The organism is Marinicauda pacifica, assembly GCF_004793635.1.
GTDB lineage: Bacteria > Pseudomonadota > Alphaproteobacteria > Caulobacterales > Maricaulaceae > Marinicauda > Marinicauda pacifica.
The window spans coordinates 428,234-485,904 of the sequence record NZ_SRXV01000001.1 but is presented as its reverse complement, the minus strand read 5'-3'; the positions used below and the strand labels follow the sequence as shown (position 1 = coordinate 485,904).

Below are 57,671 nucleotides of genomic sequence, written 5' to 3'. Positions count from 1 at the left end.
GCAACTGGATCGACGAGGCGGCCGGGCCGGGCGCCCGCGCCGCGCGCTACGACCGGGCGCGCGCCACCTTCGCCCTGGATGACGCGCCCTGGACCGAGGAACGCGCGCTCGACCGCTATGAATTGCTGTACGAGGCCGGGCTGGTCCCCGAAGCGGCCCGCGACCAGAGCGGAGAGCATTTCGCCCACCCGATCGAGGGCCTCGGCGAACCCATGGCCTCCGACCATCGCCGCATCCTGGCCACTGCCATTTCCCGCCTGCGCGGCAAGCTGAAATACCGCCCCGTCGTCTTCGAGCTGATGCCCGAACTCTTTACCCTCTCCCAGCTCCAGCGCGTGGTCGAAGCCATCGCAGGCTATCCGATCCACAAGCAGAATTTCCGCCGCGCCCTCGACCGCGCCGGCTTCGTCGAAGGCACGGGCCGCATGCAGTCCCAGACCGGCGGCCGCCCCGCCGAACTCTACCGCTTCCGCCGCGAAGCCGTCCGCAAAGGCGAAGTCCTCGGCCTCGCCACCCCGAGGCTGAAAGACGGCGCGTAAACCCTGTAGAAAAAGACTGAAACCCCGGACGCCAAATACGATTCGGGGCCTCATGCAGACTGAGTTATCTCTCTTTCCTGACGAAAGTCAGGACCCAGGAGACGCCAGAACGCCCTCATCACATGACGGCACTTGATGCTCCCTGGATCCCAGCCTTCGCTGGGAAAGAGCATTTGTATTGTTTTGAATATCTTGCTCCCTTCACCCCAGCCCACTTCCCTCATGCTGAGGTGGGCGCGCAGCGCCCCTCGAAGCATCGGAGGGCAGGCGCACCCTGCGCTCCCCGCCCGACACCCCTCACTCCAGCGGGCGCTTGCGTCCCGTCACCATGGCACGAACCAGGTTTTCGCGATGGGCCAAGCTGGATGCGGCAACGCCGAGGACATGCAGAGCCACCAAGGCGAGCGTGAGATAGGTGAAGATCGAGTGGACCTCCTCAATGATCTCGCCAGTCCCGCCCTCTTCATGACCTTCCGTGCCTTCTTCCTGGCCATCCCGCCGCACGTCGACGTCAGTGGACCGCTCGACCGGTACGCCATCGCCTGAAGCAATCACGCCGGCCAACGGGCCGCGCCCGTCTTCGGCGGCCAGCAGGGCCATGCCGGACACCGTGGTGCCGGCCAGCGAAACCAGCAGCGCAACGATCATCAGGGCGCCCGCCGGATTGTGCCCGAGATGGCGTTCGGCCTTCTTCGAGAACAGGCCTTTCAGATAGGCCATGACGGCGCGTGGCCCCCGGACGAAGGAGGAAAAGCGCGCATGGCGCGTGCCCACCAACCCCCAGATCAACCGAACCAGAACCGCGGCGGCAACCGTGTAGCCGGCCCAGATATGGATGCCGGCCCATTCATCCCCGCTGAGATAGGCGGTAAAGAACGCGGCAACGATGATCCAGTGTCCGAGCCGGACCACCGGATCCCAGACGCGGACGGTCCTGGGTGTGTGTGTCTGTGAGCTCATGGAGTAACCTCGCAAAGAATTTCGGGGTCTCCGTGATGGGCCGGGGTGGAAAACTGAGCCATATGTCAAACGACACGATTGCCTGAAATCTCGTACCCGGAGGCCGGTCTATGTCGGAAGACGCAGCACAAAGAACGATCCGCTATCTGTCCGCCGCAACCTTCGCCCTGATCGCGGTCCTGATCGGCCTTGATCTCTTGTTCGACAGCCGGGACGGCGTCAGCGGGGTCCATGTGGCGCTGGAGGCCGGCGTACTCATCGCAGCGCTCGTCGGCATGGTGGCCATGCTCCGGCGGTTCGGGCGCGTCTCGGTCGATCTTGTGACCGCACGCGAGGATGCCAACCGCTGGCGCAGCGAGCACCAATCACTCGTGCGCGGCCTCAGCGCCGCCATCCGGACACAGTTCGACGCCTGGTATCTGACCGGCGCGGAAGCCGAAATCGGGCTTCTCCTCCTTAAGGGCCTCAGCCATCAGGAGATATCGCAGGTGCGCGGAACCAGTGAACGCACTGTGCGCGAGCAGGCCCGCGCCCTCTATCGCAAGTCGGGTCTCTCGGGTCGCAACGAATTGTCCGCATTCTTTCTCGAAGACCTGCTGGCGCCCCACGGATGACGGCGGGTGACAGCGTGTGGACCCGACGCCACGCGAAAGCCCGACATACCTTCACTCGCATAGCTTCATCACATAGGGGCCCAGGAGAGGACAGGGTGCCGGCATCCGATCCTTCGAGGCCCGGCTTTGCCGGGCACTCAGGATAAGGGCCTGGGGAACCAACGCCCTCTCCCCAACCCACTCCCCTCATGCTGAGGCGCTCGCCGCCAGGCGAGCCTCGAAGCATCGGAGGGAAAGCCCGCCCCGAAACACCCCGGCCAGGAGGCCCCAGCCGAAGATTTATCTTGCCCCGCCCCTTGTCGCGGGTGTAATCCATCCCACCTTAGGCTCAAAGAGAGCATAAAAGGCGTGTGACACTCACCTTGAGACGATCACGCCGATTTTTCTGGCCTACGAAATGCTCAAAGCGAGCAAAAGGAGGACACCATGGACCGGATGGACGTCATCGCCCCCGAAGGCTCCACCGTCACACAGACGCCGGATACCGGTTTTTCCGGCTCTGGCGGCGCCTCCTCAGCCGTGTGGCCGGACGCAAGCGAGCTGGTCTATGACGACGGCGTCAAGGCGCGCGTCGATCACCTCTATACGCGCGTGAAGGATGTCGTGACGCCGATGGAGTGGCCACAATTCGCGCCCGTCATCGACGCCATCCTGCGCCTGAAGGAAGAGCGCGGCGCGACCATCCTGGCGCACAACTACATGACGCCGGAAATCTTCAACTGCGTCGGCGACATCACCGGGGACTCGCTGAAACTCGCCCAGGTCGCCGCCGAGGCCGAGGAGGACGTGATCGTCCAGGCCGGTGTGCACTTCATGGCCGAGACCGCGAAAATCCTGTCGCCGGAAAAGACCGTGCTGATCCCCGACATGGAGGCCGGCTGCTCGCTGGCCAGCTCCATCACCGGCGCCGATGTCCAGCGCATCAAGGCGGCCTATCCCGATTATCCGATCGTGACCTATGTGAACACCTCGGCCGAGGTGAAGGCGTATTCCGACATTTGCTGCACGTCCTCGAACGCCGTTCAGGTCGTCGAGGCGGTGGCGCAGCAATGGGATACCGATACCGTCATCATGATCCCGGACGAATATCTCGCCAAGAACGTGGCCGCCCAGACCGGCATCAAGATCCTGACCTGGAAGGGCAGCTGCGAGGTGCACGAGCAGTTCACCCCCGAAGACATCGACGATCTGCGCGCCGCCCACCCGGATGCCGTCATCCTGACCCACCCCGAATGCCCGCCGGACGTGATGGCCCGCGCCGACTTTGCCGGCTCGACCGGCGCGATGGCGGCCTATGTCAAGGACAAGGCCCCGTCCAAGGCGATCCTGATCACCGAATGCTCGATGAGCGACAATGTCTCGGTCGAGAACCCGGACACGGTCTTCGTGAAGCCGTGCAATCTGTGTCCGCACATGAAGCGGATCACGCTGACCGGCATCTACGAAGCCCTGCGCGACATGAAGCACGAGGTCGAGGTCGACCCGGTCATCGCGCAGAAGGCCCGCGCCAGCCTGCAGGCCATGCTGGACCTGCCCAAGCCGGATGCCCCGCCGCATTTCGATACCGGGCGCGACATCATCAACGTGCCCTATGTGAGCGTCTGAGGGTGAACGCGTTTCCCTTCCACCTCCCCTCCAGCGCTGAAATCCCGGGCGAGCCGCAGGCGAGCCACGGGGCCTCCGCCCCTGGCCGGGATTACACGAGGGACGCCCGATGACCCGCCCCCTTCTCATTGCCGGGGCCGGCATTGCCGGCCTGTGGGCCGCGCTGCATGCGGCCCCGCGCAAGGTCATCCTGCTGACCGGCTCGAAGCTGGGCGAGAATGCCTCCACCGGCTGGGCCCAGGGCGGCGTCGCCGCCGCGCTCGCCGAGGACGACAGCGCCGCGCTGCACGCGCAGGACACGCTGGAGGCCGGCGCCGGTCTTGTGAACGCCGAAGCGGCCCGCCTGCTGGCGGCTGCCGGAGCGGATGAAATTCGCGCGCTCGATGCCCTCGGGGCGAAGTTCGAGCGCGACGCCGACGGGCGCTGGGCGCTGTCGCGCGAAGCGGCCCACTCGCGCCACCGCGTGGCGCGCATGAAGGGCGACCAGGCCGGCGCCGGCATCCTGGCCGCGCTGATCGCCGCGGCCAGAGCCGCCCCCCATATCGAAATCCGCGAATCGTGGCGCGCCGAAAGCCTGCTGAGCGCTACGGACGGCGGGTGCGCGGGCATCCTCGCCCGGCGCCCCGATGGCCGGCTGGAGCCGGTCGAGGCCGATGAGACCATTCTGGCGCTGGGCAGCCTGTGCGGGCTTTACGGCGTCACCACCGTGCCCTTCACCAGCCAGGGCAAGGCGCTGGTCATGGCCGCCCGTCTCGGCGCAGTCATCGAAGACCCCGAATTCGTCCAGTTCCACCCGACTGCCATCGATGTCGGGCGCGACCCGGCCCCGCTGGCGACCGAGGCACTGCGCGGCGAAGGCGCGATCCTGATCGACGCGAAGGGCCATCGCTTCATGCGCCAGGTCCACCGCGATGCGGAGCTGGCCCCGCGCGATGTCGTGGCGCGCGCGGTTCACCGCCAGGTGCGCAGCGGACGCGGCGCCTTTCTCGATTGCACCGGGGCGGTCGGGGCGGCCTTCCCCGATCACTTCCCGGCGGTGTTCACCGCCTGCATGGAGGCCGGGATCGATCCGCGCACGACCCCCATCCCGGTGGCCCCGGCCGCGCACTACCACATGGGCGGAATCGCGACGAATCTTGACGGCTTTACCGGCGTGGCCGGCCTCTATGCGGTGGGAGAATGCGCGTCGACCGGCGTGCACGGCGCCAACCGCCTGGCCTCCAATTCTCTTCTGGACGGGCTGGTCTTCGGACGGCGCGCCGCCCTGGCCTGCCGCACCTCGACGCGCCGGGCCGGACCCGCACTCACCGCAGAGCCGGGCCGCGACCTGCCTCCGCTCGCCCTTAAGCGTCTGCGCCAGATGATGGCGCGCGAAGCCGGGGTCGAACGCGACCGCGCCGGGCTGATGCGCGCGGCGTCCCTGATCGACGAGCTGGAGGCCCGCCACGGCGCTTGCGACGCGCTTGTCTCGGCGCGCTTCGTCGTTCACGGGGCCCTGGCGCGAGACGAAAGCCGCGGCGGTCATTTCCGGACCGATTTCCCCGCCACGAAGGCGCACGGCGTCCATACCCGCCTGACCCTGGACGCCCTGTGCGATGTCTGTCCCTCTCCCCTGCTTGCCGCCGGACCTGCCGAATGAATTACCCTATCCCCGCCGGCCTCGTCTCCGAGACGGTCTCCCGCGCGCTTGCCGAGGATCTGGGCGGGCGCGGCGACATCACCTCGCTCGCGACGATCGAACCGGGGATAACCGCCGAGTTCACGATCGCGTCGCGATCGAAAGGCGTGCTGGCGGGGATAGAAGCGGCCAACGAGACGTTTTTTCAGGTCGAGCCTCAGTTAGACGTCACATGGCTGCGCGATAACGGCGAAGAGCTGCATTCCGACACGGCGATAGCGGTCGTGCGCGGCGATGCGCGTGCCGTCCTGACAGCCGAGCGTACAGCGTTGAATTTCCTCGGCCGGATGTCGGGGATAGCGAGCCTCACCCGCGATTATGCCGCCGCGATCGCGGGGACAGGCGCAGTCGTGGCGCACACCCGCAAGACCACGCCGACGCTGCGCGCCTTCGAGATCGCCGCCGTGCGCGCCGGGGGCGGCGCCGCTCACCGCTTCGGGCTCGACGATGCAATTCTAATTAAAGACAACCACGTAGCCGTCTGCGGCGGGGTGGCCGAAGCCGTCACGCGCGCCCGGCGCTATGCCGGCCACATGACCCGCGTCGCCGTCGAGATCGACCGGCTCGACCAGCTCGACGCCGCGCTCAAGGCCGGGGGCGAGAGTATCCTGCTGGATAACTTCTCTCTGGAAGAGCTGAGCGAGGCGGTACGCCGGGTAAAGGGCCGCGTGACCCTCGAAGCGTCGGGCGGAGTCACGCTGAAGACCGTGCGCGCAATCGCCGAAACCGGCGTGAACGTCATCTCGGTCGGCGCGCTCACCCACTCCGCGCCCAATTTCGACATCGGGCTCGACGCGGCTTAACCTACCGGAAAAGCTGTGATTTCCTAGGCTTCGCGTTCCAGAAGGCCGCGTTCGGCCCGGCTCGGGAAGCGGTAGAAGATATGCTCCCCCACCGTGCGGGTGCGCACCAGGCTCCCGCTCCAGTACGGATCGATCTGCACCGTGTGATAATGCGTCGCCTGGCGGGTCACGGGGCGGGCAAAACCCATCGTCATATGCGCGGCGACACGCTGGGCGCGATCCCATCCACGCCCGCGTGGTGCGGTTTCCATCGACCCGTCGCAGGTGAAGGTGAACTGGCAGCCCGTGGATAACTCGGAGCCCTGATAGACGACGCCGCAAATCGTTTCGGGGTATGCGCGGTGACCGACCCGGTTCACGACGACCTCGGCCACGGCCAGCTGACCATAGATATTCTCGGAGCGCGCCTCGTAGTAGATCGCCTCGGCCAGGCAGCGCTGTTCGCGCGCCGCGCGCTGGGCATTGACCAGATGGTCGGCGCCAAACGTCTGTAACTCCGCGACATTCCGGGTCGGCAGCAGCAGCGTACTGTTCGAGGCGGAGTCCAGCTCAAGAGCCGCGGACTGCAGCAGGACGGAACCGCCGTCCCACACATCGTGTTCTTCTGCGGCCAGAGACTTCTCGGCCAGCGCGCGCCATTCGGCACGCTCTTCCTGCGCTTCCAGGCGCTCGCCCGCCATCGGCAGCACGATCGCGGTCGCAGCGACGGCGGAAATTGCGCCGAATGCTTTTAGAGCGCCCATGAGGCGCTTTCTCGAAAACCTGACGGTCATAAGTATTCCGTCTCCCTTGCGCGACAGCGCGCCCGACATGCATGCGGCGCACTCTCGCTGCTGGGCCTGTCGCACTCTGGCCGACCCGGCATTTATCTGCTCTACGCAAACGGTGCGTGTGAATAGGCGGGCTGGCAAGCCCGGTCAATCACACCCTCTCGTGACGCAAGATTGGGTCCAGTCACGCCAATATCAAGGACCGCGAGGCCTTAACCAGTTATTTCAATAGATTACCAAGAACCTACTTGGTCTTGGCCAGGGCAGACTGTGCCGCCGCAAGACGCGCGATTGGGACGCGGTATGGCGAACATGACACATAATCGAGCCCGACTTCTTCGCAGAAGCGAATCGAGGCGGGGTCTCCACCATGCTCGCCGCAGATGCCGAGCTTGAGATTCTCGCGTGTGGAACGCCCCCGTCCGACGGCGATGCGGATGAGATCGCCGACCCCGTCCTGATCGAGGGACACGAACGGGTCCTTCTCGAAAATCTGGGCTTCAAGATAGTCGGCCAGGAACCGGCCCGCGTCGTCGCGCGACAAGCCGAACGTGGTCTGGGTCAGATCGTTGGTCCCGAAGGAGAAAAACTCCGCGTGCTTGGCGATGTCGTTGGCGCGCAGCGCCGCGCGCGGCAGCTCGATCATCGTCCCGATCAGATAGACCGGTGCCGTTCCGGTCTCGCTTTCCACCTGGCGCGCGACCGCTTCGATGCGCACCTTGAGGATTTCCAGCTCCTTGGCCACGGCGACCAGCGGGATCATCACTTCGGCGACCGGTTTGACCCCGGTCTCCTTCTCGACGATCGTCTGCGCCTCGAAGATGGCGCGCGCCTGCATCTCGTAGATTTCCGGATAGGTGATCCCCAGCCGGCACCCGCGATGACCGAGCATCGGGTTGCTTTCGGCCAGCGACCTTGCCCGCTCCAGCAGCGCTTCGCCGGGCAGGCCGGTCGCCTCGGCCACCGCTTTCACCTCCTCGTCGGTATGAGGCAGGAATTCGTGCAAGGGCGGATCGAGCAGGCGGATGGTGCACGGCCGGTCTTCCATGATGCGGAAGATTTCCGCGAAGTCATCGCGCTGCATGGGCAGGATTTTCGACAGTGCCTTCACCCGGCCCTGCTGGTCTTCGGCGAGGATCATCTCGCGCACCGCCGCAATGCGGTCGGCGTCGAAGAACATGTGCTCGGTGCGGCACAGGCCGATGCCCTCGGCGCCAAACTCCTTGGCCGTCTGCACGTCGGCGGGCGTTTCCGCATTGGTGCGCACCTTCATGCGGCGCGCCCGGTCGGCCCACACCATCAGGGAGGCGAAATCGCCGGTCAGCTCCGGCTTGATCATCTTCGCTTCGCCGGCCAGCACTTCGCCGGTCGAGCCGTCCACGGTGATCATCTCACCCTGCTTGATGGTCCGGCCGCGTACGGTGAACGTTCCGGCCTCCAGGTTGATCTTGATTTCGCCGGCGCCAGAGACGCAGGGCCGTCCCATGCCGCGCGCCACGACTGCGGCGTGACTCGTCATGCCGCCGCGTGCCGTCACGATGGCCTGGGCGGCATGCATGCCGTGAATGTCCTCGGGGCTCGTTTCCACGCGCACCAGGATGACCTTGTCGCCCAGCTTGGCCATGTGCTCGGCCTCGTCGGCGTCGAACACGACCTTGCCCGAAGCGGCCCCCGGAGAGGCAGGCAGGCCCTTGGTGATCACGTCGCGCTCGTAGCTTTCGTCGATGGTCGGGTGGAGCAGCTGGTCGAGCGCACCCGGCTCGACGCGCATCACCGCCTCTTCCTCGCTGATCAGCTTGTCCTCGACCATGTCGACCGCAATCTTCAGCGCCGCGCGGGCGGTGCGCTTGCCGTTGCGCGTCTGGAGCATCCACAGCCGGCCCTGCTCGACCGTGAACTCGATGTCCTGCATGTCGCGATAGTGTCGCTCCAGCGTATCGAACACGTCCACCAGCTGGCCGTAGACGGCCGGCATCGCCTCTTCCATGGAGGGCTGGCTGTCACCCATCTTCTCGCGCATCACCTTGGTCAGGCATTGCGGCGTGCGGATGCCGGCAACGACGTCCTCGCCCTGCGCATTGATCAGGAATTCGCCGTAATAGCCCTTTTCGCCAGTGGACGGGTCGCGCGTGAAGGCCACGCCGGTCGCGGAGGTGTTGCCCATATTGCCGAACACCATCGCCTGCACGTTCACCGCCGTACCCCAGCTGGCCGGAATATCGTACATGCGCCGGTAGGTGATGGCCCGGTCATTCATCCAGGAGCTGAAGACCGCCCCGATCGCGCCCCACAGCTGGTCGCGCGGATCGGTCGGGAAGGGATGGCCCAGCGCATTGTGCACTGCGGCCTTGTATTCGACGATCAGCTCTTCCCATTCCTCAGCCGAAATCTCGGTATCCAGCGTGTAGTCGCGGTCTTCCTTGAAGCGCTCCAGCAGCTCCTCAAAGGTAGAATGGGGCACTTCCAGCACCACGTCCGAATACATGGTGATGAAGCGGCGATAGGAATCCAGCGCAAAGCGACGGTCGCCGGACAGCTCGGCCAGGCCCTCGGCGGTCTCATCGTTCAGGCCCAGATTGAGCACGGTATCCATCATGCCCGGCATGGACGCGCGCGCGCCGGAGCGCACCGACACGAGCAGCGGGTTCTTCGGATCGCCGAACGTCTTGCCGACCTTCTCTTCCAGCGCCTTGAGCCCGGCCTCGACCTGCTCGGCGAGCGTGTCGGGATAGGCCCGGTCGTTTTCGTAGAAGGCGGTGCAAACCTCGGTCGTCAGTGTGAATCCCGGCGGAACCGGCAGGCCCAGACGCGCCATCTCGGCGAGATTCGCGCCCTTGCCGCCGAGGAGATTCTTGTCGCCCTGCGCGCCGTCCGCGCTACCGGCGCCGAATGCGTAAACCCACTTGGCCATGACCGGCTAACCTCTTTTTCTGTCGCTGCGCCGCGCGCGGCGCACGTGTATCTGCCCGACTAGCCTTCAAGCTTGCCGAAATCGGCCACGCGCTCAACCGAGGCGCGGATCCGGGAGAGAAGGAGTAGTCTGTTGCGGCGCAGTTTATCGTCGTTATCGACATTGACTACAACGGCGTCGAAGAAAGAATCCACCGGCGCGCGAAGTCCGGCCAGCGCGCGCATCGCGCCCTCGAAATCTTCTTTCGCCAAAGCAGCTTGCGCCACCGTCTCCGCGCCCTCGATGGCGGCGATCAACGCCTTTTCTTCTGTCGCCTGTGACGTCTTCGCAACTGCAACAAGAATTGCGGCCTCGTCCTGCTCCCCGGTTTCGGGCGCATGGGCCTTTTCGCTGGCGTCTACGGCCGCGGAAATCTCGCTCAACGCCTCGGCCCGCGCAGCCGTCAGGTCGAAACCCTTCTTCTCTTCCGCCTTGAGGATATTCGCCGCCCGGCGATAGCCGGCCAGCAGCGCGGTTCCGTCCCCGGTCTCCAGGAAGTCCTGCAGCGCGCGCGCCTTCTTCGTGACCCGCACTAGATCGTCATCGCCCAGCGCGAACACCGCGTCGATCACATCGAAGCGCACGCCCTCATCCTTGAGGTGGACTTTCAGGCGGTCAGCGAAGAACAACTCGAGTTCGATGGAGATATTGCCGGGAAAAAGCTGATTTCCGCGGCTCAGTGCCCCGTTGAGTTGCTCATCGAGCACCTCTCCAGCACGTAAGAATGCCTGCGAGACATGGAAAGAAATATCTAGCGAGAGAACGATGCGAACCACCCCCAGCGCCGCGCGCCGCAGCGCGAACGGATCCTTCGACCCCGTGGGCTTTTCGTCGATCGCCCAGAAGCCGACCAGCGTGTCGAGCTTGTCCGCCAGCGCGACGGCGGCGCTGACCGGCGCGGTCGGCACCGCATCGGACGGGCCTTGCGGCTTGTAGTGGTCCTTGATGGCGTCCGCGATCTGTTCGTCCAGCCCGGCCTCGAGCGCGTAATACCGCCCCATCGCGCCTTGCAGCTCGGGAAACTCGTAGACCATCTGGCTGACCAGATCGGCCTTGCACAGACGCGCCGCCTTTTCAGCCATGTCCGCATCGGCCCCGACCACAGTCGCCAACTCGCGGGCCAGCGCCGCGACGCGTTCGACCTTGTCGGCGACCGTGCCCAGCTTCTCGTGGAAGGTGACCTTGGAGAGTTCGCTGGCCATGGCTTCCAGGCCGCGCTTGCGGTCGAGGTCCCAGAAATGGCGCGCATCCGACAGGCGCGCGCTCAACACCCGCGCGGCCCCGGCTGCAATGGCCTTCCCGCCATCGGGCGCATCCTGGTTGGCGATCATCACGAATTTGGGCGCGAGCTTGCCCGTCTTCGGATCGCGCACCGCGAAGTATTTCTGGTGCACCTTCATGGTCAGGGTGATGACCTCGGGCGGCAGGTCCAGGAAGGCCGGATCCATCTCGCCCAGGACCGGCACGGGGTGCTCGACCAGCCCGGCGACTTCGGCCAGCAGGCCCTCGTCCTCGACCAGTTCCAGCTGCGCATCGGCGCAGACCCTCTTCGCCCCGTCCAGCACCTGACGCTCGCGGTCGGCGCGTTTCAGCACCACGCCGTTATCGGCCAGCTTGGCGGCATAATCGGCAAAGCTGTCCACCGTGAAGACGCGGTCGCCTTTCGAATGAATGCGGTGGCCCTCGGTCGTGTTGCCGCTTTCGATCCCGAACACCGCGAACGGCACGACCTTACCGTCGAATACCGCTGTGATCCGGTGCAGCGGACGCACCCATCGTTGGGCCTTGTCGCCCTCGCCGAACTTCATCGATTTCGGCCAGGGGAAGCTCTTCACGATCTCCGGCACCGCCTCGGCGATCACCTCGGTCGTCTTGCGGCCCGGCTTCTCGATGATGGCAACATAAAAGCTGCCCTTCTTGCTCTCTTCGACCTTGCACTGGTCGAGGCTCTCCAGCCCCGCCCCGCGCAGGAAGCCCTCGATCGCCTTGTCCGGTGCGCCCACGCGCGGGCCCTTGCGCTCCTCGCGCACGTCCGCGGTCTGTGCGGGCAGACCGGACGCGACCAGGCCCAGCCGGCGCGGCCCGGCAAAGCCTTCCAGGCTGTCCGGCGACAGCCCGGCGGCCGACAGTTTCTCGGTCATGAGGCGGACGAGATCGGCCTCGGCCCGCGCCTGCATGCGGGCCGGGATTTCCTCGGAGAAGAATTCGAGAAGCAATTCAGACATGAGCGGGAGAAAATCCGGTTTTGAGGTCAGGCCTTCGGCGCCAGCTCGGCGTCGATTTCCAGCATGCGCCGATAGGCTTTACGCGATTGCAGGCGCTCAAGATAAGCCTTGATCGCAGGCGTGGGTTCGATCATGCCGAACGCCACCATCCAGGAGACGGCCCCGCCCGCGCAGATATCGCTGGCCGAGAAGCTGTCTCCGAGCAGGTAGTCGTTTTGCGTCAGCGTCTCGTCGACCCGCTTGACGACGTCGTCAAGCTCGCCCCATCCGATCATGCCGGGTTCGGCCTTCCAGCCTTGGCCTTTAGAGATCATCGCCGGCTCCATCACGCCGGGCCGGTAGACATGCCAGAAATAATGCTGCGCGCGCTTCGGATCGTCGAGCGCCGGCGCAAGACCGGCCTCCGGAAAGACATCGCACAGATAGAGCGAGATGGCCGACAATTCGCCCAGCGTCTGGCCCTTGTGGCGGATGGCCGGGACCTTGCCGCTGGGATTGATCTTGAGAAATTCGGCGGTCCGTCCGGCGCGCACATTGATGGTTTCGAGCGTGTACTCGGCGCCCATCTCTTCGAGCAGCCAGAGCGTGCCGGTCGAGCGCGTGCCCGGGCAGTGATAGAGGGTCAGATCACTCATTACGCGGCTTCCTTTTCCATCGCCACCCAGGCGCTGGCGCACCCTTTGGCGAGTTCACGAACCCTTGCGATCCAGCTGGCGCGTTCGGCCACGGAGATCGCTCCGCGCGCGTCGACCAGGTTGAAGAGGTGGGAGGCTTTCAGACACCAGTCATAGGCGGGAAGCGGCAGCGGCTTTTCCAGGTTCAGCAACGCCTGGCACTGCGTCTCCGCGCCCTTGAACCAATCGATCAGCATGTCGACATCGGCGTGTTCGAAGTTGAAGGCCGAATGCTGGCGCTCATTCTCCTGAAACACGTCGCCATAGCTCATCCCGGCGCCATTGAAGTCGAGATCATAGACGTTTTCGACGCCCTGCACGTACATGGCCAGGCGCTCCAGCCCGTAGGTCAGCTCGCCGGAGACCAATTCCACGTCCAGCCCGCCGACTTGCTGGAAATAGGTGAACTGGGACACTTCCATCCCGTCGCACCACACTTCCCAGCCAAGCCCCCAGGCCCCGACAGTCGGGTTCTCCCAGTCGTCTTCGACAAAGCGCACATCGTGCAGCTTGCGGTCGATGCCGATCGCGTCGAGTGAGCCCAGATAGAGGTCCTGCAGATTGTCCGGGCTCGGCTTCAGCAGCACCTGGAACTGGTAATAGTGCTGCAGCCGGTTCGGGTTCTCGCCGTAGCGCCCGTCGCCGGGGCGGCGCGAAGGCTGGACATAGGCCGCGCGCCACGGCTTCGGACCAAGGCTGCGCAGCGTCGTCGCAGGATGCAAGGTCCCCGCCCCGACCTCTGTATCGTAGGGCTGGAGAATGGCGCAGCCCTGATCGGCCCAGTAGCGCTGCAGGGTAAGGATCAGGTCCTGGAACGAGGGCGCGTCGGCGTTTCGCATGTCGGCGGGATCCGGAAAAGTGGGATGGGCGCGAACCGGTGTCCGCAAGGATGAAAACCGAGCGCGAACCTAGGCCCGCTGCGCAGCGCGATCAAGCAGACGGCACGGCTTGAGAACGCAAAAAGCCCAGGCCCGATCCCGAGCCTGGGCTTTTTGTGATCCTCGCGCGGAATAAGCGCCTTACGCGGCGCATTGCGCCGCCATCCGTGCCACACTGACCCCTCTCACCCCGTTGCGGAGACTGGCCCCATGAGACGCACGATCAACGACCTCATCGCGCATATCCGCGCGCTGGAGGACGAGCTGGAAACGGAGCTGATCGCGCGTCGGCGCGAGCTGGGGGTGCGCTGGGAGGAAGGCCGGGCCGTCTTCGGCCGCGAAATGACCGCCCGCCATCACAAGCTGAAAATGTCGGTGGGGCGGTTTCTGGCGAAGGCTGGCCTGTTGGAGATTCTTACCGCGCCCTTCATCTATGCGGTGGCGATTCCCGTGGCGCTGCTCGATCTGACGGCCAGCCTGTTCCAGACGATCTGCTTCCGCGTCTACGGGCTGCGGCAGGTGAAGCGGCGCGAGTACCTGGTGTTCGACCGCCACCGCCTGCCCTATCTAAACGTGCTGCAAAAAATCAATTGCCTCTACTGCTCCTACGCCAACGGCGTGCTCGCCTATGTCCACGAGATCGCCTCGCGCACCGAGCAGTACTGGTGTCCGATCAAGCACGCCGAACGCGTCAAAGGGACTCACCTGCGCTATGCGAAGTTTCTCGATTACGGCGATACGCAGAATTATCCGGAGACCCTGGAGCAGCAGCGCGCGCGCCTGAAAGCGGATGCGGAGGAGGCTCAGGGGTAAGCCCCGTCAAGCCTCCTCCACGTTTCTCAGGCGGCCGCCTTCGCGCCGCCGAAGCGCCCATAGAAGGTTTCCTTCTTCGCCGCCATGTCGCGCAGGAGCTGGGGCACCTCGAAGGGCTTGCCATACTTCTTCGCCAGCTCGTCGGCGCGGGCCACGAAGTCGGCCGTACCCACCGTGTCGATGAAGGACAGCACACCGCCAGTATAGGGCGCGAAGCCCCAGCCCAGGATCGAGCCGACATCGGCCTCGCGCGGATCGGCAACGATGTCTTCTTCCATCGTGCGCGCCGCTTCCAGGGCCTGGGCGTACAGGATGCGATCCTTGATCTCCTGCACGCTCGGCTGCTCGGCGAGCAGCTTGCCGTTCGGAGCGAACTGATCGAGCTCGTCCCAGAGCCGCTTGCCCTCGTCGGAATAGACGTAGAAGCCCTTCTTGTTCTTCCGCCCGTAGCGGCCGAGCTCGTACATCTTCTCGATGACTTCGGCGTTCGGCGTCTCCTCGAACTCGGACCCGAGATCCTTCTTGGTCTGCTGCAGCACCTTGTAACCAAGGTCGATGGCGACCTCGTCCTGCAACGAGAGCGGGCCGACCGGCATGCCGGCCATCTTCGCAGCGTTCTCGATCAGGGCCGGCTTCACGCCTTCGGTCAGCATGTACATGCCCTGCTCGATATAGCGCATGACGCAGCGATTGGCGTAGAAGCCGCGCGTGTCGGCCACGACAATCGGGGTCTTCTTGATCTTGGCCACGAAGTCGATTGCGCGGCTGATCGCCTTGTCGCCCGTCTTCTCGCCGACGATCAGCTCGACCAGGTTCATCTTCTCCACCGGGGAGAAGAAGTGGATGCCGATGAACTCCTCGGGACGCTTGGAGCTGGAGGCGAGCGAGGTGATCGGAATGGTCGAGGTGTTCGAGCCGAGGATCGCACCCTCCGGCAGGTGCTCCTCGATCATCTTGTAGATCTTGGCTTTCAGATCGGAGTCCTCGAACACCGCCTCGACCACGAGGTCCACGTCTTTCAGCGCGGAATAATCGGTGGTCGCGGTGATGAGCGCGCCGAGCTGATCGGCCTTCTCCTGGGTCAGCTTGCCGCGCTTCACGCCATTGGCGAAGTGATCGAGCGCATGCTGCTTGCCCTTGTCGGCGCCTTCCTGGTCCTTGTCGAGCACGACCACCTCGATGCCGGCCTGGGCCGATACCGTGGTGATGCCCGCGCCCATGAAGCCGCCGCCGCCGATGACGCCGATCTTCTTGATCTCGGCCTTGTCCTGACCTTGCGGACGGCGGACGCCTTTCTCAAGCGCCTGCTTGGACAGGAAGAGAGAGCGGATCATGTTCCGGCTTTCCGGACGCATCAGCAGCTTGGTGAAGTAACGGCTCTCGATGCGCAGCGCGGCATCCATCGGGACCTGCAGACCTTCGTAGACGCAGGACAGGATGTAACGCTGTGCCGGATAGTTGGCGTAGGTTTCCTTCAGGAGCATCGGGGATGCGCCGGCGAAAACCTGCATTCCGGCGGGATGGTAAGGCCCCCCGCCCGGGATCTTGAACTTGTCCTGGTCCCAGGGCTGCTTCGCGCCGAGCTTGTCTTCCTTGACCAGCGCCTTGGCCTTGGCAACGATTTCAGACACGGGCGCGATCTCGTGGACGACGCCTTGTTCCTTGGCCTTGTCGGCGTCGAACTGCTTGCCCTGCAGCATGATCGGGGCGGCATTCATCACGCCGATCAGACGCGGCAGGCGCTGCGTTCCGCCACCGCCCGGCAGGACGCCCACCAGGGATTCGGGCAGGCCCAGCTTCGCACCGGTATCGTTCGCCATGACCCGGTAGTGGCAGGCCAGCGTGACCTCGAACCCGCCGCCCAGCGCCAGGCCGTTGATCGCCGCGGCAATCGGCTTGCCGCAGGTTTCCAGCTCGCGCAGCTTGGTGTTGAGCAGGAAAGCGGTGTCGAACAACTTCTGCTTGGCTTCGGTTTCCGACAGGCCTTCCAGCTCCGCCATGCCGCCGCCGAGTTCGGACAGGTCAGCGCCCGCACAGAACGCCTTCTTGCCGCTCGTGATCACGGCGCCCTTGATGGCGTCGTCGGACGAGATTTTCTCGACGATCTGGCCGAGTTCTTCCATCACCTTGTTCGACAGGACGTTCATCGAGACGTTCGGGCTGTCGAAGGTGATCAGAGCGATGCCGTCGGCATCGGTTTCAAATTTGAAGTGTGTGTAGCTCATGATCTCAAATCCCTTAGCTTAAAGGCGCTCGATGATGGTCGCGGTGCCCATGCCGCCGCCGACGCACAGCGTGGCCAGGCCGACGCCCTTGCCGGTGCGCTCCAGCTCGTCGAGCACGGTGCCCAGGATCATCGCCCCGGTCGCGCCCAGCGGGTGGCCCATGGCGATGGCGCCGCCATTCACGTTGGTCTTGGAGTGGTCGACGCCAAGATCTTCCATGAAGCGCAGGACGACGGCCGCAAAGGCTTCGTTCATTTCATAGAGATCGATATCGTCCGGGCTCATGCCGGCCTTCTTGAGCGCCTTGCGGGCCGACGGGGCCGGACCGGTCAGCATGATGGTCGGCTCAGACCCGATCGAGGCCATGGCCCGGATCCGCGCGCGCGGTTTCAGGCCGAGCTTCTCGCCCATCTCTTTCGAGCCGACGAGGATGGCGGCGGCACCGTCCACGATGCCCGACGAATTGCCCGCATGATGGACGAACTCGATGCGCTCGACTTCGGGATATTTCTGGATCGCGACCTTGTCGAGACCGACAAAGGCGGAAAGGTCCTTGAAGCTGGGCTTCAGGCTGCCCAGCGACTGCATGTCGGTTTCGGGGCGCATGTGCTCGTCATGGTCGAGCTGGACCAGGCCGAGCTGGTTCTTCACCGCCACGATCGACTTTTCGAAGCGCTTCTCATCCCAGGCTTTCTTCGCGCGCTTCTGCGATTCCATCGCGTAGGCATCCACGTCGCTGCGTGAATAGCCGTATTTGGACGCGATCAGGTCGGCCGAGACGCCCTGCGGCACGAAATAGTGGTCAAATGCCATTTCCGGATCGACCACCATGGCGCCGCCATCGCTGCCCATCGGCACGCGGCTCATCGCTTCGACGCCGCCGCCGATCGCCATGTCGGCTTCACCCGACATCACCTTGGCTGCGGCCAGGTTGGTTGCTTCCAGGCCCGAGGCGCAGAAACGGTTGACCTGGAAACCGGATGCGGTCTCGGCGTACTTGGCGTTCAGCGCGGCAGCCCGGGCGATGTTCGCGCCCTGCTCGCCAACCGGGCTGACGCAGCCCAGAATCACGTCGTCGACGAAGTTCGTATCCAGGTTGTTGCGATCGCGGATCGCCTCAAGCTGCTGGGTCGCCAGCTGGAGAGCCGTCACCTCGTGCAGCGAACCGTTCTTCTTGCCTTTGCCGCGCGGCGTGCGCACGGAGTCGTAGATGTAAGCTTCAGTCATGAGGGGATCCTCCGGTTTGACCTGGATTCGAGTGTCTTAAAGCGTGCGCGAAATCAGCAGTTTCATGATCTCGTTCGTGCCGCCGTAAATGCGTTGCACCCGGGCGTCGCGCCACATGCGCGCGATCGGGTATTCGTTCATGAAGCCGTAGCCGCCGTGCAGCTGCACGCATTCGTCCACCAGCTCGCACTGGATATCGGTGACCCAGTATTTCGCCATGGATGCGGTCGAGGCATCGAGCTGACCCTTGATCAGCAGATCGGAGCAGTACTGGCAGAAGACCTCGGCGATGGTCGCCTTTGTCTTGAGCTCGGCCAGCTTGAACTGCGTGTTCTGGAAAGCCATCACAGGCTTGCCGAACGCCTGGCGCTCCTTGACGTAGGCGATCGTCTCGTTGAGCGCGCGCTTCATCATGCCGACACCCTGGACGGCGATCTGCAGGCGTTCCTGGGGGAGCTGCTCCATAAGCTGGATGAAGCCGCGGCCCTCCTCATCGCCCAGAAGCGCGTCGGCGGGCACCCACATGTCTTCGAAAAAGAGCTCTGCGGTATCCTGCGCCTTCAAGCCGACCTTGTCGAGATTGCGCCCGCGGCGGAAGCCTTCGGCATTGTCGGTCTCCACCAGGAAGAGCGAGGTGCCCTTCGCACCGGCTTTCGGGTCGGTCTTGGCTACGACCACGATCAGATTGGCCGTGCCGCCATTGGTGATGAAGGTCTTCGACCCGTTGATGCGGTACCCGTTGCCGTCCTTGACGGCCGTGGTCTTCACACCCTGCAGGTCGGAGCCTGCGCCCGGCTCGGTCATCGCGATCGCGCCGACATACTCGCCGGAGATCATCTTCGGAATGATGCGCTGCTTCTGCTCTTCCGAGCCGTAATGCCACACATAGGGGCCGACGATGGAATTATGCAGGCTTGCGCCCCAGCCGTCGATACCCAGTTCGGAGACGGCCATGTGGAACACGTAGTCATGGCGCCAGTCGCCGCCCGCGCCGCCGTATTCCTCCGGCGCCGCCGGGCACAGCAGACCGGCCTCGCCGCCCTTGTTCCAGATTTCCCGGTCGACCTGGCCTTCCTTCTCCCAGCGATCTCCGTGGGGCAGGCATTCCTTGGTCAGGAAGCCACGCACGGCGTGGTCGTACATGTTCACGTCTTCCTGGTCGAGCCAGTCGGGTTTCGCGGTCTGCAGAACCTGGGCGTTCATCGTGTGTCTCCTACTGTCGATTGAGCGGCCTGACCTGCCCTTGCCCGTCTTGGGCTTTGCTGGCGGACCGACTTCTGAAAGCAGCCTCGCCCGCGGCCAGAGCCGCAGGCGAGACAGGGATCAGGTGCTAGAAGGCCTCGGCTTCGAGCGCCATGAGCGGCTCCGCGCCCGCTTCGATGCGCGCGAGATGCATGTCGGCCTGCGGCAGCCAGCGCGCAAGGAAGTAGCGGCCGGTCTTCATCTTGGACTCATAGATCGGGTCGCTTGAGCCCTCTTCCAGCTTTGCCAACGAGACCTTGGCCATCTTCGCCCACATGTAGGCAAAGCAGGTCAGGCCGAACAGGTTGAGATACTCGCTCGATGCCGCACCGGCATTGTCGAAATTCTCAAGTCCTTTCTCGACCAGCCAGCTGGTGGCTTTTTGAAGCTTGGCCTTGGTTTCCGCGAGCCCCTTTACGAAGGGCTCGAGATCGCCGCTGCCTTGGTTTTCGGCCACGAAGGCATCCAGCTCGGCAAAGAAGGTGTTGATCGGGCGCATGCCCTTCATGGCCAGCTTGCGGCCGACCAGGTCGAGCGCCTGAATCCCGTTCGTGCCCTCATAGATCAGGGTGATGCGCGCATCGCGCAGCGTCTGCTCAATGCCCCATTCGGCGGTAAAGCCCGAACCGCCATGCACCTGCAGGCCCTGGGAGACGGACTCATACCCCTTCTCTGTCAGGTAGGATTTGATGATGGGGGTCAGCAGCGCCATGTAGTCGCCGGCCTTTTCGCGGACCTCCTCCTCGGGGTGCTTCTGTTCCAGATCGCCTTGCAGCGCAGTCCACAGCGTGAGCGCGCGGGCGCCTTCCACGAAGGCTTTCTGATCGAGCAGCATGCGGCGCACATCAGGGTGCACGATGATCGGATCGGCCGGCCCGTCGGGATTTTTCGGTCCGGTCAGGGAGCGGCCTTGAAGGCGGTCCCGGGCGAAATCGACCGAGTATTGGTACGCGGTCTCGGCCAGTGCCATCCCTTGCAGGCCGACGCCCAGGCGCGCCTCGTTCATCATGATGAACATGATCTTGAGGCCCTTGTGTTCCTCGCCGACGAGCCAGCCCTTCGCGCCATCGTAATTCATGACGCAGGTGGCATTGCCGTGAATGCCCATCTTCTCTTCCAGGCCGCCGCACTGGAGGTCGTTGCGCTCGCCCGGCTCTCCGTTTTCGTCCGGCAGGAATTTGGGGACCACGAAGAGGGAGATTCCCTTCACACCTTCGGGCGCGCCCTCGATGCGGGCCAGCACCAGGTGAACGATATTCTTGCTCATCGGGTGTTCGCCGGCCGAGATCCAGATTTTCTGGCCGGTGATCGCGTAGCTGCCGTCGCCATTGGGCACGGCCTTGGTGCGCAGCATGCCCAGATCGGTGCCGCAATGGGGCTCGGTCAGGTTCATCGTGCCCGACCACTCGCCCGTGATCATCTTCGGCAGGTAGAGTTCTTTCTGCTCATCCGTGCCGCCGGCATGCAGCGCGCGCGCCGCGCCGCCAGTCAGACCCGGATACATGCCGAATGCCATGTTGGAGGACGTGATCATCTCCCCCATGGCCAGGCCGACATATTCCGGCAGGCCCTGGCCGCCATATTTGGGGTCGCCGGAAATCGCCGTCCAGCCGCCCTCGGTGAACTGCGTATAGGCGTCGGCAAAGCCTTCCGGGACTTCGACTTCGCCGTCGCTCTTCAGTTTGCATCCCTGGCGGTCGCCCACCTTGTTGAGCGGGTAGAGCACGTTTTCGCAGAACTTGCCGCCCTCTTCGAGCACGGCGTCGATGATGTCGGGCGTCGCTTCGGAGAAGCCCTCGATATTGTTGTACTGCTGGACGTTCAGCAGCTCGTTGAGGACGAAGCGATGGTCGCGAAGGGGCGCGCGATAGCTGGGCATGGGTCTCAAAACTCCGGACGTTGGGTGTGTGCGTGGGTGAGCGATACGCTCGAATCTATTCGGGTGAACTTCCCGTCCAAGGGGTCAGGCGGGCCGCGGCGAGCAGTTCGAAAGCACGCGCGCGGCGTTTGATGTCTTCAGGCGGTTCACGATTGGCCAGGCGATCTTCTATCCAGCTGCACCCGGCGCGAAGTTCGGCCAGCGCCTCTTCCAGATCGTCGCGCTGGCGCTTGAGAATGCCGATACGCTCCCGGAACCGGTTCAACGAATTTTCAAGATGGGCCGTCCCGCGCGAATCCAGCGCTTCGAGGTCGAGCATCTCCTTGATTTCATCGAGCGAGAACCCGACCCGCTTGCCGCGCAGGATCAGGACAAGCCGGGCCCGGTCTGCGGCGGTATAGAGCCGGGTCGAGCCACGCCGCTTGGGCGTCAGCAAACCCTTCTGCTCATAGAAGCGCAACGTCCTGGGCGTGACGTCGAACGTCTCCGCCAGGTCGCGGATCGAGAAGAGTGCATCGGGTCCGGCAGGCTGGATCATGGCCGGCACGGTGGGGCAAGTTGACGTTCACGTCAACGTCAATATTGCCTCGCCTCGCAACGTCCTGATTCAGCGCCCGAAAGCGGGATTGTCCACAGCCATCGCCTCGGCGATGATATCTGCGCCTGCCTCTTCAAGGACCGCGTCCTGAGCTGCCCCCGCAACCGGCTCGCGCCCGATCTCCAGCATCACCGGCACGGCAAGAGGGGAGATGCGCTCCAGCGCAACGTGATCGATCCGCCCCGCCACGCGTCGCAACGCGTCCGACAGCCGGCGAATGTCCAGCAGGCCCGACCCGGCATCCTCCCAGGCGGCCTGAAGCAGAATGTGATCGGGCTCGTGCTCGCGCAGCACGTTATAGATCAGGTCGGCTGAGAACGTGACCTGCCGGCCCGTCTTCTCCTGCCCCGGAAACCGGCGCTCGATCAGGCCCGCAATCACCGCGCAGGTGCGGAAGGTTCGTTTCATCAACGCGCTCTCGGCAAGCCAGGCATCGAGATCGTCGCCCAGCATGTCCTCGTCGAACAGCGCGCCCATATCGACACCGGACATATCCTCCAATGCCCAGACCGAGAGCGCATACTCGTTGGCCACGAAGCCCAGGGGCTTCAGCCCTGCCCGCTCCAGCCGCCGCGTCAACAACATGCCGAGCGTCTGGTGGGCCAGCCGGCCCTCGAACGGGTAGCAGACCAGGTAATAGCGGTTGCCGCGCGGAAAGGTCTCCACCAGCAGCCGGTCGGGCGCAGGCAATCGGGACTTCAGCTTCTGCAGGCCGAGCCATTGGCGGATCGGAACCGGCAGTGCACCCCAGCGCTCTGGATCGTGCACCAGATCGCGCACCCGCGAGGCCAGATAGGTCGACAAGGGGAACTTGCCGCCATTCCAGCTGGGCACTTTGGGCGTATCGGCGGCAGACCGGCTGACCAGGCATTCGCTGACGGTGACACCTTCGAAGCGCAGGATCTGACCGGCGAACAGGAAGGTGTCGCCGGGACTCAGCTGATCGGCGAACCACTCCTCCACCTGGCCGAGTTGCCGGCCGCCCCGGGCGTGGTTCGACGCCGAGGAGCCGGGCGCGACCAGCCTGACATTGAGCATCGGGCTTTCCACGATCGCCCCGATATTCATTCGATGGCGTTGAGCCACGTCGCGGTTGCGCGCCCGGTACCGGCCATCGGATCGCGAGACCACGATGCGGCGGAACCGGTCATAGCTCGCCAGCGCATAGCCCCCGCTCGCAACGAACTCCACGACCCGGTCGAACGTCTCGCGATGCAGATGGGCGTATGGCGCCGCCGACGTCACCTCGCGATAAAGCGCGTCGGGCAGGAAGGGGTCGCCGCAGGCTCGCCCCATCACGTGCTGGGCCAACACATCGAGTGCGCCGGCGCGCAACGGCTCGCCGTCGAGCGTCTTCTCCGCGACCGCTTCGCGAGCCGCCATGCATTCAAGATGCTCGAACCGGTTGGTCGGCACCAGAACGGCGCGCGATGCTTCGTCCAGACGGTGATTGGCCCGGCCAAGCCGCTGGATGAGGCGCGCTGAGCCCTTGGGCGCGCCCATCTGCAGCACCAGGTCCACATCGCCCCAGTCAATTCCGAGATCGAGGGTGGAGGTGCACACCACCGCCTTGAGCGCGCCAGCCGCCATCGCGCCTTCCACCTTCCGGCGCTGCTCGACGCTCAGACTGCCGTGGTGAAGCGCGATGGGCAGGTTGTCGTCATTGATCGACCACAGGCCCTGAAAGATCATCTCGGCCTGGGAGCGTGTGTTGACAAAGATCAGCGACAGGCGCGCGTCCTTGAGCTGGGCGTAAACGGCCGACAGCGCATGCTTGCCCGAATGGCCCGCCCAGGGGATCCGGTCATCCGGCGTCAGGATGTCGACCTGCGGAGATGCCCCCGCACTACCGGTAATCACGGTAGCAAACCGCGGCTCTGCCTCACTCTGCCGGGCAAGCCAGCGCGCGTGACCGTCCACGTCCTTGACCGTCGCCGACAGACCGACGCGGCGCGCGGCAGGCGCATAATTCGCAATGGCCGCCAGGCCGAGCGCCAGCAGGTCGCCCCGCTTTCCCGGCGCCAATGCATGAACTTCGTCGATAATGACGGCCTGCAGGTCGGCAAAGAAGGCCTCCCCGTTTTCCTGTGCGGCAAACAGTGCCACTTGCTCGGGTGTTGTCAGTAGAATGTCGGGTGGCCGCTGACGCTGTCGCGCGCGTTTCGATTGCGGCGTGTCGCCAGTGCGCGTCTCGATGCGCAGGGCCAGCCCCATCTCCTCCACGGGCGTCATCAGATTGCGCGCCACATCCTGGGACAGCGCCTTGAGCGGCGAAATATACAAAGTATGCAGCCGGTAGGGCCGGTCGCGGCCCTGCCCCTCCACGCGCCCGGCCAGATCGACAAGGCTCGGCAGGAAACCGCCCAGCGTCTTGCCGCCCCCGGTCGGCGCGATCAGCAAGGCGTCCTCACCGCGCCCGGCCGCCTCGATCATCTCCAGCTGGTGCGCACGCGGCGCCCAGCCGCGCGAGGCGAACCAGTCGGAAAACCGCTGTGGCAGCATCGAAGAAAGGCGAGCATCATCCATCGCGAAATTATGTAGTGGACCGCGCCACGTATCGACAGGGGCGGTTGCGCTCCCTACCTTCTGGCCAACGCTAAAAACTCTAGGGGAAACCATCCATGAGACTGATTTTGATGAGCGCCGCATCGGCTCTGGCTCTGACCGCCTGCAGCCAGCCGGCTGACACCGGGACGAACGAAACTGCCGAAAACACGGCGGCAGACGCCAGCGATACCGCTCAAAGCGAACGCGAGATTGATGTGGCCCTGGATTACCCCGAGACCCGCCGGGTCGATCACACCGACACCTATCAGTCCGCCGAACGCGGCGAGGTAGAGGTCGCCGACCCCTATCGCTGGCTCGAGGACGATGTGCGCGAAAACTCGGAAGTCGCCGACTGGGTCGAGGCCCAGAACGCGCTGACCTTCGCGTATCTGGAAGAAATCCCCGGCCGCGAGGCGATCGCCGACCGGATGGAAGAGCTTTACGACTATGAGCGCTTCTCCCTGCCCGACAAGGAAGGCGGCAAGTATTTCTTCAGCCGCAATGACGGGCTTCAGGACCAGTCGGTCTTCTACGTCCAGGACAATCTGGAGGGCGAGCCGCGCGTCCTGATCGACCCCAACACCTGGTCCGAAGACGGAACGGTGGCGCTGGCCGGCGCCTGGCCGAGCCCGGACGGGCGCTATCTCGCCTATTCCATCCAGGACGGCGGATCTGACTGGCGCACGATCGAAGTGCTCGACATCGAGAGCGGCGAACCGGTCGGAGACCGGATCGAATGGGTCAAGTTCTCCGGTGTCAGCTGGGCCAAGGACGGATCGGGCTTTTACTACTCGCGCTACCCCGAGCCGGAAGAAGGCGAACAATTCACATCCCTCAACGTGAACCAGGCAGCCTATTTCCACGAAATCGGGACGCCGCAGAGCCAGGACCGCGAAGTCGTTTCCGATGCGGAAAACCCTGAAATCGGCTGGGGCGTCGGCGAGACCGATGACGGCGAGTACCTGGTCATCAATTCCTGGCGCGGAACCGATGGGTCGGGCATTTCGGTGCTCGATCTCGATACGCCCGATGCCGAGCCGGTCGAGATTTTCGAGGGCTTCGCCAACAACCACTATTACATCGGCAATGAAGGCTCGCGTTTCCTCTTCTTCACCGACCTGGATGCTCCCAACGGCCGTGTCGTGAGTGTCGATCTGGAGAACCCCGACGAACTCACCGACGTCATCGCCGAAAGCGAGGCTCCCATCGAAGGCGTTTCGCTGGTGGGCGGCCACCTGATCCTCGAGCGCCTGGAAGACGTGAAATCGGCCGTCGGCGTCTACACGACGCAAGGCGAGCTGGTTCGCGAGGTCGAACTTCCCGGAATCGGAGCCACCGGCGGATTCGGCGGCGAAGCGGACGATCCGGAAACCTTCTACTCCTTCACGAGCTTCAACCGGCCGACCACGATCTATCGCTACAATGTGGAAACCGGCGAGAGCGAGGTGTTCCGCGAGCCGGACCTGACCTTCAATCCGGACGATTTCGTCGTTGAGCAGGTCTTCTACGAAAGCACGGGCGGTGCGCAGATCCCGATGTTCATCGTGCATCATCGTGATGTCGAGCCTAACGGCGAGCAGCCGACCCTGCTCTACGGGTATGGCGGCTTCGCCATCTCGCTGACGCCCACCTTCTCCACCTCCAACCTGCAATGGATGGAAATGGGCGGCGTCTATGCGGTCGCGAACCTGCGCGGCGGTGCCGAATACGGCCGCGACTGGCACGATGCCGGCCGCCTGTTCAACAAGCAGAACGTCTTCGACGACTTTGCCAATGCCGGCGAGGAACTCATCGATCTGGGCTGGACCAGCCCGGCCAACCTCGCCATTTCGGGCCGGTCCAATGGCGGTCTGCTTGTCGGTGCCGTGACGAACCAGCGTCCCAATCTGTTCGCCGCGGCTTTGCCGGGTGTGGGCGTGATGGACATGCTGCGTTTCAACCAGTTCACCGCCGGCCGGTTCTGGGTCGACGATTACGGCAGCCCGCAAGACCCGGAGATGTTCGACTATCTCAGCACCTATTCGCCCTATCAGAACATAGAGGACGGCGCCGAGTATCCGGCCATCATGGTGACCACCGCCGACACTGACGACCGCGTCGTGCCCGGTCACTCCTTCAAGTACACGGCCGCATTGCAGGAGGCCGATACCGGGGATGAGCCGGCACTGATCCGTATCGAGACGCGTGCCGGCCATGGCGCCGGCACACCGGTCTCCAAGCTGATCGAACAGAAGGCGGACGAATGGGCCTTCATCGGCTTCCACACCGGCGTCGACCTTGACGGCTACGCCGAGGGCCGCTCGGGCGGGGCCGGTACCCGGGACGATGCTGAAACAGGGTCCGGCGGCAGCCGCTAGGCGCGCTGGAACCATGTGTTAGACATGAAAGGGCGGGCCTCTTCGGGTCCGCCCTTTTATTGCGGTCGGGGGAGTGACCATGACCGAAACGCTGACCCGCTTCTTCCTGATCGAAGAGGCGCTTCGCGCCGGGCGCCCGCGCCCGGATTCCACCGGCACGCGGTTTGCTGCTGCGGCGCTGCTGCCCTCGTCGAGAACCGCAACGCAATGCAATGAGGCGACGCGTTCTCGCTATGAGGCGCTGACATCCGGTCTGAGCGGCGGGGGCTGGTTTTCCTCCTCCGCCCCATCGGGCAATCTGCGCTGGGTGTATGCAGCGATCCTGGCTGCGAACGATATCCCGGCGGAGCGCTTTCTCGACGCGCGAGGCCAGCTGCGCGAACAGGCAAAACGCGAGGCCGGACCGCGCCTTCATGCCGGCGGGGCCCGCGCCGCGCTGGTATTGTCGATCTCGGGCGAGCTCTCCAGCTACACGATGCGCCGCTTTTTCGAGCTGAAACGCGCCCTCAACCCGCCCTGGTGGCGTCGCAACGATGCGGTCACCGACACCTTCGCCGCCGGTCATGCCGCGCGCGACGATGCACCCGAGAGCGTGAAGCGCGCACGGGACGCCGCAATCGCCGTATTCGCCGGCAACAAACACGCCAGAAGCCACAAGCGCGAAGGCGCCCGTCTGAGTGCCCTGCTCGACCGCGATCCGCACGAGGTGCTCGCCTGCTTCGACACGCTGGAGACCGCGCGGCGCACCAGCGCCTACCTGAAACACCGCTCCGACCGCAGTCTGACCATGGAGTGGGCCGTCCAGGGGATGACCCGCGAGGATCTCGCCGCGATCAAGGACATCATGCAGGCTCTGCCCCGGCACATGACAAGCGCCGGACACGCGAAGGCGCGCCTGGCCTATCTGGTTCATACGACAGGCGGAGCGGACCTGCCGCTCGGCAGTGTCAATGCGCTTTCGGCCGTGCTGGCCGCGCAAGCCGCGATGATCGCCGCCATCACCGCATCCACGACGGCTGCCACCAGCGCCGCGGTCACGTCGGGCAGTTGAATACGGCACCGCCATAATCTTTTGGCAGCGCATCATACGGGACCCGGCGCTTTCCTTCCTTCGCTGCACTTGCGAAGATGACCTCCCATCAGTGAGAGACCCGCACGTGACCGCCACCTCCCGTTCGACCGTCATGCTGGCCAACGCGGCCGCTTTCATCACTCCGCAGACGTTTCAGCGCCGCGCCGTCTCCCAGTTCGTGACGCCGCGCGTGCGCAGCCAGACCGAGCGGGGACGCGAAATCCTCGACACGCTTCGGGCAGAGACCTTCCAGGGGCCGGTCGGCCGGCAGCGCGCCTACGTCGGCGGCGACGGGCCTGCCGTCTTCTTCCAGCACGGCTGGGAAGCGGACAGCGCCGATCTTGCCACCCACGCGGACGCCCTGCTGCAATCCGGCTTCAAGGTCGTACTGATCGATGGTCCAGCTCACGGGCAGAGCGAGGGACGCAAGGCCATGATGCCGGAATTCGGCGCCGGCCTGGCAGCCGCCGCGGACACGTACGGCCAGCCCTTCGCACTCGTCGCTCACTCCATGGGCACGCCGTCTGCCGTCATCGCGATGAGCCGCCATGGGCTCTCTCCGGACCGGTTCGTCTCCCTTGGTGCACCGCGCTCGCTGCCGGAAAACGTCCGCTTTCACGGCCGCTCGGCCGGTCTCAGCCATCGTGCCGTACGCTTGATGCTGGAGGGGCTGGAACGCCGCTTCGGCGAGCCGATCGAGCATTTCGATGTGGCGCGCGACGCTCCCTCGATGACAGCCAGGGCGCTCTTCGTTCACGGCACGGGCGACCAGATTGCGCGGGCCGCCTCGTCGAGCGAGATCGCCCGCGTCTGGCCCGGCGCCGAACTGGAGCTCTATGAAGGCCTCGGCCATCGCGGCGTGCTGCGTGATGCCCGCGTCATCGAGCGCGTGCGCACTTTCCTCAGCTAGCGCCTCGCCCTGCGCTCAGGCCGTACCGCGCACCTGGCTCAGCGTACGGCCCGGGGCAATGGTCTCGATATCGCCGCGGATCACGATCATGGCCGGCCGCTTGGCCCGGCGCGCACGTTTGAACGCGGCGCCGAACTCGTCTTCATGCTCGATCATTGTGGCGTACAGACCGAAACTCTCGGCGAATTTCTTGAAGTCCGGATTGGTCAGGTCCGTGCCCGAAACCCGGTTCGGGTATTCGCGTTCCTGATGCATGCGGATCGTGCCGTAGGCGCCATTGTCGACCACGATGAAGATCACGTTCGCACCATAATGCATCGCTGTCGCCAGCTCCTGCCCGCACATCAAGAAGCAGCCATCGCCATTAACCGAGATCACCTCGCGTTCGGGCGCCATGATCTTCGCGGCCACCCCTGCCGGCACGCCATAACCCATCGCGCCGGATGTCGGCGCCAACTGGGTCCGGTAGCTGCGGTGCTTGAAGAAGCGATGCAGCCAGGCCGCGTAATTGCCCGCCCCGTTGGTGACAATGGCGTCCTTCTTCACCAGTCCCGACAGCTCGGCGAACACCTTGGACAGATTGACCCCGCGCTCGACCTCTACCGGTGTGGAAAACGCCTCGAACTCGGCGTGCGCCGCTTCGGCCTGACCGGCCCAGGCGGGGTTTTCGACCCGAATGGATTTCAGCATGCGCGCCGCCTCGCCGATCGAGGCGTTGACGGCGAGTGCGGGCTGGAACACCCGTCCCAGTTCCTCGGCCCCGGGGTGAATATGGATAAGGCTCTGGCGCGGTACCGGCGCTTCGAACAGCGTATAGCCGGACGTGGTCATCTCACCCAGCCGAGGCCCGAGCGCAATCACGAGGTCGCTGTCGCGCACACGCGCGGCGAGTTTGGGATTCGGGGCGATGCCGACATCGCCGGCATAATTGGGCCGTGTATTGTCGTAATAATCTTTCGCCCGAAACGTGCAGCCCACGGGCAGGCCGTTGCGCTCCGCAAACAGGCGCGCATCGTTCACCGCCGCCGCGTCCCAGCCGCCGCCGCCGAGCAGCAGGAAGGGACGTTCCGCCACTTCGAGGCGCGCCTTGATCTCCGCGATCGCATCCTTCGAAGGCGCGGCGCGGGCCGGCTCGACGCGCGGCACCGGCGCGGCCTCGGCCGTTTCCACGAGCATGTCTTCGGGCAAGGCCAGCACGACGGGTCCGGGACGCCCGTTCATGGCAGTGGCGTAGGCGCGCGCCATGAATTCTGGCACACGGGCCGGATCGTCGATCTCGGCCACCCATTTGCACTGATCGGCAAAGAAGCGGCGATACTCGATCTCCTGAAACGCCTCGCGCTCGCGCATGTTTCGCGCCACCTGGCCGATCAGCAGGATCATCGGCGTGGAGTCCTGCATCGCGGTGTGCACACCGATGGCCGCATGGGTCGCGCCCGGTCCGCGCGTGACCATGCAGATGCCCGGCCGGCCGGTCATCTTGCCGTAGGCCTCGGCCATGTTCGCGGCCCCGGCCTCGTGGCGGCAGGTGATGAAGCGGATCCGGTCTCCGGCATCGACCAGCGCATCGAGCACGGCCAGATAGCTCTCGCCGGGCACGCCGAACGCCAGGTCCGTGCCCTGCGCCACCAGCGCGTCGACAAGATGCTGTGCTCCGGAACGTTCGATCATGGCGGTCTCCTGCGCGTGTCGGTCTGTGAGCAGGTAGCGCGCGCCGCACGCTCAAGGCAAGCACGAGCCGCCCGGCACGTTCACTCGGCTAAGCAATGATTCAGGGTCGGAGCGCAGGGTAAAAGACGAAGAGCTTCCCATTCGCTCAGGAGCGAGCCATGACCATCGAAATCCAGCACCGCGGCCCCCGACTCGTCGCCACCCAGTCCGGCCGGCTGGGCTGGGCCGAGCTTGAGGACGCCTTCGAGGTCTGCGCAGCCTGGCTGGATCGGGACACCTCTCTCACGCAGGTCCTGTTCGACCTGCGAGGCGCCCGCCTGGACCTGACCGGCATCGAAGCCGACCAGCTTGCCGAACTTGTCACATCGGTTTTTCCTCGTCCGGTCGTCGCGGCTGTGGTCGAGCCCGAAGCGCCCCAGGGCCGCGAGCTGCTTGTCGCATTTGCCGACAAGCTGGAGCGGCTCGGCATCTGCCTGGCCATCTGCGGTTCCCTGAAGGGGGCGGCCAAATACCTTCATGCGCTGGAAACCGGTGCACGCCCGGTTCCCGCATTATCTTTCATGAAACAGATCAGGGTCGAGATCGAACGTATCATCCAGCCCCAGGAACTCTATCTGGGAAGCCGGTAGCCCCCCGCATTGCCATCAAAGCTGACTAGCGCGGATGTGTAACCGGATATTCCATACTCACACTTCGTTCAGAATATCTCATTACTGAATACATTCAGTATATGAGGTGCAGGTAATGGCCTTCGAGATTGTCGTGCAAGGTACATGCATGATCGCCACCCAGACCGGTATTCTGGACTGGCAGGATTGCGACTACGCGTTTGCCCGTTGCGACGATATGCTGGCGGCCCATCCCGGAATCGACCGGTTGCTGCTCGACCTGAGCGGGGCCCGGCTTGCCATGAAGCCGCTCGAAGCGCGAAGCCTGGCCAAGCTCGCGCGGGCAGCCTTTTCTCGCCCGGTGAAGACAGCCATCGTCCATCCGATCGACGAAACCGGTGCTGCTTTCCTGCAATCCTATGTGATGGCGCTGCAAGAGAACGGAGCGCGGGTTGCGCTGTTCCGCGGCATTGAGCCGGCGCAGGACTTCCTGCGTCCACGCAACGGCCTTGCAAACACGGGCCTCCTGCCGACCTGGTTGCGAAAAGCGATGTAGAAGGTCGCTCCTCGTATACCTCAGCGACGCCTGCCCGCCTGGACCCGCCTCGATTCACCTTGAAAGGCGAACTCCAACCGAAACACTGCGGGGCTCGCCCGGGAAGTAGCGGTAATTGCCGAAGGCGTAGTCGGCCCGTTCCGCATAACGGTCATCGAGGACATTTCGGATCGACGAAAACACGTCCAACCCCGGCCGCAACGTGTAGCGAGCGCGCAGGTTCAAGAGATCGTGGCCTTCATAGCGCGCCGTATTGGCCGCATCGGCGAAATACTCGTCGACATGGATCCACTCCGCCTCTATCTGGCTGTCGAATGTCGGCTCCCAGACCGCGCGCACATTCCACAGCCATTCCGGCGCGGTATCGACCCGGTTGCCTGGCGCAATGCCCTCGGTGGCATCGGCAAACGCATATTCGTGAACGGCCCAGGTTACCGAGGCTGAAACCGTCAGCCGGTCACCCAGCGGCTGGACCAGGCTTGCCTCCACGCCGTCATGCGTGGTTTCCGCGTCCGACACGTTGAAGCCATTGGCATCGCGGAAGAAGACATTGGTCTTGTCCATGGTGAACCCGACCAGCTCGATCCGGCCCGAGGCCCAGCTCTGCATGCGCAGGCCCGCCTCCAGGCTGTCCAGCTCTTCAGGATCGAATCCGCCGACCTGCTGACCGGAATCGAGTCGGTACAGCTCTGCGGTCTGCGGCGCGCGCACGCCGCGGGCCGCACGCGCAAACAGCTGAAGCCGGTCGGTCGCGTCGAAGACCACTCCGGCATGCGGCGCAAAAGTGGTGAAGCTGTCGCTGCGGTCGGCCGGGCGCAGATACCGCCCGGTCACGCCGTTGGCAGTGCGATTGTCATAGTCGTAACGTGTTTGCTCCAGGCGGGCGCCACCTTCCAGCGACAGCCGCTCGCTCAGCTGAAAGCGGCCCTGCGCGAACACGGCCGCCACACCGGCCTCAACCGCATAGTCGTAGTGCAGGCCCTGGGGAAAGCTCCCGAAGCCCGGCTGGGTCTGATTCTCGATCAGAAAGCCGTTTGTCCATTCGCCATCCATGCCCAGCATGAACCGGCTTGTCTCGGTCTCGCGCACCAGCGCGGACTGCAAACCCAGCGAGTCGTGCCCGGTGGTCTCCAGCGCCTCGCTCGGCAGGAAATGGAGTCGGAAATCCATCTCGTTCGAACGCCCGTAGACGGCCCCCGTGGCGCGCCAGTTCTGTGAAAGGTTCTGGTCGAGATGCAACGAAACCCGGGCCGCGCGCGCATTGCGGAAGGCTTCCGGATCGGCGTTCTGTTGCGACAGTGCCTCGTCCTCATACGCCTTGAAGCCGCTCACATAGGTCGCCGTCTCCTGATCGAGATCGACCAGGCTGGCGCGCAGCGACCAGTCGAGCGCGCCGGCCGCGCCATCCAGACTCGTCTGGAGCGTGGAGCGATCGAGCTGCGCGTCGTCACGCCACCCGTTCTCGTGACGCACCCCCAGACCGATGAAGCCCGACCCGAAACCCGTCTCGCCTCCCGCATAGGCCCGCGCGCGCACCCTCCCGAAGCTGCCCGCTTCCAGCTCGGCGAGCCGCCCGGCCTCGTCCGGCTCCGGCGTGATCACATTGACCAGGCCATGCAGCGCATTCGACCCGTAGACAGCCCCACCGGGTCCGCGAATGACCTCGATCTGACCGGCCAGGTCATCAACCGCCTCGAACAGCCCGTTGATATTCGCAAATCCGGCCGCACGCAGCGGGATACCGTCTTCGAGATAGAGGAATGAACCCGCGCCAGCTCCACCGGTAAAGACCGGAGAACGGATCGCCGTCAGATGCTCGACGCCATTGCCCCGGTTGATGAAAACGCCCGGCGAGCGGTTGAGGATTTCGGAAATATGCTGGGCACCGATCCGGCGCAGCTCCGCCCGGTCGAAGACCGTGACGGGAGTGGCGAGCGTTTCGGCCACCTCGCCGGTGCGGGCACCGGAAACAACGATGACATCGTCGCCCGGCGAAGCCTGGGTGATCGCGAGGGCGAGCGCGGCAAGAAGCATGGCAGGGTCCTGGTCGGTTGCGTCGCTCGTCATCTAGCGCGCCGGTCGGCTTCGATCACCCCTTTGCGCTGAGTGTTCGCATACGCTTGACCCCGGCCCGGTGCGTTTTACGCTTCGGGCAAGGACTACGGGACATCAGATCCAGGGGAGAGACAGTGCTCAATCGTTTGCTGGCCGCCGCCGCGGCCGTGTGTATCAGTGTGGGTGCGCAAGCCCAATCCTACACGCCGCGCCCTGTTGAAGACCTGCTCGCGCAGGACGTCACCTATGACAGCGCCATCCCCAAGCCGGAGGATGTGACGGGCTTCGCGTCCGGGCAAATTATCTCCACGCCGGAAATGCTCCATAGCTATGCCCGCGCCGTGGCGGCCGCCTCCGACCGGGTCAGCATCGAGGTGATCGGGCGGTCCCACTTCGGACGTCCCATCCTTCGCGTGACCTCCACCTCCCCGGCCAATCAGACCCGGCTGGAGGAGATTCGCGAGGCTCATATGGCGTTCTCTGACCCCGGCCGCACGGCTGAAGTCACCGAGGAGACCCCGGTCATCGTCCAGATGACCCACGGCGTGCACGGAACCGAGGCGTCCGGCTACGATTCCAGCGCGCCCCTGCTCTACTTCCTCGCCGCAGCACAGGGCGAGGAAATCGAGGCTCTGCTCGAAACCACGGTGATCAACCAGATCATCCTGATCAATCCGGACGGGGCGAGCCGCTTTGCCCACGACGTGAACATCCATAATGCCGAGGCTCCGGTTGCCGACCCCCAGCATCGCGAGCACACCGGCTCCTGGCCGTGGGGGCGGACCAATCATTACTGGTTCGACTTGAACCGCCAATGGCTGCCCGTGACCCAGCCCGAAGCTGCCGCACTCGTGGACGCAACCCATCACTGGATGCCGAACGTCGCCGCGGACCTGCACGAGATGGGCAGCAACTCCACCTTCTTCATCTCGCCGGGACCGGTGGACGGCCTTCACCCGCTTCTCAGCCAGGCCGGACTGGAGCTCAATCTCGAGATGAACGAGTTGCTCGACGAGCAATTCAGCGCCGAAGGGGCGCTCTATGTCGCCGAGGAACGGTTCGACGACTTCTACCTGGGCTATGGCTCCAGCTACCCGGGCCTGCTCGGCGGCGTGCCCTACCTGTTCGAACAGAGCTCGGTCCGCGGCATCATCCAGGACACCGAACGCGGCACGCTGCGCTATGACGACAAGATCGGTCAGCAGGCACGCACCGCCATCGCGCTCATCCGGGCCAGCCACGCACGGCGCCAGGATTTGCTCAACCACCAGCAGGCCTTTTTCCGCGAAAGCCTGCGTCTGGCCGGTGAGAATGCGACCAGCGCCTACGTCTTCACCTCGCACGACGAGGGGCGCCTCGCCGCCTTCCTCGACCTGCTGGCCCACCACCGGATCGATGTCTTCGAACTGGACCGGGCCGTGACCGCCTCCGGCGTGCGCTATCAACCCGGCCAGTCCTATGTCGTGCCCTTGGCACAGGCGAATTACCGCGTCATCGAAGGCCTGTTCGAGACTCGTGTGATCGAGGACAAGACTGCCTTCTACGACGTGTCCGGCTGGACCCAGCCGCTGGCTTACGACCTTGACTACGCCGCGCTGCGCCCGGGCGCCTTCGGGCAGGACGCGATCGGGGATCAGGTGACGGCACGTATCACCGCGAACGAACCGCCCGCCAACTCCAGCATCGCCTACGTCATCGACTGGTCGGAGTTCTACGCACCGCGCGCCGTCTATCGCCTGCTCGATGCCGGCCTGCACCTGCGCGTCATTCCCGACGAGATCGAGCTTCAAACTGAAGCGGGCAATGTGAGCATGGCACGCGGCTCCATCCTGGTCCCGGTTGCGGGCCAGGTGCTCGAGGCAGATGCGATCCACGAGCTGGTCAGCCAGGGCGCGCGCGAGGACGGCGCCGTGATCCATGCCGCCAGCTCCTCGGCGACGGCCAGCGGGTCGGACCTCGGCGGCTTCTCGCTATCCAATGTCGAGCGCCCGAACGTGCTGCTCGTCACTGGCGAGAGCGTCAATAGCGGCGATGCGGGAGAGCTCTGGCATCTGCTCGATCATCACATGCATATGCCGGTGGTGATGATCGACGCGGAAAACCTCTCCGACTCTGACCTGTCCGGCTACACTCACATCCTGCTGCCTGACGGGCGGTATGATCCGCTTGGAGAGTCTTTCGCCGAGACGCTCTCCGGATGGGTCGAGGATGGCGGGGTGCTGGTCGCCACGCGTGGCGGCGCCCGGTTTGCCGCCGAGCAGGAAATCGCGGCGGTAAAGACGGTCGATACTGCCAGTCGGCCCGAGGATGAAGCCCCGAGCGGACCGCAGGCATACGCCACGATCGACGACTGGGACGTGGAGCACACCATTTCCGGTGCGCTGTTCGAAGGCGTGATCGATACCACCCACCCGCTGGGCTACGGCTATCGCGATGCCACCCTGCCCGTGCACAAGATCGGCACGACCGCCTTTGCTACCGGCGAGGACCCGTTCGCGACGCCGCTGCGCTATGCGTCCGGCGACCCGATCCTGTCCGGCTATGCCTCACAGCGCAACCGCGATGCGCTCGCCGGGCTGGGCGCCGTTCACGCCACACGGCGCGGCGAGGGATCGGTCATCCTGTTTGCCGACGATCCGTATTTCCGCGCCTACATGCTCGGCTCGTCGAAAATGGTCCTGAACGCCATCTTCTTCGGCAATGACTTCAGGGGATCTGCCCGGGGCGAGGGCCAGTAGCTCTCCGCTCACGCCAGCAAAAAGCCCCGCCGGCATTCGCCGGCGGGGCTCTTTCTTGCCCTAAGACCTCGGACGCGCCCTAGCGCACCGTCTCTTCGGTCTTTTTCTTCTTCGGGCCCTTGGGCTTTTTCAGCCGGTCGGCCGGGATGATCTCGAAGTCGAGGCGTTCGGGATCGGCCGCATCGACATCGACCTTGACCACGCCGCCCTTTTTCAGCTGACCGAACAAGATCTCGTCGGCCAGCGGCTTCTTGATGTGCTCCTGGATGACGCGGCTCAGCGGACGCGCGCCGAACTTCTCGTCATAGCCCTTTTCAGACAGCCACGTCGTCGCGGCTTCGGTCAGTTCGAAGCTGACACCGCGATCGGTGAGCTGGGCTTCGAGCTCCAGCACGAACTTCTCCACGACCCGGCCGACAATCGACTGCGACAGCCCCGCGAACGGGATGATCGCATCGAGACGGTTGCGGAATTCGGGCGTGAACAGTTTCTCGATCGCCGCCAGATCCTCGCCTTCACGCTTGCCGCGCCCGAAGCCGATGGCTTCCTTGGCAGCGTCGGAGGCGCCCGCATTGGTGGTCATGATCAGAACCACGTTGCGGCAGTCGATCTTCTTGCCGTTCGTGTCCGTGATCTGGCCGTTATCCATGATCTGCAACAGGATGTTGAAGATGTCCGGGTGGGCCTTCTCGATCTCGTCGAGCAGCAGGACCGAATGGGGGTGCTGGTCGATCGCGTCGGTCAGCAGGCCGCCCTGATCGTAGCCGACATAGCCCGGCGGTGCGCCGATCAGACGGCTGACCGTGTGACGCTCCATATACTCGGACATGTCGAAGCGCAGCAGCTCCACACCCAGGATGGAGGAGAGCTGACGGGCAACCTCGGTCTTGCCGACCCCGGTCGGGCCGGAGAAGAGGTAGCAGCCGATCGGCTTGTGCGGCTCGCGCAGACCGGCCCGAGCCAGCTTGATCGCGCTGGCCAGCTTGCCGATTGCCTCGTCCTGGCCGTACACGACCCGTTTCAGGTCGGTATCCAGGCTCTTCAGCGCCGCCTCGTCCGACTTGGAAACCGATTTCGGCGGTATGCGGGCCATCTTCGCGATGACCGTCTCCACATCCTTCACGCCGATCGTCTTCTTGCGCTTGGACGCAGCGACCAGGCGGGTCGATGCCCCGGCCTCGTCGATCACGTCGATCGCCTTGTCGGGCAGTTTGCGGTCGCCCATGTAGCGGTCCGACAGCTCTACGGCCGCCTTCAACGCATCGTTGGTAAAGCGGATATCGTGGAAATCCTCGAAATAGGGCTTCAGCCCCTGCAGGATCTTGATCGTATCGGGCACAGAGGGCTCGACCACATCGATCTTCTGGAAACGGCGCGCCAGCGCGCGATCCTTCTCGAAGTGCTGTCGGTACTCCTTGTAGGTCGTGGAGCCCATGCAGCGCAGCCCGCCCGACTGCAGCGCGGGCTTCAGCAGGTTGGAGGCATCCATCGCCCCGCCCGAGGTCGCGCCTGCACCGATCACGGTGTGGATCTCGTCGATGAACAGAATGGCGTGCGGCTTGGCTTCGAGCGCCTTGACCACCTGTTTCACGCGTTCCTCGAAATCGCCGCGATAGCGGGTTCCGGCCAGCAGAGTGCCCATGTCGAGGGAGTAGATCACCGCCTCTGACAGAACGTCGGGCACTTCCTTCTCGACGATCTTGCGGGCCAGGCCTTCGGCGATCGCCGTCTTGCCCACGCCCGGATCGCCGACCAGCAGCGGGTTGTTCTTGCGCCGGCGGCACAGGACCTGGACGCAGCGCTCCACCTCGGACTCCCGTCCGATCAGCGGATCGATACCGTCCTTGCGCGCCTTCGCGTTCAGGTCGACGCAATACGCGGCCAGCGCATCGTCCTTGTCCTCGCCCTTGGCCTCGTCTTCCAGGTCCTCGGCCCCGGTCGCCGCGCGCGTTTCGCTGGCGCCCGGCTTCTTCGCGATGCCGTGGGAGATGAAGTTGACCGCGTCGTAGCGGGTCATGTCCCGCTCGGCGAGGAAATAGGCCGCGTGGCTTTCGCGCTCGGCGAAGAGGGCGACGAGCACATTGGCGCCGGTCACCTCCTCGCGTCCCGAATTCTGGACGTGGATGACGGCACGCTGGATGACCCGCTGGAAACCGGCGGTCGGCTTGGCGTCCTCGACCTCTTTCAGGATCAGGCTGGCCAGCTCGTCATCGACGTATTCGTTGAGCGTGGAGCGCAATTCATCGACGTCGACGTCGCAGGCGCGCATGACCGCACCGGCGTCCTCGTCGTCGCAAAGCGAGAGCAGCAAGTGCTCCAGCGTGGCATATTCGTGCTTGCGCTCGTTGGCGGCTGCGAGCGCGCGATGCAGGCTCTGTTCGAGAGCGGGCGAGAATGATGGCACGTCGCTAATCCTTTTCCATCGTGCACTGCAACGGGTGCTGGTTCTGCCGGGCTGCGTCCATCACCTGGGCGACCTTGGTCTCGGCCACCTCGTATGTGAAGACACCACATATTCCCACGCCATGCTGGTGCACATGTAGCATGACCCGAGTCGCGTCTTCTGGGGACTTGTGAAAAATCCCCATCAGAACCTCGACGACAAATTCCATCGGCGTGTAGTCGTCATTGAGCAGCAGCACCTTGTACATGGACGGGCGCTGGGTCTTGGCTTTCGGCTTGAGGGCCAGACCGGTTCCCCGTCCGGGTTGGTCTGAGCTGCGCCGTTCAGTCATGGCGGTCTACACATCCTTCATCGTGAGCAGCATCTGGTCCGTAAGTCGTGATCCGCAATGCTACAGGCTCACATTTTCACCCTGACAATGGTAATTAAATAGTGGCGCACCCGGTTCTGGGAAGCCCTTGCATCCGGTTCGTCGCAGCCCGGCACGTAAAAACCACAGTCAGGGCGCGCTATCCCCGCCAGACAAAAAGAAGGCCCGGCACTAGGGGCCGGGCCAGTCTGGGAGGAAACGTTTAGGTCTGCAAGGCTGGCGCCGTTTCGCGCCTAGCCGGTTGCCGACCCGGCCCTGCTCGCCGCGCCCGACATGCGCGTGCTCAAGGGCTGAAATCCGTCTTTGAACATGTCGCTCATCAGGCCGCCGGTACGTGACAGCTCGCCAGCACAGGCGTCGAGCGCTGTCTTGGTATAATCGGCCTGGACCGCGATGAGTTCCTGAATTGACTGCGCGGAGGCCATGCTCCGGGCCGCCGTCAACGCGCTCTCGGCCGATTGCCGGGCAAATGCCGCCGAGCGGGTGTTGAAGGTGTCGAGCGATTTCGACGTGGCTTTTGCCGACTGAAGAAGGGCGCTCACCGTATCCTTGTGAAGATCGGCGCACTGGGTGAAGGCGGCCAGAAACGGGTCGGTTGCCGCTTTCGCAGCCCCCTCGCCGGTCTCGGTTTTCTTCGCCGTCGCCATATCGGCGCCTCCAGTTCCGGTCCGAAGAGCGGGTGTTCGCGCTGAAGCAGCGGGAAACATCGCCTTCGCATCTGCAGCAAATCTGACTCCGGGAGCCGGTCGGGTCAAGCACTTTTTGTGCGATGCAACATATCGTTTTCAGAAAAGAGAACCGCATGTGACTGCCACCGAGCCCCGCGAGAGCGATTCGGGTTAACGCGTTTTCAACGCTCGCGGCGGCACAGTCGCGCCATGATCCGCGCGCCCTTCCTTCTCGTTCTGGCGTTCCTGCTCTTGGCTGGAGCCGCGCCCTCCCATGCGCAGAGCCGCAGCGCCGCCTTCGTCGCGGACATGGACAGCGGCGAAGTCCTGCACGCGCGCCAGGCCGACGAACCGCGCCACCCCGCCTCTCTGACAAAGATGATGACCTTGTACATGCTCTTCGAGGCGCTCGAAGACGGCCAGGTCAGCATGGACACGACCCTCACCGCCTCGGCCGAGGCGGCGTCGCGCCCGGCCTCCGATCTCGGTCTGGAGACCGGCGACACGCTGAGCGTGGAAACCGCCATTCGCGCCCTGGTCATCCGCAGCGCGAACGACGTGGCGGTCGTCGTCGGCGAGCACCTGTCGGGCACGGAGAGTGCGTTCGCGGCGGACATGACGCGCCGCGCGGCGGAGCTGGGTCTCCAGGCGACGCTGTTCCGCAACGCCTCCGGCCTGCCCGATAACGAGCAGATCACGACCGCGCGCGACATGGCCCGTCTGGCCCATGCGCTGAGCCGCGACTTTCCCCAGTACTGGCACTATTTCTCCGAGGAGCGCTTCACCTACGGGTCGCGCACCTGGCGCAACCACAATTCGCTGGTCGGCCGCGTGGACGGCGTGGACGGGCTGAAAACCGGCTATATCCGCGCCTCGGGATTCAACGTGGTCACCACCTCGCAGCGCAACGGCCACCGCCTGGTCACGGTGGTGATGGGCGGGCGCACCGCTGCCGTGCGCGACTCTCATGCCGAGGATCTTCTGGAAGCGGCCTACACGGCGATCGATGCGCGCGCGGAAGGACGGCTTCTGGCCGCACTGCAAACGCCGCGCCTCAACCCGGTACGCGAACAGGCGATCCTGACCGCCGAGCTGGCCGATCTGCGCGAACCCACCGCGATGGGCTCCGCCGAAGGCGCACCGCCCGTCTCCGTCGTGCTGGCAGACCCGGCCGACATGCGTCCAGCGCGCAGCCGGCCCGCCCCATTGTCCGAGCCGACGCCCGCCGCACAGATGGCCGCCGCGCCTGCCCCGCAGGCCGACACCGCGGCGAGCTGGGCCGTTCAGGTGGGAGCCTACACCTCGCAGGCTGCGGCCCTGGCGCGGCTGGAGAGCCTGCGCGACGCCCACCTGGCCTCCGAGCCGGCCCTTACCCCGTTTGCCGAGGCAGTCGACCGCAATGGCCGCACGCTCTGGCGTGCCCGGTTTAACGGCGTGGACGCCAGCGGTGCCCGCCGCGTCTGCCAGACTCTGGCCAATCGCGGCGAACCCTGTTTTGCGGTGAGCCCGAACGCATAGGGTTCGCGAACCTGTCTTGCAGCCCTTCGAGGCTTACGGCTACGCCCTGAGCCGCTCAGGATGAGGGCGATGACGGCATTCCACGCTCTCGGGATCCCGGGTCAGTCCGGAGATCCGGAAACCCGGAGGGGACCGGGTGAAGGGGTTGAATGACAGCGGACACCCCCGCAACCGGACGCCGGTTACTTTTTCAACGCATCCAGCAACACGTCGCGCGCCAGAGTGACGCGGGAGGCGAGCCCGTCCGACCCGCCGGCGTCGGGATGCACGCGCTTCATCAGCGTGCGGTGGGCGCTGCGGATTTCGTCTTCTCCGGCATCCTTGCCAACGCCCAGGATTTCGCGCGCCTCGCCCGCGTCCATGCCGCGCTGTGAGGGGGCACGCCCGCCGGTTCGCTCCTGCCCGCCCGCCTTGGACCGCCCGCCTCTCATCGCGATTCCCAGCATTCCGATCGCCGCCCCCGCGATGGGAACGCCGAGTACACCGGCGCCGCGCAGCGTCAGGAACAGGCCGGCCAGCACCCCGATCACGCCCAGCGTGATGCGCGTGCTCTGGGCCGCCGTCTCGGTCTTCATGCGGGAAAAGACAAAGCCAAGCCCAAGCAGGAGCCCGAGAACCGCAACAAGGCCGAAAATCAGGGTCACCGGCGTGTCCTCATGCGGCTGGAACAACAAACCAGAGCATCTTCATCGGCTCTGAAATCGAGGCCGAGGCTCTAGAACGGGATGCGTTCGCCCTCAAGCCCGGGCAGTTTGAGTACGATGAGAAGGTCGCGCAATTCCTGACGCGCGGCCACGTGGCTCAAGGTGAACTGCTTGGCCGATCCGTCCTGTGTCAGGTCCAGCAGGGTCAGGCCGAGCGGGAAGAGTTCGCGATAGATCACCCGCTCGCCAAAGCCCGGCGCGAGCCGGAAGCCGACCCGTTCGGACAGCTTTTTCAGTCCCTTGCCCACGCGGCGCTTGTTGCGCGCATCCAGCATGGAGATCCGGTTGCGCATGACCACCCAGTCGATCGACTTCTTCTCCTTGACCGCTTTCTGCTTGCGGCATTCCCACACCAGCGCCGAGTACACGCTGGGGCGGCCGACCTCGAACGTGTCCGGATCGACATCGGCGAGCAGATCGAAATCGACGAAGGAATCGTTGACCGGCGTGATGATCGTGTCCGCGCTGGAATGCGCGAGCCTGGAGAAGTGTGTGTCGGCGCCTGGCGCATCGACCACGATGAAGTCGCAGCGGGCCTTCAGGTCTCTGAGCGCGGCCTTCCAGGCCTCGACCTCTTCGGCCTCGGCCTCGTCCAGCGAGCGCGCCGTACTGGCCTGCACGACGACCTGTTCGGGTATGGGCAGGTCCAGCCCGCGCCGCTCGCTCCAGCGGCGGCGATTGTCGAGATAGCGGCCCAGCGTGGACTGGCGCACATCCAGATCGATGACGCCGACGCGGCGGTTCATGCGCATCAGCGCGACGGCGAGATGAATGGCTACGGTGGACTTGCCCGCCCCGCCCTTCTCATTGCCCATGACAATAATGTGCGCGGGCCGGTCGGAAGACCGGCCCGAGGAGTCGCGATCGCGGGCAGGATCGAAATGTGGCGACGACATGGCGCTACAGATAGTCCGGCTCGCAAGAAAGCTTAAGGGGGGCGTGCAGCTTAATTTGCGACGGCCTCACCGCGAAAATCGGTCACCTGGCACCACTCCGCGCGCTGTTGCACCGCGGCGCAGGCGGCCATGGCCGCGGCCCGGTTATCGTACGGGCCCGCCTTCAGGCGGAACCAGTGACCTGAGTCCAGATCGACCTCGCTGACCACGCCGGACCGCCCCTCAAACTCGGAGCGCGCGCGATAGGTCTGCCAGCCGGTCTCGGCCAGCTCGCGGCTGCGGTAGGAGGCGACGTGAACACCATGGAAGACCGGCGAGAAACCGGAGAGGTCCGGCGCCGGTTCATAGGCGGGTTGCGGCTCGCTGGCGGTGGTCTGGAGCGGCGCGTTCAGAGCCGCGTCCAGAGCATCGAGTTCGCCCTGTGCCTGCTCCAGCCGCGGATCGCCGCTGCGCGCCGCCATTTCGAGCTGACGGGCGACGCGCTGCGCCTGGGGATGGGCGTAGGACACCGGCTCGCGCGTTTCCGGCATGGACGCACACGCCGCCAGCGGAAGCAGGAGGAGCAGAAGGCCCAGCCCGCTTGCCCGCACGCCCCGGCGCCGGATAGCGTGCTCGCGGATTTGCGTTTGCCGTGTCGTGTTTTGCGCCCTCATGGAGCCCTCATGCTGGAATCACTGCCCATCGATGCCGTGGATACTGTTGCCGCCCTGCGCCGCCAGGTCCAGAGCTGGCGCAAGGATGGTCACAGGATCGGCTTCGTGCCCACCATGGGCGCGCTTCATGAAGGACATCTTTCCCTTGTGACCCGGGCGCTTGAAGACGCCGACCGTGTCGTGGCCAGCATTTTCGTCAACCCGGCCCAGTTCGCGCAGGGCGAGGACTTCGATACCTATCCGCGAACGCTGGAGTCCGATGCGGCCAAGCTGGCCGGAGCGGGCTGCCACTTGCTCTTCGCACCCACGGTCATGGAAATGTACCCGAATGGATTTGCCAGCTCTGTCCACGTCGAAGGACCGGCCTTCGGGCTGGAGAGCCAGTCGCGCCCGCATTTCTTCGGCGGCGTCGCAACGGTGGTCACCAAGCTTCTCAATCAGGTCCAGCCCGATCTCGCCGTATTCGGGGAGAAGGACTACCAGCAACTGCTCGTCATTCGCCGCCTGGCACGCGATCTCGACCTGCCGGTCGACATTGTCGGCGCGGAAACCTCGCGCGACAGAGACGGCCTGGCACTCTCCTCGCGCAACGCCTATCTGAGCCCGGCCGAACGCGAGCGGGCCGGTCGGCTCAACGTGATCCTCGCAGAGCTGGCTCGCGAGATCCGGTCCGGTCAGCCGCTCGAACCCGCGCAAATGGCTGCACGCGAGCGCGCCGAAGCGGTCTTCGACAGCGTCGACTATATCGAGGTGCGCGACGCAGACACTCTCGAACCGATCGTTGCGGAACGGGTCTCAGGCCCGGCCCGTGTCCTGGCGGCGGTCCGCGTCGGCAAGACCCGCCTGATCGACAACATGGCCGTCTAGCACCTCACCAGGCGCCGAGTTCCAGCAATTTGCGGCGCAGATCCTCGGGCAGGTTTTCTCCGCCTGCGGCAACCGACAGATCGCCGGGCGCATCCTCGGGCTTGAGATACCGCCACCCCTGGAAGGGCCGCTTGGGCGCCGGATTGGTCCGGATCAACTCCGGTTCCAGCACGATCCGGCATCGCTTCACTCCGGCCGAATCCGTGATCTCTTCCAGGTCCAGAACGCGCTGGCGTACCTGAACCACCCGCTTGATGACCCAGTAGATCGACCCGCCATCGAGAATTTCGTCGCGGCGCTTTGGAAACATCCGCGTGACATGGCTGGTCGGCTGGCCCTTGCCGAAGACCCGGTCGCGCCAGCGCTCGAGGTCCTCGATGGACTCCGTACCCACGGACAGTTTGATCAGATGAAGCGCCATGACTGACGCAAATAGGCCGAGTCAGCGCCCGCTTCAAAAACAGCGATCAGTCGGCCGGGGTAAACTCTGCCGAGATCAGCTCGATCCGGCTGTTCTGGCTGAAGGGCTGGAAGGCCGCCGAGCCCTCGATCTCAAACGCCAGCTCCTCCATGCGCGGGGCTTCGGCGCTGGCCTCCCGCCCGAAAGAGACGCGCATCATGAACGTTTCGATTCGCGCCGCCATGTTCGGCTTGAAGCTCTCCGGTGCGGAATACTCGATCCAGGCGATATGACCGGCCGCCTCGTCGACCGCCACCCGGCCGGTCAGGTGCTGGACAATACGCTCCGACCCGTCTCCGTCCTCTGCACTGAACAGCGATAGCGGCGTGAACGCGTAGACGAGCAAGCCGTCCTCGCGCCCCAGCTCGCTCACCTCGCCGCCGATCGACGCCCGTAGATTTTCGACATTATAGGCCCCGTCGAAGGAGGAATCCTCCTCCTCGCCGTCCGCCTCGTCGTCGCCCTGCCAGGCTTCCCACAGCTCCACCTCGGCCTCGGTCATGGCGGTCTCGGCCGGCGCGAGCAGGGTCAGCTCGGCCTGGCGCTGGTCGTCGTAGACCACGCGGAATTCGATCCGCGCCGGGCCCTCGGTCACACGGAAATGCCCGGTGGAGAGTTCGGTCTCGTCCACCTGGATGGTGAGCGCCTGCTCGAGCGGCTGGGGTAAGGCGGCGGAAAGCGCAAAGAGCGCGCTGGCGAGGAGCATCGGTGCAAATCCTTTTCGTGACTCGCCTGCGATGATACGCCCGCCAGCCCCTCAGCCGAATATTAAATTCGGTTCAGACTGCGCCCGATGGCCGCCCGGCCGTCAGACCGTCGCGCGGTCGCGGAAGCCGGTTTCGGCCGCCAGATCGACGTCGAAGGTCGTTTCGCTCTTGGGATTGGGCCGCTTGGCGCCGAACAGGCGCACGGCCAGCCTCCAGCTCTTGGACAGGGCGAATTTGGCATAGGCGCCGACACCCTGCGCGTCCGCCGATTTCGGCGTGATGCCGAAGCGGCGCAGGACGCCATTGGCGTGCAGGACCGCGTTCTTCATCATCGACTCGCGCGTCACCACCTCACATGTGATCGAGACGCTCAGCCCTCCGGTATTCTCGACCCGGTGCGGCGCATGCAGCGGCCAGGACAGAAAGTCGCCCGGTTCCAGGTCGAAGACGGCGGCATCCGCGTCCCAGGCCGGATCGAAGGGAATGTCCTCGGTCTGGTCCTTGTGCAGGATGGCTTCCAGCGATTCCTCGCTCACCCAGGGCGCATGCGGGGGATAGACGCGGAACCGCTTGTCGCCTCGCACGTGCAGGAAGACGGTCTCCGACACGTCGGAATGGTAGAAGGCCTGCGCGGTCGGCGACGAGATGATGATGCTCCCGTAGGCGCGCAGCGGCGCATAGCCTGGATTGAGGCGCTTGATCTGGTCGAACAGGGCCGTGAACAGTGGCTTGTAGGCCTTGTCGACATTCATCGCGTCGCGCAGCTGGATCCACAGCCGTCCGGCGCGCACCGCGTCCATGAGTTCCAGCCCGTTCAGACCGCCCCGCTCCCCCGCCCGCCAGCTATCGCGGTCGGTCGGGTCGTCGCCCATCGTGCAGATATCGGTCAGCTCTCGCGGATGGCGCTCGATCAGCTCGGCCAGAGCGAAATCGGTAAACTCGGGCGCCTGGTGCAGGCGATGGCGCGACGTCACGACACCATTGCGAAATTCGCTGCGCTTTTCGTCATTCCAGTCAACGAGAACAGGGGTGGTCATCAGATTACTCCGTCACAAACCGGGACGCCCGAGGGGGCTCTGGTGTGTGACGGAGCAGAAATCGTGCCGGAGACGAATCTGGTTCAGGCCGCGGCTTCCTCGTCCTCGGTCAGAGCCACGAGCACATCGCCGGCCCCGACCTGGTCGCCCGACGAGACGCGGATCTCGCCGACCACACCGTCGCGCGGTGCGGCGAGCGATTGCTCCATCTTCATGGCTTCGAGCACGCAGAGCGTTTCGCCCTTCGTCACCGACTGACCGACCTCCACGTTGATGGACAGCACCTTGCCGGGCATCGGCGCCTTCACAGCCGCCTCCCCGTCCAGGCCTTCGGCCGCCGCTTCGGCGTTGAAGGGCTTCATCAGCACGCTCTCCCCGCGCAGCGAGACCAGCAACCCGTCCTCGACCGTTTCGGCTTCGGCGACCACCTCCTCGGAGTCCACCAGGGCCGCCACATGGCCGAACTCGCGCAGCAGGCTGATGCGCGGCATGTCCAGACGCACGCTGTCATCGCCGACTTCGGCCAGGAAGCCCGCGCCATCCGGCGTCAGGCGCACCTCGATACGCTCGCCCTCGCGATCGAACGCCACGGCCAGATAGGCCGGCGCGTTGACGCGGAATCCGTCGCGCGACGCCCAGGGATCGTTGGCCGGCGGCGTCATCGGGCCGCCGTCCAGATAGGCGAGCGCGGCCATCGCATAGTGCAGCGTCGACACGCCCTCCGGCGCGAGGGCATCAAGATGGGCTTCGATGAAATGCGTGGTCACGGCGCCTGACCGGAAGCCGTCTGAATCCAGCGCCCGGCGCAGGAAACCGGCATTGGTGCGCACCGGATACACGCGGACGTCCTCGTCGATCGCATCGACCAGCCGGTTGATCGCCTCGGCCCGCGTCTCGCCATGGGCAATCAGCTTGGCGATCATCGGATCGTAGTGGATGGAGACTTCGCCGCCTTCCTCCACGCCGGAATCCACCCGCACCCCACTGCCCGGCTGCGGCAGGTCGAGCCGGTGCAGCGGGCCGGTCGATGGCAGGAAACCGGTCGCCGGGTCCTCGGCATACAGACGCGCTTCCACGGCATGACCGGACAGCGAGATCGCGTCCTGCTCGGGAACCGAACCGCCCGCAGCCACGCGCAGCTGAAGCTCGACCAGGTCGTAGCCCGTCACCTCCTCGGTCACCGGGTGTTCCACCTGGAGACGCGTATTCATTTCCATGAAGAAGAAGCCGTCTTCGGTCAGCGGGCCCGATCCGTCCACGATGAATTCGATCGTCCCGGCGCCCACATAGTCGACCGCGCGCGCTGCGCGCACCGCGGCCGAGCACATCGCAGCGCGCACGCCCGGCGTCATGCCCGGCGCAGGCGCTTCTTCCAGCACTTTCTGGTGGCGGCGCTGCAGCGAGCAATCGCGTTCGAAGAAATGAACCACGCGCCCGCGGCTGTCGCCGAAGACCTGGACCTCGATATGGCGCGGGTTTGCGATGAATTTTTCCAGCAGCACGCGCTCTTCGCCAAAGCTGGACGCCGCCTCGCGCTTGCAACTTTCCAGCGCATCCAGAAAGTTCGCGCCGTCCTCGACCTTGCGCATGCCCTTGCCGCCACCGCCGGCCACCGCCTTGATCAGCACCGGATAGCCGATTCCGTCTGCCGTCTCCTTCAGGAAGGCCGGGTCCTGGTTGTCGCCATGATAACCGGGCGTGACCGGCACTCCGGCCTCCTCCATCAGCGCCTTTGCGCGGTCCTTCAGGCCCATGGCCTCGATCGCTTCGGGGCTGGGGCCGACAAACACCACGCCGGCCTCGCGGCAGGCGCGCGCAAAGCCCGCGTTTTCCGACAGGAAGCCATAGCCGGGATGGATTGCGTCGGCGCCGGTCTGCCTGGCCGCCGCGATGATCTTGTCGCCCAGAAGATAGCTCTCGCGCGCGGCGGGCGGCCCGAGATGCACCGACTCATCGGCCATGCGCACATGGGGCGCCTGCGCATCCGCGTCGGAATAGACCGCAACGGTGGCGATGCCCATGCGCTGGGCGGTCCGCATGATACGGCAGGCGATTTCGCCGCGATTGGCGATGAGAAGTTTCTCGATCATGGCGTCTCTTCTCTGTCCGGCGGGCCCGCGCGCTGAACTGCCGCGACGAGCACGAAGCTGATGATCATGAGCAGGTACCACGATCCCAGCTTGGCAAGCGAGACCGGGGTCCACCCCTCATGCTGGCCCGGATAGGTCCAGGCCCTGGCGTAGGTGCCGAGGTTTTCGGCAAACCAGATGAAAAGTGCAACCAGAACCAGCCCGAGCAGCAAGGGCATGCAGCGGTGTGCGCGGTCGGGCCGGAACCAGATGATCGACGGCCCGTACAGGAGCGCGCTGACCGCAAACAGGCCCAGCCGCACGTCCAGCGTGTAGTGATGGGTGAAGAAGTTGATGTAGATGGCAAGCGCCAGCAGGCCTTGCGCCCACAGCGGCGGAAAACGGTCGAAGCGAAAATCGAACAGCCGCCAGACGCGCGCGAGATAGCTGCCCACGCTCGCATACATGAAGCCGGAAAACAGCGGTACGCCGGCAATCACGAGGACGGCCTGCCCCGCCTCGGGATAGATCCAGCTCCCGACCGCGACCTTGAAGATCTCCATCGCCGTGCCGACCGCGTGGAAGACGGCAATGACGCGCACCTCCGCCCAGCTTTCCAGCCGGGTCGCGATCATGACGGCCTGGATGGCGATCGCCGCGAGCGTGATGACGTCGTAGCGCGCCAGGGCTGCGTCGGCGGGATAGAAAAGGAAGCTCGCGACGAGTGCGCCCAGCATCAGCGCGCCGAACAGGCATGCCCAGCCCTGCTTGATCCCGAAGGCGAGAAATTCGAACAGCGCCAGCGTGACCGGCCCGCGCACCACCCGGTCGCGAAGAGCTTCGCGCCGGGCGTGCAGCCAGGTTTCGAGGCCGCGCAGCCTGCCGTGATGTCCGGGGTCTACTGCGCCCAACGCGGCTGGCGCTTTTCAAGGAAGGCGGACAGGCCCTCGCGGCCCTCTTCGCTGGCGCGGCGGTCGGCAATGCGCCGGGCCACGTCGTGCAGCAGCGAGTCGTCGATCTCCTGGCCCGCAACCGCGTCGACCAGCTCCTTGGCCGCATGCACCGCACCGGGGGCCGCGCCGAAGGCGAGCTGGGCGAGATGCTCCATCATGTCGTCGAGCTCATCCACGCTCTCGACGGTATACTGGGCGAGGCCGATCTTTTCCGCGAACGTGCCGTCAAAGCTCTCACCCGTAGCAAACAGGGCCTTGGCCCAGCGCGGGCCGATGGCGCGCACGACGAAGGGCGAGATGGTTGCCGGCGTCAGGCCGAGGCGCACTTCGGAAAACCGGATCTTGGCGTCCTTGACGGCGACGGCCACGTCGCAGGCGGCCATCAGCCCGGCGCCGCCCCCCATCGCAGCCCCCTGCACCAGCGCCACGGTCACCTGCGGCAGCTCATGCAGGCGGCGCAGCATATTGGCCAGGCCCAGCGCGTCTTCGACATTGTCGCTATGGGTCCAGTCGGCGGCGGCCTGCATCCATTCCAGATCCGCCCCTGCCGAAAACGTCTTGCCGGCGCCGCGCAGGAAGACGATGCGCACCTGCTCGTTCGCGCGCAGTGTCTCGAAGATATCGGACAGGCGCGCAATGATGTCGGCATTGAAGGCATTGTGCTTGTCGGGCCGGTTCAGCGTAATGATCGCCGTACCTGCCCGGGTTACGTTCAACTGAACCTCTTCGTGCACGTCGCTCATCTTGCAGGACTCCTTCTTCGGGCCGGTGACTTCGGCAGGAAGTGAGCTTTAGGATACGCGCGCGCTCGCGCCAAGCCACGATGGTCAGAGCGCAAACGAAAACCGCCGCCCCGGAACGGAGCGGCGGCTTGAATTCGGACTGATTGTCTGTACGCGCCTAGTCGCCGCGGAAGATCAAGGCCTTGATCATCGACAGGATGGTGATGGCGACCAGGTAGAAGATCGCCAGGAAGGCGACATATTGCCAGAAGCCGGTATTGGTCACTTCCGGCATCACGAAGCTTTCGCCCTCGCGCACCATCGGAAGAACCCGGTCGACGACCACGTGGACGATCGTTCCGACAATCGTGAAAATCAGGATGGCGCCGTAGGCCTGCATCACCAGCGCCATGACGAGCGCAATCACCCCGGCCTGGATGCCGAAATGAACCCAGTTGACCGAACCGTCTGCGGCCAGCGGTCCGTACATTTCAAGGCCCGTGTAGAGCCAGTTCCACACCGGTTCGATGTAGACCCAAATCTGATCGACGAATTCCATAGTGTTCCCCTCCAACACGGCTCTGAGGCCGACGATGGGGCGAACACTGCCAAACTATTAACGAAATGCCAACGTTTTTCCGGGCGTTAACCCTATTCTTTCAAGGGTCACATTCCGTGGCCGGACGGGGTGAAACCCTGTCTAGCGCTTGAATATCAGATGCTTGATCAGTCCCAGAACCGAAATTACGATCAGATAACCCAGCAAGAGGATCAGCACGCGTTCCCAAAATACCACCTCCACGATGGGCGGAAGGCGCAATTGCGCGCCATTGGCAAAGACCGGGGCGAACACGTCGACCAGGATGTGAACCACGGTTGCGCCCAGCGCAAAGACCGGAATGCTCTTCGCATTGGGCAAGAGAAGCGCGGCAACGAGCGCAATGATCAGGCCCTGCAGATGATTGACCTGGTAAAAGCCAGCCTGCAGGTAGTCGATGATATTGTTGACGATGTCCATGTGCCCCCCCGGACCCTGACGTTAACCCTGACGGCGAGGTTAACGGGCTCGATCGGGGGTGGCCAGAAGAGATTTATGGCCTGGTCTAGGCGCCCTTCCGCCCGAGCGTGGTCATCTTTTCAAGCATGCTCGCGCGGCGCTCCGCACTCCCCTCCACCATCCCGAAAACGGTGTCTCGCACCGGCTTGAAGCCGGAAATGCCCAGAATTCCCTTCTCCAGCGCCTTCAGCGAATGGCCGCCGAAGACGAGCCGGTAGGCCAGGCCGGGCATGCCCATCGTCACCACGATGCGCGCCGACTTGCCCTTCATCTTCTGGGCGGGCCACCGCCCACCGTCCTTGACGGTTTCGAGGAAGAAATTCTGCCGGCCCAATTGCTCCAGAAACGCTTTGAGCTTCGCCGGCATGGTGCCGAGCCAGAGCGGATAGATCAGCACGAGGTGATCGGCCGCGCTGACGGCCGCCTGCGCCTCGGCCACGGCTCCGGACGGTGCGGAGCTGAACTCGGCCTGGTTCTTCAGGAACTCAAGCTCGATTGCCCCGGCATCGAGCCGGCTGACCTGATGGCCCGCCTCGCGCGCGCCGGACGCGTACGCCTCGCACAGCGCCGCACAGAAATGACCTGGGTCGGGGTCAGGGTGACCGTTGATAAGCAGGATGTTGGTCATGGGTCGCGCGCCTCAAAGCCTGGCATGCCCGATTATGGCGCATGGACGGCCCGGGAAAACGCGAATTCGACCGCTCGCGACCAAAAGCCGCGCTACATCCTGAACACGCCGAACCGCGTGTCCTCGATTTCCCGGTTCAGGCAGGCCGACAGGGCGAGCGCGACGACGCTTCGTGTGTCGCGCGGGGCAATCACGCCGTCATCCCACATCCGCGCGGTCGAGTAGTAGGGCGAGCCCTCGGCCTCGTACTTCTCGCGGATCGGGGCCTTGAACGCCTCTTCCTCCTCGGCCGGCCAGTCTTCGCCGCGCGCTTCAAGATTGTCGCGCTTGACGGTGGCCAGCACGCTCGCGGCCTGCTCCCCGCCCATGACGGAGATGCGCGCATTCGGCCACATGAACAGGAAGCGCGGCCCGAAGGCGCGCCCGCACATGCCATAATTGCCCGCGCCGTAGGAGCCACCGATGATGACGGTGATCTTCGGGACCTTCGCGCACGAGACCGCGGTGACCAGCTTGGCGCCGTCCTTGGCGATGCCGCCGGACTCGTATTTGCTCCCGACCATGAAGCCGGTGATGTTCTGCAGGAAGAGCAGCGGGATCCTGCGCTGGCAGCACAGCTCGATGAAGTGCGCGCCTTTGAGCGCGCTTTCGGAGAACAGGACGCCGTTATTGGCGATGATCCCCACCGGCATGCCGTGCAGGCGGGCAAAGCCGCACACCAGTGTCTCGCCGTAGAGCTTCTTGAACTCGTCAAATTCAGAGCCGTCGACCAGGCGCGCGATGATCTCGCGCACATCGTAGGGCGTGCGCACATCGGCCGGCACGACCCCGTCAATCGTCTCGGGATCAACCCGGGGCTCGCGCGGCTCGGCGATGTCGAGCTGGGCTGACTTGGTGGTGTTCAGATTGCCCACGATGCGCCGCGCGATCTGCAGGGCGTGATCGTCGTTGGCCGCATAGTGGTCGACCACGCCGGATTCGCGTGCGTGCACGTCCGCCCCGCCCAGATCTTCCGCAGAGATGACCTCGCCCGTTGCAGCCTTCACCAGCGGCGGGCCGCCCAGAAAGATCGTGCCCTGCTTGCGCACGATGATGGTCTCGTCGCTCATCGCCGGCACATAGGCGCCGCCTGCGGTGCACGATCCCATAACCGAGGCGATCTGGGGAATGCCCTCGGCCGACAGATTGGCCTGGTTGTAGAAGATGCGGCCGAAATGCTCGCGGTCGGGAAAGACCTCGGCCTGGTGAGGCAGGTTCGCGCCGCCGGAATCGACCAGATAGACGCAGGGCAGCCTGTTCTCGCGCGCAATCTCCTGCGCCCTGAGGTGCTTCTTGACCGTCATCGGGTAATAGGTGCCGCCCTTCACGGTGGCATCGTTGCACACGATCATGACTTCGCGCCCCGCCACGCGGCCGATACCGGTGATCATGCCCGCCCCGTGCACATCGCCCTCATACATGCCGTTGGCCGCCAGCGGGGACAGCTCCAGGAAGGGCGAGCCGGGATCGAGCAGGCGCTGCACGCGCTCGCGCGGCAGCAGCTTGCCGCGAGCCAGGTGCTTTTCCCTCGCGCGCTCATGGCCGCCCTTCGCCGCCTCGCCGGTCCGCGCCTGCAGCTCCTCGACCAGCCGGGCCATCGCCTCGTGATTGGTCTTGAAGGTCTGCGAGGACGGATCGAGCTGGGTGGGAAGCTGGGTCATGACACGGCTTTCAATCTCTGGAACGGTCGGTTGGAAGCGTGATTAGCCTGCCGCGCCCCGCACGCGCAATGGTGTGCATCCGCTTGGCCGTCCGCGCGCATCATTGCTGCAGGACAGCATTTTTCTTCAGGAGGATGACCCCATGCTGACACTTCTCATCGCCGCAGGCATGCTCGCCGCCGCGCAATCCGACCCGGCGCCCGGCTCCCAGGTAACCGACTCCCTGGCCACCGACGCCGCGCCCATCGAGGTCATGGTGCTGGGCACCTATCACTTCACCGGCGGCGGGCAGGATCTGCACAATGCCGACGTGGACGACCACCTCGCCCCCGAACGCCAGCGCGAGATCGAGGCGGTGGTCGATGCGCTCGCCAGCTTTGACCCCGACAAGATCATGGTCGAGCTCACCCCCGAACACGAAGCCGGGTTCAACGAAACCTACCGCGCCTATCGCGCTGGCGAGCACACCCTCACCGTGAACGAGCGCCAGCAACTCGGCATGCGTCTGGCCGCCCGGCTCGGCCATGAGCAGCTCTATGCGGTCGACTATCAGAACGGGATGGATTTCGAGGCGATGCTGGGCGCGGCACAGGCGAACGAACAGGACCGCCTGCTCGCCGAGTTCGAGAATTTCAACGCACGCATCCCCGCGATGATGAGCCGCTTCGAGACCGGGCCCGTCAGCGAACGCCTGCGTGGGGCCAACGCGCCGGAGACCGCGCAATTGCATTCCGTCTATCTGACCCTGGCCCAGATGGGGTCTGTGGAGGACCCGATCGGCGCACACCAGATGGGCAACTGGTGGGAGCGCAACCTCGTGATCTTCTCGCGCATCGCCGCGCACAGCGAGCCGGGCGAACGGATCCTGGTGATCTACGGGTCGGGCCACACCTACCTGCTGGAGCAATTCTTCGGCGAGGCGCCGGGCTTCGATCTGGTCGATCCGCTGAGCATCCTGCCCTGACCGGTTGACGACGGCGCTTGTTGAAGCGGCTCCGGGTCGGGCATGATCGCTTGCGAACACGCACGCGAGGAGGCCTCATGCCCGACTACACCAGTTTCGCGCTCAGCGAAGACGGCCCGATTGCCCGCATCACCCTGAACCGGCCGGACAAGCGCAACACGATGATCCCCGCCTTCTGGCGCGAACTGCCCGAGGCGGTGCTCGCCCTCTCCGATGCCGGCAAGACGCGCGTTCTCATCCTGGAGGCGCAGGGTCCGGTCTTCACCGCGGGTATGGATGTCTCGGTCTTCACCGATCCCAATGCGCTGAAATCGGATACGGCCTCGATGCGCGAGGCCTTTATGACGGCCGCGCTCTCGCTGCAGGACGCCTTCACGGCGTTCGAGCGCGCGCGCTTCCCGGTCATCGCCGCCATGCAGGGGCCTTGCGTCGGGGGCGGGGTGGACATGATCGCCGCCTGCGATCTGCGCTACGCCACGACGGACGCCTGGATGCGGATCGAGGAAACCAATATCGGCATGTTCGCCGATGTCGGCACACTCCAGCGCCTCCCGGACCTCATCCCGCCTGGCATCGCGCGCGAGCTCGCCTACACGGGTGAAAACCTCACCCCCGAACGCGCCGAGCGTCTTGGTCTCCTCAACGGCGTGTTCGAGGACGAGACCGCCCTGCGCGAGGGCGTCGACGCAGTGGCCCGGACAATCGCCTCCAAGCCGCCGCTGACCATTTCCGGCACCAAGCGGTCTTTCCTCTATGCCCGCGACCACACGGTCGCCGACAGCCTGGAGCACGCCATGACGCTGCAGGCCTCGCTCTGGAACAGCGCCGACATCATGGAGGCCTTCGCCGCGCGCAGCGAAAAGCGGGCGGGCGCATTTGAAGACCTGACGCCGGTCAGAAGGCTCGGCTCAGAGTGATCGAAGGGCGTTGCCATTGCACAAGCCTGTCCTGGCGCACGCCAGCGCTTCCCGCGTGGCTGTCGGTGTGCACATGCAGCTTCTGCCGTCGTGCCGGGGTGTTGTGGGGCGAAGTCGCCGCGGACACCGCCCAGCTCCGCGACGAGGCGGGCACGGCCACCCGCTACCTTCGCGAGAACGCCACGCTGGCTTTTGTCTTCTGCTCAGCCTGCGGCAATCTCAGCCACTGGGAGAGCCTGACCGGTCCGGTTCGCCTCAAGCTGAATTTCAGGCTCGCCGATCCGGCATTGCTTGAAGGGCTGAATGTCCGCACATTCGACGGTGCTGACAGCTTCACCTATCTAGACACACCATGATGCCCCCCCTCAATCTCGGCTTCCTGCCTTTCCTGAACCGCGTCGAAAAGGCCGCGCTCAATGCGGTCGAGGCCGAGGTGGAATGGTTCTGCCTTCCGGCCGGCCAGACCCTGTTCGACGCCGGCGATCCGGCCGACGCCTTCTATCTCGTCCGCTCCGGCGCGCTGGCCGCCTTCCATACCGGCCCGGACGGGCGTCCGGAGCTGGTGGGCCATATCCGCCAGGGCGAACCGGTCGGCGAAATGGCGCTGATGGAGGACCGCCCCCACACTGCCAGCGTCTACGCCTTGCGCGATTCAGAGCTGGTGCGCCTGCCAAAGGCGACCTTCCACCGCCTCACCCGGCGCCATGCCTCGCTGATGCAGGAGCTGGCGCGCATGATGCTCTACCGTCTGCGCGGCGGGGAGTTGCGTGCGCGGACCGAGCCGAAAGTCTTCGCCCTCATCGCCACAAGCCCGACCATCGACCTTGCCGAACGCGCAAGGTCTCTGCGCGACGCGCTCGCCGCGACCGGGCGCAGCTCGGTCATCCTGGACGAGGATGCGGCCGGGTGGCCGGGAACGCGCCTCGATGCGTTCGAGGACGAGAACGATATCGTTTTCCTCTGCGCGAAGCTCTCCGAAGCAAACTGGGCGAGGCGCGCCATGGGCCGGGCCGACCGGATCTGGGTGCTGGCGCGCGCCGACGCGCACCCGTCCGTGCCTCTCATGCCGGACGATGCCAGTCCGGCCGCCAAGCTGAAGCTGATCGACGTGGTCATGCTCCACCATGGCGGCGACAGGCCCGGGGCCGGGGCGCGCGCATGGATCGAGGCTGCCGACGCGGCGCGCTGCTTCCACCTGCGCCAGGGGCCCAATGAACGTGAAGACTATGCCCGGCTGGCCCGGATCATTGCCGGCCGCTCGATCGGGCTCGTGCTGTCAGGGGGAGGCAGCCGGGCCTACGCCCATGTCGGCGCGATCCGCGCTTTTCGCGATGCGGGCATCCATTTCGACGTCACCGGCGGCGCGTCCATGGGCGGGATCATCGCCGCCGGCATCGCCATGGGCTGGAGCCAGGACGAGATGGAGGACCGGATCTACCGCGCCTTCGTCCAGACCAGCCCGCTCAATGACTGGGTCCTGCCGGTCGTGGCGCTGACCAAGGGACGCAAGGTCGACCGGCGCCTCGACGAACATTTCGGCGACGCCCTGATCGAAGATCTGGTCCGGCCCTTCTTCTGTGTCTCGTCCAATCTGAAAGACGGATCGACCCATCTTCACCGCACCGGCCGGCTCAGCCAGGCGCTGCGCGCCTCCATTTCGGTGCCGGGCCTGCTCCCGCCGGTCACCGATGGCGAGAACGTGCTGGTCGACGGCGCGGTCTTTTCCAATTTTCCGGTCGACCAGCTGCGCGCGCTTCATCGCGGCGTCAATGTCGGCAGCGACGTCACGCGCAATATCGGCCTGGACCCGCAGGACTTCATCAACCCGCCGGGCTTCTTCAGGTGGATGATGCGCCATGGCCTGTCCGATCCTCCGCCCATCGCCTCGCTGCTGATGCGCGCGGCAACGGTCGGCGTGATGGAGCAACACGCGCAGACCCATTCGGAGGTGGACCTTCTGGTCCTGCCCGAACTCGATATCGAATTGAGGGAATGGCGCCGCTTCGACGAAGCGGTGGAGGCCGGCTACACCGCCGCGACCCGATTGCTGCGCGACACCGACAGCACCGTTCTCGACCGGCTCAAAGGCAAGGCGGGGCAGACCGTGCCGGTCCGCCCCGGCGAGACCTGATCAGAGATCGGCCAGATCGATGTCCAGAACGATGATCTCGAAGGCGTAGGAG

General features: G+C 65.0%; 49 protein-coding genes (2 of these 49 running past the window's edge). 18 read left to right on the top strand and 31 right to left on the bottom strand.

Annotation, left to right across the window (positions count from 1 at the left end; all coding sequences use genetic code 11):
• Window positions 1-539 carry the 3' portion of an NUDIX hydrolase gene (locus E5162_RS02430; protein ID WP_135943352.1) on the top strand. 463 nt of this gene lie to the left of the window's left edge, so 539 of the gene's 1,002 nt are visible here — the last part of the coding sequence; the start codon falls outside the window, past its left edge; it ends in the stop codon at window positions 537-539.
• Window positions 540-836: 297 nt separating this feature from the next.
• On the opposite strand, the gene E5162_RS02425 is transcribed toward E5162_RS02430, so the two are convergent.
• Window positions 837-1,499, bottom strand: coding sequence for a cytochrome b/b6 domain-containing protein (locus tag E5162_RS02425; RefSeq protein ID WP_135943351.1), 663 nt, complete (start codon window positions 1,497-1,499; stop codon window positions 837-839).
• A 110-nt stretch (window positions 1,500-1,609) separates the two neighbouring features.
• Between E5162_RS02425 and E5162_RS02420 the strand changes: the two genes are divergently transcribed.
• The 4 genes from E5162_RS02420 to nadC all read left to right on the top strand — a co-directional run bounded on the left by E5162_RS02420 (window position 1,610) and on the right by nadC (window position 6,199).
• Entirely contained in the window at window positions 1,610-2,113 is a 504-nt protein-coding gene (locus tag E5162_RS02420; protein WP_135943350.1) for a helix-turn-helix transcriptional regulator, read from the top strand.
• A 426-nt stretch (window positions 2,114-2,539) separates the two neighbouring features.
• Window positions 2,540-3,718: a quinolinate synthase NadA gene (nadA, locus tag E5162_RS02415; RefSeq protein WP_233342124.1), complete on the top strand. Its 1,179-nt coding sequence runs from the start codon at window positions 2,540-2,542 to the stop codon at window positions 3,716-3,718.
• A gap of 109 nt (window positions 3,719-3,827) precedes the next feature.
• Window positions 3,828-5,357 (top strand): L-aspartate oxidase, encoded by a 1,530-nt coding sequence (locus tag E5162_RS02410; protein ID WP_135943349.1) that lies wholly within the window; start codon window positions 3,828-3,830, stop codon window positions 5,355-5,357.
• Window positions 5,354-6,199: a carboxylating nicotinate-nucleotide diphosphorylase gene (gene nadC, locus E5162_RS02405; RefSeq protein WP_135943348.1), complete on the top strand. Its 846-nt coding sequence runs from the start codon at window positions 5,354-5,356 to the stop codon at window positions 6,197-6,199. The genes E5162_RS02410 and nadC overlap by 4 nt, the downstream gene beginning before the upstream one ends.
• Window positions 6,200-6,222: 23 nt before the next feature.
• Here the strand turns inward: nadC and E5162_RS02400 are convergent, their stop codons facing one another.
• From E5162_RS02400 to E5162_RS02380, 5 genes are all read right to left on the bottom strand, one after another.
• Window positions 6,223-6,942: a cell wall hydrolase gene (locus E5162_RS02400; protein WP_233342123.1), complete on the bottom strand. Its 720-nt coding sequence runs from the start codon at window positions 6,940-6,942 to the stop codon at window positions 6,223-6,225.
• Between the two features lie 271 nt (window positions 6,943-7,213).
• Window positions 7,214-9,880, bottom strand: a complete 2,667-nt coding sequence (gene ppdK / locus E5162_RS02395) for a pyruvate, phosphate dikinase (protein ID WP_135943346.1) — start codon at window positions 9,878-9,880, stop codon at window positions 7,214-7,216.
• 59 nt (window positions 9,881-9,939) lie between these two features.
• Window positions 9,940-12,144: a glycine--tRNA ligase subunit beta gene (glyS, locus tag E5162_RS02390; protein ID WP_135943345.1), complete on the bottom strand. Its 2,205-nt coding sequence runs from the start codon at window positions 12,142-12,144 to the stop codon at window positions 9,940-9,942.
• A gap of 26 nt (window positions 12,145-12,170) precedes the next feature.
• Complete coding sequence (locus tag E5162_RS02385) at window positions 12,171-12,779, bottom strand: glutathione S-transferase family protein (protein ID WP_135943344.1); 609 nt, start codon at window positions 12,777-12,779, stop codon at window positions 12,171-12,173.
• Window positions 12,779-13,657, bottom strand: coding sequence for a glycine--tRNA ligase subunit alpha (locus tag E5162_RS02380; protein ID WP_135943343.1), 879 nt, complete (start codon window positions 13,655-13,657; stop codon window positions 12,779-12,781). The genes E5162_RS02385 and E5162_RS02380 overlap by 1 nt, the downstream gene beginning before the upstream one ends.
• Before the next feature lie 249 nt (window positions 13,658-13,906).
• Here E5162_RS02380 and E5162_RS02375 point away from each other — a divergent pair, with 249 nt between their 5' ends.
• Window positions 13,907-14,509, top strand: coding sequence for a hypothetical protein (locus E5162_RS02375; RefSeq protein ID WP_135943342.1), 603 nt, complete (start codon window positions 13,907-13,909; stop codon window positions 14,507-14,509).
• Between the two features lie 26 nt (window positions 14,510-14,535).
• Here E5162_RS02375 and E5162_RS02370 read toward each other — a convergent pair whose 3' ends face one another.
• The 6 genes from E5162_RS02370 to E5162_RS02345 form a co-directional block, all read right to left on the bottom strand.
• Window positions 14,536-16,734, bottom strand: a complete 2,199-nt coding sequence (locus E5162_RS02370; protein WP_135943341.1) for a 3-hydroxyacyl-CoA dehydrogenase NAD-binding domain-containing protein — start codon at window positions 16,732-16,734, stop codon at window positions 14,536-14,538.
• Between the two features lie 18 nt (window positions 16,735-16,752).
• Window positions 16,753-17,961, bottom strand: a complete 1,209-nt coding sequence (locus tag E5162_RS02365) for an acetyl-CoA C-acetyltransferase (protein ID WP_135943340.1) — start codon at window positions 17,959-17,961, stop codon at window positions 16,753-16,755.
• Between the two features lie 36 nt (window positions 17,962-17,997).
• Window positions 17,998-19,164 carry an acyl-CoA dehydrogenase family protein gene (locus E5162_RS02360; RefSeq protein ID WP_135943339.1) on the bottom strand — a complete coding sequence of 389 codons (1,167 nt, stop codon included), beginning with the start codon at window positions 19,162-19,164 and terminating at the stop codon, window positions 17,998-18,000.
• 127 nt (window positions 19,165-19,291) lie between these two features.
• Entirely contained in the window at window positions 19,292-21,082 is a 1,791-nt protein-coding gene (locus E5162_RS02355) for an acyl-CoA dehydrogenase C-terminal domain-containing protein (RefSeq protein WP_135943338.1), read from the bottom strand.
• A 55-nt stretch (window positions 21,083-21,137) separates the two neighbouring features.
• Window positions 21,138-21,620, bottom strand: a complete 483-nt coding sequence (locus E5162_RS02350) for a MerR family transcriptional regulator (protein ID WP_135943337.1) — start codon at window positions 21,618-21,620, stop codon at window positions 21,138-21,140.
• Between the two features lie 69 nt (window positions 21,621-21,689).
• Window positions 21,690-24,206, bottom strand: coding sequence for a ligase-associated DNA damage response DEXH box helicase (locus E5162_RS02345; protein ID WP_135943336.1), 2,517 nt, complete (start codon window positions 24,204-24,206; stop codon window positions 21,690-21,692).
• A 95-nt stretch (window positions 24,207-24,301) separates the two neighbouring features.
• On the opposite strand from E5162_RS02345, the gene E5162_RS02340 reads away from it, so the two are divergent.
• From E5162_RS02340 to E5162_RS02330, 3 genes are all read left to right on the top strand, one after another.
• Window positions 24,302-26,584 carry a prolyl oligopeptidase family serine peptidase gene (locus E5162_RS02340; protein ID WP_135943335.1) on the top strand — a complete coding sequence of 761 codons (2,283 nt, stop codon included), beginning with the start codon at window positions 24,302-24,304 and terminating at the stop codon, window positions 26,582-26,584.
• A gap of 79 nt (window positions 26,585-26,663) precedes the next feature.
• Entirely contained in the window at window positions 26,664-27,635 is a 972-nt protein-coding gene (locus tag E5162_RS02335) for a hypothetical protein (protein WP_135943334.1), read from the top strand.
• Window positions 27,636-27,741: 106 nt separating this feature from the next.
• Window positions 27,742-28,566 carry an alpha/beta fold hydrolase gene (locus E5162_RS02330; RefSeq protein ID WP_135943333.1) on the top strand — a complete coding sequence of 275 codons (825 nt, stop codon included), beginning with the start codon at window positions 27,742-27,744 and terminating at the stop codon, window positions 28,564-28,566.
• A 15-nt stretch (window positions 28,567-28,581) separates the two neighbouring features.
• Here E5162_RS02330 and E5162_RS02325 read toward each other — a convergent pair whose 3' ends face one another.
• Window positions 28,582-30,237, bottom strand: a complete 1,656-nt coding sequence (locus E5162_RS02325) for a thiamine pyrophosphate-binding protein (RefSeq protein WP_135943332.1) — start codon at window positions 30,235-30,237, stop codon at window positions 28,582-28,584.
• Window positions 30,238-30,395: 158 nt separating this feature from the next.
• Between E5162_RS02325 and E5162_RS02320 the strand changes: the two genes are divergently transcribed.
• Window positions 30,396-30,866 (top strand): hypothetical protein, encoded by a 471-nt coding sequence (locus E5162_RS02320; protein ID WP_135943331.1) that lies wholly within the window; start codon window positions 30,396-30,398, stop codon window positions 30,864-30,866.
• A gap of 115 nt (window positions 30,867-30,981) precedes the next feature.
• Entirely contained in the window at window positions 30,982-31,401 is a 420-nt protein-coding gene (locus E5162_RS02315) for a hypothetical protein (protein ID WP_135943330.1), read from the top strand.
• A 54-nt stretch (window positions 31,402-31,455) separates the two neighbouring features.
• Here E5162_RS02315 and E5162_RS02310 read toward each other — a convergent pair whose 3' ends face one another.
• Window positions 31,456-33,468 (bottom strand): TonB-dependent receptor, encoded by a 2,013-nt coding sequence (locus E5162_RS02310; RefSeq protein ID WP_135943329.1) that lies wholly within the window; start codon window positions 33,466-33,468, stop codon window positions 31,456-31,458.
• Window positions 33,469-33,590: 122 nt separating this feature from the next.
• Between E5162_RS02310 and E5162_RS02305 the strand changes: the two genes are divergently transcribed.
• On the top strand, window positions 33,591-36,194 hold the full coding sequence (locus tag E5162_RS02305; protein ID WP_135943328.1) for a M14 family metallopeptidase: 2,604 nt from the start codon (window positions 33,591-33,593) through the stop codon (window positions 36,192-36,194).
• 79 nt (window positions 36,195-36,273) lie between these two features.
• Here E5162_RS02305 and clpA read toward each other — a convergent pair whose 3' ends face one another.
• The 3 genes from clpA to E5162_RS02290 form a co-directional block, all read right to left on the bottom strand.
• The gene (gene clpA, locus E5162_RS02300) at window positions 36,274-38,598 is read right to left on the bottom strand and encodes an ATP-dependent Clp protease ATP-binding subunit ClpA (protein WP_135943327.1); all 2,325 of its coding nucleotides are present in this window, start codon (window positions 38,596-38,598) and stop codon (window positions 36,274-36,276) included.
• A gap of 4 nt (window positions 38,599-38,602) precedes the next feature.
• The gene (gene clpS / locus E5162_RS02295; RefSeq protein WP_135943326.1) at window positions 38,603-38,929 is read right to left on the bottom strand and encodes an ATP-dependent Clp protease adapter ClpS; all 327 of its coding nucleotides are present in this window, start codon (window positions 38,927-38,929) and stop codon (window positions 38,603-38,605) included.
• A gap of 272 nt (window positions 38,930-39,201) precedes the next feature.
• Window positions 39,202-39,615 (bottom strand): phasin family protein, encoded by a 414-nt coding sequence (locus tag E5162_RS02290; RefSeq protein WP_158291172.1) that lies wholly within the window; start codon window positions 39,613-39,615, stop codon window positions 39,202-39,204.
• Window positions 39,616-39,846: 231 nt separating this feature from the next.
• Here E5162_RS02290 and E5162_RS02285 point away from each other — a divergent pair, with 231 nt between their 5' ends.
• Complete coding sequence (locus E5162_RS02285) at window positions 39,847-41,154, top strand: D-alanyl-D-alanine carboxypeptidase (protein WP_135943324.1); 1,308 nt, start codon at window positions 39,847-39,849, stop codon at window positions 41,152-41,154.
• 182 nt (window positions 41,155-41,336) lie between these two features.
• Here the strand turns inward: E5162_RS02285 and E5162_RS02280 are convergent, their stop codons facing one another.
• The 3 genes from E5162_RS02280 to E5162_RS02270 all read right to left on the bottom strand — a co-directional run bounded on the left by E5162_RS02280 (window position 41,337) and on the right by E5162_RS02270 (window position 43,407).
• Window positions 41,337-41,798 carry a J domain-containing protein gene (locus E5162_RS02280; RefSeq protein ID WP_206751023.1) on the bottom strand — a complete coding sequence of 154 codons (462 nt, stop codon included), beginning with the start codon at window positions 41,796-41,798 and terminating at the stop codon, window positions 41,337-41,339.
• A gap of 71 nt (window positions 41,799-41,869) precedes the next feature.
• The gene (locus E5162_RS02275) at window positions 41,870-42,754 is read right to left on the bottom strand and encodes a division plane positioning ATPase MipZ (RefSeq protein ID WP_135943323.1); all 885 of its coding nucleotides are present in this window, start codon (window positions 42,752-42,754) and stop codon (window positions 41,870-41,872) included.
• A gap of 50 nt (window positions 42,755-42,804) precedes the next feature.
• On the bottom strand, window positions 42,805-43,407 hold the full coding sequence (locus E5162_RS02270) for an SPOR domain-containing protein (protein ID WP_135943322.1): 603 nt from the start codon (window positions 43,405-43,407) through the stop codon (window positions 42,805-42,807).
• Window positions 43,408-43,416: 9 nt separating this feature from the next.
• On the opposite strand from E5162_RS02270, the gene panC reads away from it, so the two are divergent.
• Window positions 43,417-44,274, top strand: coding sequence for a pantoate--beta-alanine ligase (panC, locus tag E5162_RS02265; RefSeq protein ID WP_135943321.1), 858 nt, complete (start codon window positions 43,417-43,419; stop codon window positions 44,272-44,274).
• 4 nt (window positions 44,275-44,278) lie between these two features.
• On the opposite strand, the gene E5162_RS02260 is transcribed toward panC, so the two are convergent.
• From E5162_RS02260 to E5162_RS02215, 10 genes are all read right to left on the bottom strand, one after another.
• The gene (locus E5162_RS02260) at window positions 44,279-44,695 is read right to left on the bottom strand and encodes a DUF1489 family protein (protein ID WP_135943320.1); all 417 of its coding nucleotides are present in this window, start codon (window positions 44,693-44,695) and stop codon (window positions 44,279-44,281) included.
• A 46-nt stretch (window positions 44,696-44,741) separates the two neighbouring features.
• Window positions 44,742-45,440: a hypothetical protein gene (locus tag E5162_RS02255; RefSeq protein ID WP_135943319.1), complete on the bottom strand. Its 699-nt coding sequence runs from the start codon at window positions 45,438-45,440 to the stop codon at window positions 44,742-44,744.
• A gap of 102 nt (window positions 45,441-45,542) precedes the next feature.
• Window positions 45,543-46,478 (bottom strand): cupin-like domain-containing protein, encoded by a 936-nt coding sequence (locus tag E5162_RS02250; protein WP_174234979.1) that lies wholly within the window; start codon window positions 46,476-46,478, stop codon window positions 45,543-45,545.
• Window positions 46,479-46,561: 83 nt separating this feature from the next.
• Window positions 46,562-48,568, bottom strand: a complete 2,007-nt coding sequence (locus tag E5162_RS02245; RefSeq protein ID WP_135943318.1) for an acetyl/propionyl/methylcrotonyl-CoA carboxylase subunit alpha — start codon at window positions 48,566-48,568, stop codon at window positions 46,562-46,564.
• Window positions 48,565-49,368, bottom strand: a complete 804-nt coding sequence (locus E5162_RS02240) for a DUF817 domain-containing protein (RefSeq protein WP_135944118.1) — start codon at window positions 49,366-49,368, stop codon at window positions 48,565-48,567. The genes E5162_RS02245 and E5162_RS02240 overlap by 4 nt, the downstream gene beginning before the upstream one ends.
• Window positions 49,369-49,445: 77 nt before the next feature.
• Window positions 49,446-50,243, bottom strand: a complete 798-nt coding sequence (locus E5162_RS02235) for an enoyl-CoA hydratase-related protein (protein WP_135943317.1) — start codon at window positions 50,241-50,243, stop codon at window positions 49,446-49,448.
• A 157-nt stretch (window positions 50,244-50,400) separates the two neighbouring features.
• Window positions 50,401-50,781 (bottom strand): hypothetical protein, encoded by a 381-nt coding sequence (locus E5162_RS02230; protein ID WP_135943316.1) that lies wholly within the window; start codon window positions 50,779-50,781, stop codon window positions 50,401-50,403.
• Window positions 50,782-50,922: 141 nt separating this feature from the next.
• Window positions 50,923-51,240, bottom strand: coding sequence for a hypothetical protein (locus E5162_RS02225; RefSeq protein ID WP_135943315.1), 318 nt, complete (start codon window positions 51,238-51,240; stop codon window positions 50,923-50,925).
• Window positions 51,241-51,325: 85 nt separating this feature from the next.
• Window positions 51,326-51,907: an NAD(P)H-dependent oxidoreductase gene (locus tag E5162_RS02220; protein WP_135943314.1), complete on the bottom strand. Its 582-nt coding sequence runs from the start codon at window positions 51,905-51,907 to the stop codon at window positions 51,326-51,328.
• Window positions 51,908-51,999: 92 nt separating this feature from the next.
• A complete protein-coding gene (locus tag E5162_RS02215; protein ID WP_135943313.1) occupies window positions 52,000-53,607 on the bottom strand; it encodes a carboxyl transferase domain-containing protein in 1,608 nt (535 codons plus the stop codon).
• Between the two features lie 142 nt (window positions 53,608-53,749).
• Between E5162_RS02215 and E5162_RS02210 the strand changes: the two genes are divergently transcribed.
• From E5162_RS02210 to E5162_RS02195, 4 genes are all read left to right on the top strand, one after another.
• Window positions 53,750-54,571 (top strand): DUF5694 domain-containing protein, encoded by an 822-nt coding sequence (locus tag E5162_RS02210; protein WP_135943312.1) that lies wholly within the window; start codon window positions 53,750-53,752, stop codon window positions 54,569-54,571.
• Between the two features lie 77 nt (window positions 54,572-54,648).
• Entirely contained in the window at window positions 54,649-55,488 is an 840-nt protein-coding gene (locus E5162_RS02205; protein WP_135943311.1) for an enoyl-CoA hydratase-related protein, read from the top strand.
• A complete protein-coding gene (locus E5162_RS02200) occupies window positions 55,485-55,844 on the top strand; it encodes a GFA family protein (RefSeq protein ID WP_135943310.1) in 360 nt (119 codons plus the stop codon). The genes E5162_RS02205 and E5162_RS02200 overlap by 4 nt, the downstream gene beginning before the upstream one ends.
• Complete coding sequence (locus E5162_RS02195) at window positions 55,841-57,619, top strand: patatin-like phospholipase family protein (RefSeq protein WP_233342121.1); 1,779 nt, start codon at window positions 55,841-55,843, stop codon at window positions 57,617-57,619. Before E5162_RS02200 ends, E5162_RS02195 begins: the two co-directional genes overlap by 4 nt.
• On the opposite strand, the gene E5162_RS02190 is transcribed toward E5162_RS02195, so the two are convergent.
• A protein-coding gene (locus E5162_RS02190) for a DUF3126 family protein (protein WP_135943309.1) crosses the window boundary here: on the bottom strand, window positions 57,620-57,671 show its 3' portion. 176 nt of this gene lie beyond the right edge of the window; 52 of the gene's 228 nt are visible here — the last part of the coding sequence; the start codon falls outside the window, past its right edge — the gene reads right to left on this strand; it ends in the stop codon at window positions 57,620-57,622. It abuts the gene before it with no gap.

Coding starts and splice junctions, on each gene's coding strand:
- E5162_RS02290 (WP_158291172.1), bottom strand. CDS start 39,615: ATGGCGACGGCGAAGAAAACCGAGACCGGCGAGGGGGCTGCGAAAGCG.
- E5162_RS02380 (WP_135943343.1), bottom strand. CDS start 13,657: ATGCGAAACGCCGACGCGCCCTCGTTCCAGGACCTGATCCTTACCCTG.
- E5162_RS02350 (WP_135943337.1), bottom strand. CDS start 21,620: ATGATCCAGCCTGCCGGACCCGATGCACTCTTCTCGATCCGCGACCTG.
- E5162_RS02205 (WP_135943311.1), top strand. CDS start 54,649: ATGCCCGACTACACCAGTTTCGCGCTCAGCGAAGACGGCCCGATTGCC.
- E5162_RS02425 (WP_135943351.1), bottom strand. CDS start 1,499: ATGAGCTCACAGACACACACACCCAGGACCGTCCGCGTCTGGGATCCG.
- E5162_RS02385 (WP_135943344.1), bottom strand. CDS start 12,779: ATGAGTGATCTGACCCTCTATCACTGCCCGGGCACGCGCTCGACCGGC.
- E5162_RS02320 (WP_135943331.1), top strand. CDS start 30,396: ATGACCATCGAAATCCAGCACCGCGGCCCCCGACTCGTCGCCACCCAG.
- E5162_RS02375 (WP_135943342.1), top strand. CDS start 13,907: ATGAGACGCACGATCAACGACCTCATCGCGCATATCCGCGCGCTGGAG.
- E5162_RS02225 (WP_135943315.1), bottom strand. CDS start 51,240: ATGGACATCGTCAACAATATCATCGACTACCTGCAGGCTGGCTTTTAC.
- nadA (WP_233342124.1), top strand. CDS start 2,540: ATGGACCGGATGGACGTCATCGCCCCCGAAGGCTCCACCGTCACACAG.
- E5162_RS02275 (WP_135943323.1), bottom strand. CDS start 42,754: ATGTCGTCGCCACATTTCGATCCTGCCCGCGATCGCGACTCCTCGGGC.
- E5162_RS02335 (WP_135943334.1), top strand. CDS start 26,664: ATGACCGAAACGCTGACCCGCTTCTTCCTGATCGAAGAGGCGCTTCGC.
- E5162_RS02235 (WP_135943317.1), bottom strand. CDS start 50,243: ATGAGCGACGTGCACGAAGAGGTTCAGTTGAACGTAACCCGGGCAGGT.
- E5162_RS02270 (WP_135943322.1), bottom strand. CDS start 43,407: ATGAGGGCGCAAAACACGACACGGCAAACGCAAATCCGCGAGCACGCT.
- ppdK (WP_135943346.1), bottom strand. CDS start 9,880: ATGGCCAAGTGGGTTTACGCATTCGGCGCCGGTAGCGCGGACGGCGCG.
- E5162_RS02195 (WP_233342121.1), top strand. CDS start 55,841: ATGATGCCCCCCCTCAATCTCGGCTTCCTGCCTTTCCTGAACCGCGTC.
- panC (WP_135943321.1), top strand. CDS start 43,417: ATGCTGGAATCACTGCCCATCGATGCCGTGGATACTGTTGCCGCCCTG.
- E5162_RS02400 (WP_233342123.1), bottom strand. CDS start 6,942: ATGGGCGCTCTAAAAGCATTCGGCGCAATTTCCGCCGTCGCTGCGACC.
- E5162_RS02345 (WP_135943336.1), bottom strand. CDS start 24,206: ATGGATGATGCTCGCCTTTCTTCGATGCTGCCACAGCGGTTTTCCGAC.
- glyS (WP_135943345.1), bottom strand. CDS start 12,144: ATGTCTGAATTGCTTCTCGAATTCTTCTCCGAGGAAATCCCGGCCCGC.
- E5162_RS02420 (WP_135943350.1), top strand. CDS start 1,610: ATGTCGGAAGACGCAGCACAAAGAACGATCCGCTATCTGTCCGCCGCA.
- E5162_RS02220 (WP_135943314.1), bottom strand. CDS start 51,907: ATGACCAACATCCTGCTTATCAACGGTCACCCTGACCCCGACCCAGGT.
- E5162_RS02340 (WP_135943335.1), top strand. CDS start 24,302: ATGAGACTGATTTTGATGAGCGCCGCATCGGCTCTGGCTCTGACCGCC.
- clpS (WP_135943326.1), bottom strand. CDS start 38,929: ATGACTGAACGGCGCAGCTCAGACCAACCCGGACGGGGAACCGGTCTG.
- E5162_RS02310 (WP_135943329.1), bottom strand. CDS start 33,468: ATGACGAGCGACGCAACCGACCAGGACCCTGCCATGCTTCTTGCCGCG.
- nadC (WP_135943348.1), top strand. CDS start 5,354: ATGAATTACCCTATCCCCGCCGGCCTCGTCTCCGAGACGGTCTCCCGC.
- E5162_RS02210 (WP_135943312.1), top strand. CDS start 53,750: ATGCTGACACTTCTCATCGCCGCAGGCATGCTCGCCGCCGCGCAATCC.
- E5162_RS02285 (WP_135943324.1), top strand. CDS start 39,847: ATGATCCGCGCGCCCTTCCTTCTCGTTCTGGCGTTCCTGCTCTTGGCT.
- E5162_RS02250 (WP_174234979.1), bottom strand. CDS start 46,478: ATGACCACCCCTGTTCTCGTTGACTGGAATGACGAAAAGCGCAGCGAA.
- E5162_RS02215 (WP_135943313.1), bottom strand. CDS start 53,607: ATGACCCAGCTTCCCACCCAGCTCGATCCGTCCTCGCAGACCTTCAAG.
- E5162_RS02260 (WP_135943320.1), bottom strand. CDS start 44,695: ATGGCGCTTCATCTGATCAAACTGTCCGTGGGTACGGAGTCCATCGAG.
- E5162_RS02315 (WP_135943330.1), top strand. CDS start 30,982: ATGGCCTTCGAGATTGTCGTGCAAGGTACATGCATGATCGCCACCCAG.
- E5162_RS02365 (WP_135943340.1), bottom strand. CDS start 17,961: ATGACTGAAGCTTACATCTACGACTCCGTGCGCACGCCGCGCGGCAAA.
- E5162_RS02325 (WP_135943332.1), bottom strand. CDS start 30,237: ATGATCGAACGTTCCGGAGCACAGCATCTTGTCGACGCGCTGGTGGCG.
- E5162_RS02230 (WP_135943316.1), bottom strand. CDS start 50,781: ATGGAATTCGTCGATCAGATTTGGGTCTACATCGAACCGGTGTGGAAC.
- E5162_RS02370 (WP_135943341.1), bottom strand. CDS start 16,734: ATGAGCTACACACACTTCAAATTTGAAACCGATGCCGACGGCATCGCT.
- E5162_RS02245 (WP_135943318.1), bottom strand. CDS start 48,568: ATGATCGAGAAACTTCTCATCGCCAATCGCGGCGAAATCGCCTGCCGT.
- E5162_RS02355 (WP_135943338.1), bottom strand. CDS start 21,082: ATGCCCAGCTATCGCGCGCCCCTTCGCGACCATCGCTTCGTCCTCAAC.
- E5162_RS02255 (WP_135943319.1), bottom strand. CDS start 45,440: ATGCTCCTCGCCAGCGCGCTCTTTGCGCTTTCCGCCGCCTTACCCCAG.
- E5162_RS02360 (WP_135943339.1), bottom strand. CDS start 19,164: ATGAACGCCCAGGTTCTGCAGACCGCGAAACCCGACTGGCTCGACCAG.
- E5162_RS02410 (WP_135943349.1), top strand. CDS start 3,828: ATGACCCGCCCCCTTCTCATTGCCGGGGCCGGCATTGCCGGCCTGTGG.